Genomic DNA, 57,169 nt, shown 5'->3' with positions numbered 1-57,169 from the left:
CGGGGGGATAGAAAGAAATCTTACGTGAGTAAGGTCGTTCATGGAGGTCCGGGGCGCAGGGTGTATAGGTCGCCAATAATTTACCGCGACAATATTACCAGAGTGTAAGTAATTTTTACACCCTGCGGCCTAATAAATTTCAAGGGTTATTATTTTCTTGCTAACTAGCTGATGGCTGGCCCTTGCGGGTCATGGCGCTTGCCACGCCACCAGGTCAGCAGATTCAGCACGCACAATACGCCACCAATCGCCGCTACGCCGTTCCAACCAGCATGTTGATAAGCGGCAGCGGAAAGCACCGACCCCACGGCACCCCCAATAAAATAGCTGGTCATGTAACCGGCGGTCAGGCGATTACGCGCCTCCGGCATGATGCGGTAAATCACGCTTTGGTTGGTGACATGCACCCCCTGCACCGCCAGATCCAGCACCAGAATGCCGATAATCAGCGCCCAGAGAGAGTACGGCGCCAACGCAATTGGGATCCAGGACAGCAACAGCAGTACCAGCCCGACGCTGGTGGTTAGCTCTGCTTTGCCCTTATCGGCCAGATGACCGGCGCGTGAGGCAGCCAGTGCGCCAGCAGCACCCACCAGGCCAAATAGCCCAATTACGCCTTCGGAGTAGCTGAAAGGTGGGGAAGCCAGCAGGAAAGCCATTGAGGTCCACAGCACGCTGAAGTTGGCGAACGACAAAGCGCCAATGATCGCGCGGGTACGCAGCAACGGGGTGAAGCAGAACAGGGAAAAGATGGATTTCAGCAACTGCGGGTAATTCAGGCCGGAATGCAGCTTATAGCGTGGCAAGGCGCGCCACAGCAGCAGGGCCATCAGGATCATCAATACGCTGGCCACCCAGTAGATGGTACGCCAGCCGCCGAGGGTCGCCAAAGCGCCGGCGACGGTACGTGCCAGCAGAATGCCGAGCAGCAGGCCGCTCATGATCACACCGACGGTTTTACCGCGTTTTGCCGGGTGCGCCAAAGTGGCGGCGAGTGGCACTAAAAGCTGGGCCACCACCGAGAACAGACCGGTGAGAGCCGTACCGAGGATCATCATCGATAAGGTGCTGGAGGACGCGGTGATCAGCATGCCTCCGGCGGCTAACAGCGTCATAAAGACGATCAGCCCGCGGCGTTCAAACATATCGCCCAATGGCACCAGAAACAGCAGGCCAACCGCATAGCCTAGCTGGGCAGCGGTGACGATAAATCCGGCTTGGTTAACCGATAGATTAAAGTTTTGTGCAATGGTTTCCAGCAGCGGCTGGGCGTAGTAGTTGCTGGCAACCGCCAGGCCGGTAGCCATCGCGATTAACAGTGTCAGTGCAGGGCTAAGGCCCGGGTGTTCGGTTGGTTGGTTCATAGGTCTTCAATAATGGAAATTTGTGATCAAAGTATCAGACACAACGGAATGTTAAGGCAATGTATAATTTTTATCAGTATGCCGCATGAAGGATCTCGGTCAGTTAAGCAAAGAAAACGTGCCCCCTCACCCTAACCCTCTCCCACAGGGAGAGGGAACCGATCGAGTGGGTTTGAAAATTCGGTGATGTACTTTGGAGGAGAGGACAATCGAGTTTGCTGAGATTATCCCTTTTTGGGCAAAAGAGTAGGAGCTAACAGCTCCCTCTCCCATAGAGAGAGGGAACCGATCGAGTGGGTTTGAAAATTCGGTGATGTACTTTGGAGGAGAGGACAATCGAGTTTGCTGAGATTATCCCTTTTTGGGCAAAAGAGCAGGAGCTAACAGCTCCCTCTCCCATAGAGAGAGGGAACCGATCGAGTGGGTTTGAAAATTCGGTGATGTACTTTGGAGGAGAGGACAATCGGGTTTGCTGAGATTATCCCTTTTTGGGCAAAAGAGCAGGAGCTAACAGCTCCCTCTCCCATAGAGAGAGGGAACCGATCGAGTGGGTTTGAAAATTCGGTGATGTACTTTGTAGGAGAGGGCAATCGGGTTTGCTGAGATTATCTTTTTTTGGCAAAAGAGCAGGGGCTAACAGCTCCCTCTCCCTGTGGGAGAGGGTTGGGGTGAGGGCTGTTATGACTTGGCGGCTGCTTCAGCTGCGGTTTTCACCCAGCCGTCAAACGTGGCCTGGTGAGCCTTGATCCAGCCATTGACATGGTTTTGGATATCGGCTTCGGAGGACTGGCCTGAATGCATCCGCAGGTTTTGCGCGTTGATGTCGGCAAGCGGCAGTTTCATGATGGCGAACAGCTTGGCGGCTGCGGGATTGGCTTCAGCCCATTGCTTATTGGCGGCAATACGCATGGTACTGACTGGGAAGCCATAGTTGGCTCCGTTTGGCAGTTTGGTATCCACGTTTTTCTGCTCGAACGGCAGGGAAGAGAACGGGACTTGTAGCCAGACAACGTCGCGTCCAGGCACCAACACATCGCTGACCCAGTAAGGCGTCCAGGTGTAATACAGCACCGGTTTACCTTCTTTGAAACGGGTGATGGTATCGGCGATCATGGCAGCATAGTTGCCTTGATTGTGTTCCACCGTTTTGCTCAAACCGTAGGCGTCGATATGGTGATTGATTGCTGCCTCACAGCCCCAACCTGGCGTGCAACCGGTCAAGTCTGCCTTGCCATCACCGTTGGTATCAAACAGTTTGGCAATTTTAGGGTCCTTTAGCTGCTCAAGGTTGGTGATGTGATATTGGTCGGCGGTCTTTTTGTCGATCAGATAGCCTTGTGCGGCACCGTTGACGTAAATCCCTTCGCGGTAGAATTTGTTATCGCCACCGGCTGCCTGATACTGATCGGCATGCAGCGGATTCCAGTTTACCGCCAGGAAGGTGGCATCGCCGGAAGCGATGGAAGTGTAGGCTACGTTGTAGTCCACCTCACGCGGTTCTTTCACGTCATAACCAAGCTTTTCCAGTGCCCTGCTGACCAGCAGCGTCTGGAAGGTTTCCTCGGAGATGGTGCTCTGTATCGGTTGTACCGAAATACCTTTTCCTGGCAAATCAGCAGCGGAAGCAACCTGTGAACCAAGCAGTGTGGTAAGGGCAATCGCCCAGATCCCTGTAGTGCGCATAGTTTTTCCTCTGTTATTGATGTTGTTTGGAGATAGCCCGCCAGGGCAGAAAGCCGTTGGCGGGAAGTACAATCAGGCTTTTTTGATAAACGGGCGAGCGATCAACCCGATTGGGCCGTGGGTATACCAGCGGCCTAGCCCTTTACTGCGGCGATCGCGCCCCAGTGACTGGGTGAGGCGATCGAGAATAATGGCCAGAATAACGATACCGACACCACCCACGGCGGCCAGCCCCATATCCAGGCGGCCGATGCCACGCAGCACCATCTGGCCCAGACCGCCCACGGCGATCATCGAGGCGATAACCACCATCGACAATGCCAGCATCAGCGTCTGGTTAACACCGGCCATGATGGTTGGCATGGCCAGCGGCAATTGCACTTTAAACAGCAACTGGCGCGGGCTGGAGCCGAAGGATTCGGCGGCTTCGATCAGATCTTCCGGCACCTGTTTGATGCCCAGGATCGTCAGACGTACGATGGGCGGCAGGGCGAAGATGATTGTTACCACCACCCCCGGCACGTTACCGATACCGAACAGCATGACGATCGGCACCAGATAGACGAAGGCTGGCGTGGTCTGCATGGCATCAAGCAGTGGCCGGATCACCTTGGCGGCATGTTTGCTGCGGGCCAACCATATGCCCAATGGCAGACCGATCAAGATGCAGAAGAACAGGGCGGTGAGCACCAGCGCCAGCGTGACCATCGCCTGTGACCAGGCCCCGATAGCGCCGATGGCGACTAACGACAGCAGCGTGGCTGCCCCCATGCCGAGGCTGGATATCTGCCAGGCGATCAGCGAGAACAGCAAAATGGCGACGGGAGCAGGCATACCCAGCAAAAACTGCTGGAAACCGCTGAGGATGAAATCCACCGGCACGCGAATGCCCTGGAACAGCGGACGGAAGTGCAGCACCAGCCAATCAATGGCGTGAGTGACCCAGCTGTCAAACGGCACCCAAGCCTTGTGGAACGGATCCAGCAGGCTAAAGTGCTCGGGCTCCACTGGGGCGCTGTTAAGCCAGTCAGCGCTTGATGCGGCCTGATTAGCGGCATCATGGGGCACGCTGTCTGCCGGTGCGCCGGTTGCCCAGGGATCGCTGCTGGTGGCAGCCAGGGTTGCCGGGGCGTCGTTAGGGGATGTGGCAGCCGTTGCCCATGGATCCTGATTATCACTCATTCGTAGGGCCCTCTTTATCTAAAGCCTGCAGCAGCATGCCTTTGGAAATAATACCGATATAGTTGTTCTCTTCCCCGACCACCGGCACGGCGCAAGGGGCCTGTGCTACCAGTGAAATCAGCTCGCTCAGCGGCATATCGGCCGGAACGGGCAGTGGGGCATCCAGCAAGGCGTCGTCCAGCGTCTGTTTAGCCGCCAGCGCCTGCTTGAGGGAGTCTATCGATACCACGCCGATAAATTTCTCGCGTTCGAGGACGTAGCCATAGTCACGGTCTTCATCACGCAGGATCTGCAACGCAGAGCGCGGACCAAAACCGGGGGTCTTACGGATCAGGGTCACCGGGCGACGTTTGGCGATATCTTTGGCACTGAAAACGTGGCTGATATCGACGCCGCGGAAGAAGGTGCGCACATAATCGTTGGCCGGATTATTTAATATTTCATCCGGGGTCCCCACCTGGATCACTTCGCCGCCCTGCATAATGGCAATGCGGTCGCCAATACGCATCGCTTCATCCAGATCGTGGGAAATAAAGACGATGGTGCGCTGATGTTTCGCCTGTAATTTGACGAGTTCATCCTGCATCTCGGCACGAATTAATGGGTCCAGCGCAGAGAAGGCTTCATCCATTAACAATATATCCGGATCGTTAGCCATGGCGCGGGCTAAGCCGACACGCTGGCGCATACCACCGGACAGTTCATCGGGATAAGCATTGGCATAATTTTCCAGCCCAACCTGACGCAACGCGTCCAGCGCTTTTTCCTGGCGTTCCTGTAAAGGAATACCCGCTAATTCCATGCCGAACGCGGTATTATTTAATACGTTCATATGTGGCATTAAGGCGAATGACTGGAACACCATGCTGATCTTATTACGCCGTACGGTGCGTAGCGCGGTATCGGATATTTTTGATATATCCTCGCCGTCAATCAGCACCTCACCGCGGGTGGGTTCTATCAGACGATTGAGAAGGCGTACCAAGGTGGATTTACCGGAACCGGAAAGCCCCATGATGACAAATATCTCGCCTTCTTCAATGGCCAGAGAGGCGTTCTTGACGCCAAGTGATAACCCCGTTTTTTCCAACAGCTGGTCTTTCGTCAAACCTTTGTTTATCAGCTTAAATGCGCGTTCCGGGTGCTCACCAAATATCTTATATAAATTTTTAACTTCTAGTTTAATTGCCATGCAATTCGCTGTTTCCTTTGGTTTATTATTAAACGCTAAAATTGTCCTAATAGAAAATAAGAGTGCCCTATACCCTAACACACTGACATTCTGAGACAACCCTCAATGTTCATATCGTAAGATTTTTCTAGTGATATCAGGTTTGATGATTGGGCATAATTACCCGATTTTTACGCGATTATTTAACCGTAATGAGCAACAGGAAATGGCGGGATATATTGGCGATAATGGCAACTATTTGCAGGGAATATTGGCAGCGTCAAATGGGTAATTAATGCACGCATAGTAACGTTCTGCGTGCATTGACGAACGGCAGGAAAATCAGCAGGTTTACCAGCGTAGATCAGAGCGTGGGTTCTTCGCTGCTGGTGGGAATAACGACCAGTTCCACTTGCTGCTGCTGTAACACCGATCCCATTGCAGAGGGGGGAGGTAGGTCGGTAAATAACGCGGTCGCCTGTCGGGTATTGCCGATTTCTACTGCCGCCGAAGCATGGAACTTGGTGTGGTCCGCAGCCAGCAGAATATGACGCGAATGTGCCATCATCGCTTTCACCACGCTGGATTCATTCACGTCAAATTCCAGCAGATCGCCGTTGGCTTCGATTGCCCCTACGCTGGTGATCAGATAGTCGGCGCGAAAGCCTTCCACAAAGCTTACGGCGCTGGGGCCGATGATACCGCCGTTATTGGGCCGCAGCGTACCGCCCGGCACCATCACTTCGAACTCGGTGTTTTTATACAGGATATGTGCCACCCGCAGGCTGTTGGTAATGATGCGCAGGTGGCTGTGGTTCATCAGCGCTCGGGCAACATGCTCAACGGTGGTGCCGATGGTGATAAAAATGGTGGAACGATCGGGGATGTAATCGGCAATGGCTTCCGCAATGGCTATCTTCTCTTGCGTGTAAGAGAGTTCCCGTTGCTCAAAGGCCGTGTTGACCACGCTAGAGGCACGACCCGCCCCCCCATGATGGCGGCTAATCAGCCCCTGCTCGCTCAGTTTGCGGATATCGCGCCTGACCGTCTGCGTTGACACTTCCAGCAATTGCGCCAGCTCGTCGATGTTCATATAGCCGCGCTTGGCGATCAACTGGATCAGCTGATCGTGGCGTGGGTTGCCGGTAAGTTCAGTCAGACTCATGCTCCACTCCCTTAATATTGTCATCGGCCAACCATATTATACAAAACTGGCCAGGAAAGAGTCAGTTTGATCACAGTTGGGAATGCCAGCGCGCCCGCCAGGACGGGTACACTTCAATGCGGCAACTGCATTGGCATAACGCACCGCCTGAGCTATATCGGATTGTGAACCCAGAGCTACCGCCAGTGCACCGTGAAAAACGTCGCCAGCTCCCGTGGTATCCACCACCTCAACCGGAAAGCCTGGCTGATGTTTCAGCTGAGCGTTTTCCAGCCAGAAACAGCCATGTTTACCCTGAGTGACATAAACTTGTCCGTTTTTGTCATTTTCTGCCGCACGCAATCCCTGCTCGATATGCGTTTTTCCCGTCATCCGCAGCAAACCCGGTTCGGAGAAGGCGGCATGGTCGGCCAAAGCAACCAGCGGGCGGATATCCTGCGGTGTGACATCGGCGTCCAACAGAGTAGTGACACCCGCGCGCCGGGCCAAGGTGAAGGCGGTCAATGCCCCTTGATGCCAACGCACGTCCGCCAACACCACGTCGTACTGGCTAAAGTCGATGTCATGCAGCCATTCGGCATCCTCGGGTAAATCTGGGCTGGGATGGTTGATGATCATGCGCTCACCCTGGGCGTCCACCAGCACAGCCGATTGCGATGAGCGCGCCTGTGGGCAACGGCGCGCATGTCTGACATTCACGCCATAGCTGCCCAGCTCGGCCAACAGCGTTTGCCCAGTAGCATCGTCGCCGACCCGGCCAATGAAATCCACTTCTGCACCTAGCCTGGCTGCGGCCACCGCAGCCGTTGCCGCCGGGCCTCCGCCAATTTCGCGGTAGTCGGTGGCAACATATTTCCCCCCGCCCTCAGGCAGTTTCTCTACGTAATACAGACGGTCTTGCACTGCAATGCCTACGCATGCGATTCGAGTCATGGTCTGGATCCCTGGATGTTGATCTGTGGTAAGCGAACGGTTTTCAGCAAAAAGTGGCTGCCGATCACGCTGCCACCATTTTAATTCACTCAAATGTTAAAAGAGTGACGGCTGTCAATTTTTTGACCATAAATTACAAATACGATCAAAAACAGACAAAAATGATCTGATTTGTGGTCGGTGAAATGACACAGAGATGACAAGGGTAACCAACAGGAGAGAACCATGGCACAGATCGCATTTATCGGGTTAGGGCAAATGGGCGCGCCGATGGCCAGCAACCTGATCAAGCAGGGGCACCGGCTGAACGTTTTTGATATCAGCCCGGCGGCGGTCAGCGCCTTGGTCGCTCAGGGGGCCAAAGCGGCAGCCAGCCCAGCGCAGGCGGTACAGGATGCGGAGTTCGTCATCACCATGTTGCCTAACGGCGAATTGGTGCATGAGGTGCTATTTGGTGCCGAGGGGGTGTGCTGCACCTTATCGCCTGCGGCATTGGTGATGGATATGTCCACCATCCACCCGCTGCAAACGGATCGGCTGATTGCCCAAATGCAGGCACGGGGCTTTAGCCTGATGGATGCCCCGGTCGGGCGGACTTCAGACCATGCTCAGGCTGGTACGTTGTTGATCCTGGCGGGTGGTACTGCCGAGCAGGTGGAGCGTGCGACGCCCGTGCTGATGGCGATGGGCTCGGAGCTGATCAACGCCGGTGGGCCAGGCATGGGGATCCGCGTGAAGCTGATCAACAACTACATGAGCATCGCGCTCAACGCGCTGTCTGCCGAGGCTGCGGTGCTGTGCGAGGCGCTAGGGCTGTCGTTTAATGTCGCGCTGCAAGTCATGAGCGGCACACCGGCAGGCAAGGGGCATTTCACCACCACCTGGCCAAACAAGGTGCTGAAGGGCGATCTCAGCCCGGCGTTCATGATCGATCTGGCGCACAAGGATTTGGGCATAGCGCTCGATGTGGCCAATCAGTTGCACGTTGCCATGCCGATGGGCGCAGCCTCACGCGAGGTTTACAGCCAGGCGCGGGCCAGCGGACGTGGGCGTCAGGATTGGAGTGCCATTTTGGAACAGGTTCGGGCTGCTTCGGGCAGAGCGAATCACGCGTAACACTTAACGTAATTGCGGTTGCTATTCAGCGCGCAGAGGGGAGAAGAAATGCCTTATTTATCTGGTAACACCATGATCCAACATGCATGGGAAAACGGCTATGCCATCGGCGCGTTCAGCGCACACAACGCCGAAACCATTCGCGCCATTTTGCTGGCAGCCGAACAGGAGCAGGCCCCGATCATGATCCAGGTGGGGCAGAAAGTGATTAGCGTGATGGGGCTGGAGCCCATGAAGGCGATGATCGATGCCTTTATGCACGATATCACGGTACCGGTGTGCATCCACCTGGATCACAGCCGCAGCTTCGTTCAGACCATGCAGGCGGTGCAGGCCGGGTTCCAGTCGGTGATGTTTGACGGCTCTCACCTGTCATTTGACGAAAACGTGCGGATCACCCGTGCCGTGGCGGACGTTGCCCACGTGCTGAACATTGGGGTCGAAGGTGAGATCGGCAAGATCGGCGGCACCGAAGATGATATTTCGGTCGACGAAAAAGACGCCCTGATCACCAGCAGTGACGAAGCGCTGCAGTTTGCTCAATCGACCACGGTGGATTATCTGGCGGTGTCCATCGGCACCGCTCATGGCCTCTACAAGCAGGAGCCCAAGCTGGCGTTCGAGCGCCTGCAAGAGATCCGCGAGATCGTCAAAAAGCCGATTGTGCTGCACGGCGGCTCCGGCGTACCGGACGATCAGATCCGTAAGGCGGTCTCACTGGGGGTCGCCAAGGTGAACGTGGACACCGAACTGCGGCAGGCCTTCACCCAGGGGATGGCTGAAGTGCTCGACAAAGATCCGCACGAGTTTGTCTTGGCGGTGTCCCTCGGGCATGGCCGTGATGTGATGCAGGCCAAGGTCGCCGAAAAAATCAGGCTGTTTGGCAGCCAGGGGAAAGCCGCTCAGTTTTAAGCAACCGTTGCGCGGCAAGCTGCCGCGCTAACCATAGGGCATCGATTATGACAACCATTCAACGCCAGCATTTTGGCGAACATCAAGGGCAGGCCGTTTCCCTTTTCACGCTGACCAATGCCAACGGAATGCGGCTGTGCATGACCGATTACGGTTGCATTATTACCGAGCTTTGGGTGCCGGATCGCCATGGGCATGCGGAAGATGTCGTGATGGGGTTCGACAATTTGGCGGCTTATCAGGCCGGGCATCCGTTCTTCGGCGCGATAGCCGGGCGCTGCGCCAACCGTATTGCCGGTGGTCGTTTCAGCATCGACGGTCAGGAATATATTCTGGCCACCAATGAACTCCCTACCGGACAACACCTGCACGGCGGACGTCGGGGTTTTGACAAGTATGTCTGGCAGGCACAGGAAGACGGCGACGGCATTATTTTCAGCCGTACCTCTATCGATGGTGAGGAAGGTTATCCGGGCAATCTGCAGGTTAGCCACCGCATCGGCCTGACGGAAGATAACGTGATGACGCTGAGCTTTGAGGCGCAGACGGACAAGCCGACGCTGGTCAATCTGGTCAATCACAGCCATTACAACCTGCGCGGGCATCAGCACCTGATCCACGATCAGCAGCTCAAGATCGACGCCGACTTCATCACCCCGGTGGATGAAATCACCATGCTACCCACCGGAGAAATCCGCCGCGTTGCCGGGACGGCATTTGATTTCCGCAACGCCCGTCGTCTTGGGGACGCCATGCTGCACCGCCCGGCACAGGATTTTGATATGAACTATGTGCTTAAGCCTGGCGACGGTGCTTTGCATCCCGCAGCGAGCTTGATCTGCCCACAGACCGGGCGTGTGATGGAAGTACACACCTCGCTGCCGGGCGTGCAGTTTTATAACGCCTTTAAGCTTTCCAACAAGATCTGGAATGGCAAGGCTGGCCATCGCTATCAGGCGTTTTCCGGCATCTGCCTTGAAACCCAGGCGTTCCCAGACAGCATTCACCACGCCCATTTTGGCAACGTAGTGCTGCGCTCAGGGGAAAACTATTACAGCCAGACTGAACACCGCTTCAGCACCGTGGCATAGATTTATTCGATTACTGGAAGCAATGTGATGAAAAATAAAGCAAAAGTAGGCGTATTGTCGCTTGGCCGCGCGACCTTCGATGTGCCCTACGCGCAAGAGATGTTGGCGCAGGCCTGGCAGACGCTGAGCGGGATGGATATCGAGTTGGTGGGGGAACCGGTATTGCAGTTTGATGCCGAATCGGCTCTGCAAATACTGCCTGCACTCAAACAGGCCAATCTCGATCTGCTGCTGATCCTGCAAGTGACCTTTACCGATGCCTCCCTCACCACCGAAGTGGTGCGTGATTTCCCAGTGCCCACGGCGATGTGGTCATTCCCGGAAGCCCGTACCGGTGGCCGTTTGCGCCTTAACTCTTTCTGCGGGGTGAATCTGGCTTGCCATGCCCTGAGCCGTGAAGCCATCAACGTGCAAACGCTGCACGGCCTGCCGGACGATAGTCGAGTGATTAACGAATTACAGCAGTTGGCGCAGGCCGCAGCGATTGTTAAACGCTTCAAACAGGCCAAAGTGATGGTGATTGGCGAGCACCCGCTGGGTTTTGACGCCTGCAACTACAACCAGCAGCAGCTGACGCAGCACTTTGGCGTTGAGGTGACTCGCCAGCCGGTGCTGGAGTTTATTGAAGAGGTGAAGGCGCTGCCGGACAGCGTGGCTGATGCGCCTTATGCCCGCCGTGCCAAGGATTTCCCTAACCTGGCGGAGATGGATCAAACGGCCACCCGCAAAACGCTCAAGGTTTATTCTGCCCTACGTGAAAAGGCGCAGCGTGAAGGTTACACCGGCATTGCCGTGCGCTGCTGGCCGGATTTCTTTACCGACTACGGATGCGCTGCGTGTGGGGCGTTGGCATTGATGAACGAAGATAAAGTGCCCTGTGGCTGCGAAGCCGACATGTTTGGCGTGCTCTCTTCGCTGATGGCGCAGTGGGCCTCTGGCAATGCGGCCTTCAATACCGACCTGGTGGATATCGATCCGCAGGATAACAGCGTGGTGTTTTGGCACTGCGGGCAGGCACCGATCGAAATGGCCGATCGTGATGGCCCGGTACAGGCCACGATCCACTCCAACCGCAAGCTTCCTTTGCTGTCTGAATTTGCTCTCAAACCGGGGCGCATCACGCTATGCCGCATCACTCAGGGTGAGGGCAAGCTGCGCCTGATGCTGGCCGGTGGCGAAATGATCAAGGCTCCGCTGGCGTTTTCCGGCACAGCCGGGACCGCGCGCCTGGATGTAGATGCAGACACTTATCGCCAGCGTCTTATTGCGGCAGGTATGGAGCACCACACCTCGCTGGTTTACGGCGAGCACCGTCCGCTGCTGCGCAAAGTGGCCGGTCTGCTTGGTTTGGACGTGATTGAACTGACCTGAGCGGGCGACCAACGCTTGGAAAAATACGGCATTTAACCTTTTGGAGAATGGATCATGGCTTCTCAGCAAGGCTTGGAACTCACGCAACACGCAGGTGGATTTACGTTGACCTTTCAGCAGCGAGTGCTGCTACAACACACGGCTGCGGCTCCGTGCCTGTGGATTGGGCGCGGCAAGGCGGATATCGAGATGTTCCGCGGCAACTTCAGCATCAAAGACCAGCTCAGTGAAAAACTGGCGCTGACCGAAACCCAGATCGTCCCGCAGGGCAAAGGCTGGCTGATCCGCTTTAGCCGGGGCGATGTGGCCCAGTGCACACTGGCAATCACTACCGATGCACAAGGGCGGTTGGAAATGCAGCTGCGCAACAGCGACGAGCAGAACAACCGCATGTGGCTGCGCCTGGCAGCCCAGCAGGAAGATCACGTTTATGGCTGCGGCGAACAGTTTTCTTATTTCGACCTGCGCGGCAAACCTTTCCCGTTATGGACCAGTGAGCAGGGGGTTGGCCGTAACAAGCAGACCTACGTTACCTGGCAGGCAGACTGCCAGGAGAACGCAGGTGGTGATTACTACTGGACCTTCTTCCCGCAGCCGACGTTTGTCAGCAGCCAGAAATATTACTGCCACGTAGAAAACAGCTGCTACATGAACTTTGATTTTTCTGCACCAGAGTTCCATGAGCTGGCGATCTGGCAGGATCAGGCGGTGTTGCGCTTTGACTGCGCCGACAGCTACATCAGCCTGTTGGAAAAGCTGACCGCATTACTTGGCCGCCAGCCGGAACTGCCGGACTGGGTGTATGACGGCGTTATCCTGGGTATTCAGGGCGGCACCGAGGTCTGCCAACAGAAGCTGGACGTAATGCGCGAGCACGGTGTCAAGGTTAGCGGGATCTGGGCGCAGGACTGGGAAGGACGGCGGATCACCTCTTTTGGCAAACGCCTGATGTGGAACTGGCGCTGGGACAGCGAGCTGTACCCGGAGCTGGATAAACGCATCCCGCAGTGGAAAAAAGAGGGGGTACATTTTCTGGGGTACATCAACCCTTACGTGGCCATAGAGAAAGAGCTGTATGCCGAGGCGGCCGAGAAAGGCTATCTGACCAAGGATTACGACGGCAAAGACTACCAGGTCGAATTTGGCGAGTTCTATGCTGGCGTAGTCGATCTCACCAAGCCTGAAGCTTATGACTGGTACAAGAACGTCATCAAAAAGAATCTGATCGAATTTGGCCTCGACGGCTGGATGGCAGATTTTGGCGAATATCTGCCGACCGATACCGTTTTGCATAACGGCATCGATGCGGAAATCATGCATAACGCCTGGCCAGCACTATGGGCCAAGTGCAACTACGACGCGCTGGAAGAATGCGGCAAGCTGGGCGAGATCCTGTTCTTTATGCGCGCGGGCTACACCGGCAGCCAGAAGTATTCGGTAATGATGTGGGCGGGCGATCAGAACGTGGATTGGAGCCTGGACGACGGCCTGGCTTCGGTGATCCCGGCGGCGCTGTCGTTGGCGATGACCGGCCACGGTCTGCACCACAGTGATATTGGCGGTTACACCACGCTGTTTGAGATGAAACGCAGCAAAGAACTGCTGATGCGCTGGTGCGAGTTCTGCGCTTTCACGCCGATGATGCGTACCCATGAAGGCAACCGTCCGGATGATAACTGGCAGTTCGATCATGACGTGGAAACCATCCGTCAGTTTGCCCGCATGAGCCAGGTATTCAGCTCCCTCAAGCCGTACATCAAGCAGGCGGTGGCGCTCAATGCGCAGTCCGGCTTACCGGTGATGCGCCCGCTGTTCCTGCATTATGAAGACGATGCCCACACCTACAGCCTGAAATACCAATACCTGTTTGGCCGCGATCTGCTGGTGGCTCCGGTGCATGAAGAAGGGCGCACCGACTGGACGCTCTACCTGCCGCAGGATAGCTGGATCAACCTGTGGACCGGTGAGCGGCATAGCGGAGGGGCCGAGGTGACGATAGCAGCCCCAATGGGCCAGCCGCCGGTGTTCTATCGGGCGGATAGCGAGTGGGCGGAGTTGTTCGCCTCGCTACGCACGCTGTAATCACCAACTGTCAGCCGTCCGTTGCCAAATCGGCAAGGGCGGCTATCTCTGGGAATAGGTGTTTTCCAAGGAGAATCACCATGAGTGAAGCTAACCAGGATCCGGTGAAGCTGATATTGCCCCTGCGCGAGAAATTCGCCTATGGCATGGGCGATGTCGGCTCCAACCTGCTGTTGTGTGTCGGCACGCTGTATCTGCTGAAATTCTATACCGACGTGTTGGGGATCCCCGCCGCGTGGGGCGGGCTGATCTTTCTCATCTCGCGTTTCTTTACCGCCTTTACCGACATGGGCACCGGGCTGATGCTCGATTCCCGGCGCAATATTGGCCCTAAAGGCAAGTTCCGGCCATTTATCTTTTATGCCTCAATGCCGGTGGCGTTGCTGGTGGTAGCCAACTTTATCGGCGTGGGGGCCTCGTTTGACGTCACCGTTAAAACGGTGATCGCCACGCTGATCTTTATGGCGTTCGGGCTGTTCTTCAGCATGATGAACTGCTCCTACGGCGCGATGGTGCCCGCGATGACCAAAAACCCGCAGGAGCGTGCGCAACTGGCTGCCTGGCGGCAGGGCGGGGCGACGGTGGGTCTGTTGCTGTGTACCGTGGCGTTTGTGCCGATCCTGTCGCTATTTGATGGGCGTCCACAAGTGGGTTATCTGGTGGCGGCGGCGATCTTCGCCTTCGTCGGCATGTTGTGCATGTGGTGGTGCTATTCCGGCGTTAAAGAGCGTTATGTCGAGATCCCGAAACCGGGCGCACCCAAGCCGGGTCTGTTGCAGTCCTTCAAGGCCATCGCCGGTAACAAACCGCTGTTTGTGCTGTGCGTGGCCAACCTGTGCACGCTGGCGGGGTTCAACATCAAGCTGGCGATCCAGATCTACTACACCCAATACGTCCTCAACGATATCACCCTGCTGTCCTATATGGGTTTCTTCAGTATGGGCTGCATCCTGCTCGGGGTGCTGCTGGTCCCGACGGTGGTGAAACGCTTTGGCAAGAAAAACGTCTATCTGGGCGGCCTGTCGCTGTGGATCCTGGGCGATGCCATGAACTATATGTGGGGTAATACCTCCACGCTGTTTGTGTTGTTCTCTTGCCTGGCGTTCTTCGGCACGGCCTTCGTCAACAGCCTCAACTGGGCACTGGTGTCGGACACCGTGGAATACGGTGAGTGGAAAACCGGCGTGCGCTCGGAAGGCACGGTTTATACCGGCTTTACCTTCTTTCGCAAGGTTTCCCAAGGGCTGGCGGGCTTCTTCCCTGGCGTGATGCTGGCCTATATCGGCTATGTTCCCAACGTGGCGCAGGGGCCTGGTACGCTGGAAGGCTTGCGGCAGTTAATCTTCCTCTATCCGTGTGGCCTGGCCGTGTTGACCGCATTGACCATGGGGCTGTTCTATCACCTGACGGAGAAGAACTACCTCAAGATCGTCGGTGAGCTGGAGGAGCGCAAGCGGGTGGTAAGCCCGGCGTTATAAGCAGCCAGGTGTTAATCGGGGCGAATTTATTCGCCCCTGCAACCAGAAAGACGCAGGGTGTAAGACAATAATAAGGACCCGTCAGATGGCCAACTCTTTATCCTACCAAGATCCCGTTACGCTGCGGTTGCCGCTGCGTGAAAAGTTCGCCTACGGTATGGGGGACTTCGGTTCCAACCTGATGCTGTGTATCGGTACCCTGTATTTGCTGAAGTTCTATACCGACATTCTGGGGTTACCCGCCATCTACGGCGGCGTGATCTTCTTGATCGCCAAATTCTTCACCGCCTTCACCGATATGCTGACAGGCGTGCTGCTGGATTCCCGGCGTAATATCGGTCCCAAGGGCAAGTTCAGGCCGTTTATCTTCTATGCCTCGCTGCCGGTGGCTTTACTGGCCGTGGCCAACTTTCTCAATAGCGGGTTCAGCCTGAATACCAAAACCGTACTGGCCACCGTACTGTTTATGCTGTTCGGCCTGTTTTACAGCCTGATGAACTGCTCCTATGGGGCGATGGTGCCAGCCATTACCAAAAACCCGCAGGAGCGCGCACAGCTGGCCGCTTGGCGGCAGGGAGGGGCAACGCTGGGGCTGCTGTTGTGCACCGTGGGCTTTGTCCCGATCCAGATGCTGTTCACTTCACGCCCGGAGATGGGCTATCTGGTTGCCGCGGTGGTGTTTGCGACCTGTGGCGTGTTTTGCATGTGGTGGTGCCACGGCGGGGTCAAAGAGCGCTACGTTGACGTGGTACCGGCGCATCATAAACCTGGCATCTTCAAGTCCTTCCGTGCCATATTCCAAAACCCGCCGTTGCTGGTGTTGTGCATTGCCAACCTGTGTACGCTGGCGGCGTTTAATATCAAGCTGGCGATCCAGGTCTATTACACCCAATACGTGTTGCACGATATCCATTTGCTGTCCTATATGGGCTTTTTCAGCATGGGCTGCATCCTGATTGGCGTACTGATGGTGCCAGCGGCGGTGAAGCGCTTTGGCAAAAAGCGGGTCTACCTTGGTGGCCTGTTGCTGTGGTGCCTGGGCGATCTGTGTAACTACGCCTGGGGCGACAGCTCGCTCTCTTTCGTGGCGTTCTCCTGCATGGCCTTCTTTGGGACGGCCTTCGTCAACAGCCTGAACTGGGCGCTGGTGCCCGATACCGTTGATTACGGCGAATGGAAAACCGGCATCCGTGCGGAAGGCTCGGTGTATACCGGCTATACCTTTTCACGCAAGATTTCCGCCGCATTAGCCGGATTGTTACCGGGCATTATGTTGACGCAGATCGGCTATATTCCGAATATTGAGCAGTCAGCCTCGGTGCTGAAAGGCCTGCGAGAGTTAATCTTTATTTATCCCTGCGTATTGGCGATGGTAGCCGCCGTCATGATGGGGTTTTTCTATAAGTTAAATGAACAGCTATTTATGCAAATAATCACTGAAATTAACAACAAAAAAGGAAACCGCGACGAACAGGCCGAGCTTCATCCGGCAATCAATACGGCAATAATCAAAGAAGTCTAAGCCAGGGTATTACTCACAATAGCGCACAGCTGTCATGCCTAACGGCATGGCGGCGGGATTTCTACATGCTTTTATCAGGATTAATGACACAAGGAAACTCAACCATGTCTACTCTCTGGGGTTGTAGCAGCAATAAAACCAATACGATACTGCTGGCGGCGGCGTTGTTTGCCTCAGCCAGCGCTCAGGCCGGACGTGCCTATCTGGAAACTCGTGAGGCTTATAATACCGCCTCTGAATTAAACGAAATCATCCTGCGCGGCGGTTATAATTTTGATGGCGGAGCCGGTGTGATGGCCACCAATGCCTATAACATTGGCAAGTTTGATCAGCTCAAGCACAGCTATAACGAACTGGAGGGCTGGTATCCCCTGTTCCGGCCAACGGATAAATGGACGGTGTCTCCTGGTGGGCTGGTCAACTCGAGCAGTGCGGGCTCTGGCGGTGCCGTCTACCTGGACAATAACTATAAATTCCTGCCGTTTTTCAACCTGACCGTGCGTTATCGCTATAACCATAATAACTATGATTCCATCGATTTTAACGGCAACCCGGCGCGTAACGATACCCATGAAATTGCCAACTACTGGAACTTTAAGCTCAGCGATGAGTTAAATTATACCTTCGAGCCACATTATTTTATCCGGGTCAACGATTTCCATAGTAAGAATGGTAAGAGTCACCATTGGGAGATCACCAATAAGTTCAGCTATAAAATTGATACCCATTGGATGCCCTATCTGGAGCTGCAATGGCTGGATCGCTGGAACGATTATAATAAGGAGCAGTATCGTATCCGCGTAGGGCTGCGGTATACCTTTTAAGCCACACGAATAAAAAACCCGGCCAAGTCTTGGCCGGGTAAAAAGAGCTGAATGTAACATTGATGTCGATATCGAAGGGGATATCTATGAGCCAGCATAGCCCTGCAATGTGACAGGCAGATGTCAGCCTAAGCCTTGCGGTATAAACGGCGCGGATGACCGATATTACCGTAGAGCATTTCGACGCGTATAAACTGGGTCGTCACGCAGTATTCCAGATAGCGGCGTGCGGTGGTTTTGCTAATGCCGGCGTGTGCCACCACGTCTTCCACCGCATGGGCTACCTCTGGCCGATCGTTGAACAACGCCTGCACCAACTCCAGGGTGATGGTTTCAATCCCTTTGGCGCTGGGCTCGTTGGAAAACTGCTTGGACTGCAGGTTATACAGCGCATCGACGCTGCTCTGGTCGATGACCTTGAAGGTACGCTGGGTCTGTACAAACTGCATAAAGCGCTCCAGCGAATTGCGCAGCCGCTTATAGGATACCGGTTTGATGATGTAGTCGAAGGCCCCGTTGCGGATCGCCTGGCTACAGGTATTCATGTCGCTGGCTGCGGTGATAAAAATCACCGAACAACCGGGCTTTTTCACCGCGGCTTCTTCCATTAGCGCAATCCCCTGGCCGTCCGGCAGAAAGTTGTCCAGCAGGATCAGCCGGGGCTGGTGAGCATTCACTTTTGCTCTGGCTTCCGCCAGGGTAGCGGCATAGGCCACCACCCGCAGGTTGAAATTTTTCTCAAGAAATTCGGTGTGCAGCGTGGCCAGTTGCGGCTCGTCTTCCACGATCAGAACGTCCAGTGTCTCAGGTTGCATAGGTCGGATCCGGGTGCTTAAGCTTTGGGGATAAACAGCGAGAAAATGGCGCCGTGCGGATCGTTGTCCGACACTTCGATGCTGCCATGCGCCTGAGCGACGTGGCTGGCCACCAGGTGCAGGCCAATACCGTGGTCGCCCTTATCTTTGGTTGTCACGCCTTGTTCAAACAGCGTATCACGAACCTGCGGTGCAATCCCGGTGCCGCGATCGGCAACTTCGATCACCAGCTCGTTGCTGCTGTCATTGATATAGAGTTCTACCGCTTCGTGCGGTGCCGCGCAATGCAGCGTAGCATCGAACGCGTTATCCAGCAGGTTGCCAATAATCGACATCAGCTCGGTTTCATTCAGCGCGGCGGGGATTTGGCGCAGTTGGCAAGCGGGATCGAAACGGAGCTCGATGCCTTTTTCCCGAGCGCTGGAGTATTTGCCCAACAGCAGGCCACACAACGCGGCGGAGCTGAAGCGCTGGGAAATAAAGTCGAGGATCTCCTGTGCGCCTTCCGACTGGGCTTCCACATAGCGGATGGCCTCGTCATAACGTTGCATATGCAGCAAGCCAGCGAGCGTGGCCGTCCAGTTCAGCTGCTCGTGGCGCATGATGCGCAGGTTATCGGCATAGCGTTTTACCTGGCTAAGCTGGCTGCTGAGGGTGTTGATGTCGTTCTTGCCGCGAAAGCTGATCACCCACCCCTGTAGCTCCTCTTCCTGCATGATCCGCACCCGGCTGGCAATCACTCGCACATGGTTGAAACGGCACACCTCATCATGGGTGTCGTGCCCCAGCTGCGCTGCGGCAAAGAAATCGGGCTGTGACTGGATGATCTCCCCGATGTGCTGGCCCAGCAGATTATTGGCCGGTTGGCGCAGATCCAGCAGCTCACGCGCGGCATGGTTAATCGTGATGATGCGCAGTTGCGGATCTATGGCGATCACCCCTTCATAGATGGCTTCCAGCAGGGCTTTTTGCTGGCGCACCAGCAGCGCGATCTCTTTTGGCTCTAATGAAAACATCTGGCGTTTCAGGTTCTTCGATAATAGCCAGGAAAAGATAAACAGCGCCATCAATAGCAAGACGATCGAGGCCACGATCTGGGTCAGCGTATGGGCATTTAAACTGTCGATATGGGATTTAAGATAACCGACGGAAACAATACCGATCACCTGGTTATTGTCATCCACAATCGGTGCCTTGCTGCGTAATGAAATACCGATCCCCCCGTTGCGGATCGAGATAATGCTTTTGCCTTCCAGCACTTCTTTATTATCGCCCCCGACCATAGGGGTTCCCAAACGGTCGGCATGTTCGGAATGGTAAAGGTGCATGGTGTGGCTATCGCCGATGACAATATAGCTGGCATCGCTGCTGGCACGGATTTTTTTCATCAGTGCGGCGATATATTGCGTGTCGTTATTTTCAACGGCGGTGATCAGGGAGGGGATCAGCGCAATCTCACGTGCCTGCACTTGGGCACGGGCACCCAGATCCCGGTGCAACTGCGCATCCAGTTTGTAGTAAGTGTAAACCCCGATCAGCGTCAGCAACACGCAGGAAAAGGCGACCAGGCACAGGAACAGCTTGATATGAAAAGAGAGTTTGATGTGCATGGTTTGCCGCGGATCCTGGTGTCTGTTTGGGTGACTACCCTATCATGAGTCGCCCTTGAAGTAATATTGCCCAAGATCAAGTTGTGAGCATCGGCACGGCTTTATTGTAGAGGAATATTACACAGCGGCGTAGCGGACACCGAACGTGCGATAAAATCAGTAAAACTTAAAATAAGCCTATTATTAACGCCATTAACTCCACGGTCTATTTTACATAAAGGGCATTAACACCATAGAAACCATAACCCCCATTAAAAATCCTTTTTTATTTTGAACAAAATCACAGCGGTGACTCCAAGCGTTTCTCTATGATGGCCGAACAAACAATAAGAGGCCAGATTATGAGCACAACCGATGATTCCTACCTCGTTGCCAAAGATAAAACTGCCGATATTCCGCTGCGTGAAAAGTGGTGGCATATTCTGGATAATTACAAAATAGGGATTATACCGCTGCCATTCTTCGTGCTGGCCGGAGTGCTGATCCTGCTCGACTGCCTGGCAGGTAAATTACCTAGCGATATCGTGGTGATGGTGGCGACACTGGCATTCTTCGGCTTTGCCTGCGGTGAGTTTGGCAAGCGCCTGCCGCTGGTGGGGAAAATGGGGGCTGCCGCCATCTGTGCCACCTTTATTCCCTCCGCGCTGGTGCACTATGGTTTGCTGCCGGACGTGGTGGTTGAGTCCACGACCAAATTCTACAAGTCGACCAATATTCTTTATCTCTACATCTGCTGCATTATCGTCGGCAGCATTATGAGCATGAACCGCCAGGTGCTGATCCAGGGTTTCCTGCGTATCTTTGTGCCGATGTTGTGCGGTGAAGTGGCCGGCATGCTGGTCGGGATGGCGGTGGGTATGGCGTTGGGCCTCGATCCGTTCCAGATCTTCTTCTTCCTGATCCTGCCGATCATGGCCGGGGGCGTGGGGGAAGGGGCGATCCCATTGTCGATGGGCTATGCCGCCATTTTGCATATGGAGCAGGGCGTGGCCTTGGGGCGTATCCTGCCGATCGTGATGTTGGGTAGCCTGACGGCGATCGTGATTGCTGGCCTGCTGAACCAATTGGGGAAACGCTATCCACACCTTACCGGCGAAGGCAGCCTGATGCCGAGCAAGCAGGGCGATAGCGAGGTCGCGGCAACGGAGAAACTGAGCGGTAACGTGGATGTCGCCACTATCGCCTGTGGCGCGCTGCTGGCCATCCTACTGTATATGGTCGGCATGCTGTTACACCGGCTGATCGGCTTGCCGGCCCCGGTGGGAATGCTGTTTGCCGCAGTGGCGGTGAAGCTGGCACACGGCGTTTCGCCACGCATTCAGCAAGGATCGCAGGTGGTGTATAAATTCTTCCGCACCGCCGTGACCTATCCGATCCTGTTTGCCGTGGGCGTAGCGATCACGCCGTGGCAAGAGCTGGTAGATGCCTTCACCGTGCAGAACCTGATTGTGATCGTGGCGACGGTAAGCACGCTGGTGGCCACCGGTTTCCTGGTTGGCAAGAAGATCGGTATGCATCCGATCGACGTGGCCATTGTTTCCTGTTGCCAGAGCGGGCAAGGCGGAACCGGTGACGTGGCGATCCTGACGGCGGGCAACCGGATGTCGCTGATGCCCTTCGCCCAGATCGCAACGCGTATCGGCGGGGCGATTAACGTTTCGCTGGCGCTGCTGGTGTTATCGCATTTCTATTGAGTAGTGTGTTGCCGATTTGCCCCGCGAGGATGCGGGGCTTTTTTACGCTAGATGGCATCAGGCATTTAGAACGCCCAGTCCTCATCCTCGGTATTCACCGCTTTGCCCATTACGTAGGAAGAGCCGGAGCCGGAGAAGAAATCGTGGTTCTCATCGGCGTTGGGGGACAGCGCAGACAGGATCGCGGGATCCACTTGTGCCATTGCCGGTGGGAACAGCGCTTCGTAGCCCAGATTCATCAGCGCCTTGTTAGCGTTATAGTGCAGGAAGGTCTTCACCTCTTCCGTCCAGCCCACCCCGTCGTAGAGCTCTTCGGTATAACGCACCTCGTTGTCGTACAGATCCTGCAACAAATCGAAGGCAAAGTTCTTCACCTGCTGGCGGCGGGCCGGGCTGGCCTGCTCCAGGCCTTTCTGGAACTTGTAGCCGATATAGTAGCCATGCACCGCCTCGTCGCGAATGATCAGGCGGATCAGATCGGCGGTGTTGGTCAGCTTGGCCCGGCTCGACCAGTACATGGGCAGATAAAAGCCGGAATAGAACAGGAACGACTCCAGAAACACGCTGGCGACCTTTTTCAACAGCGGATCGTCGCTGCGATAGTGCGCCAGAATGATGCTGGCTTTTTTCTGTAGCGTGGCGTTTTCCTCGCTCCAGCGGTAGGCCTCGTCAACATCCCGGGTTTGGCACAGGGTAGAGAATATCGAACTGTAGGAACGGGCGTGTACCGCCTCCATAAAGCTGATGTTGGAATACACCGCCTCTTCGTGCGGGGTGATGGAATCGGCGATCAGCGCCGGAGCGCCAACGGTATTCTGGATGGTATCCAGCAGCGTCAGCCCGGTAAATACGCGGATGGTGAGCTGCTGTTCCTTGGCGGTCAGCGTGGCCCAAGACGGAATATCGTTCGACAGCGGCACCTTTTCCGGCAGCCAGAAGTTGCTGGTCAGGCGGTTCCACACCTCCAGATCCTTGTCGTCATCAATCTTGTTCCAGTTGATGGCCTGCACTCGTTGCATCGTCATAATCTTCCTCACAGCGCGCAGGACACGCAGCCCTGCACCTCGGTCCCTTCCAACGCCATCTGGCGCAGGCGGATGTAATAAATGGTTTTGATGCCTTTACGCCAGGCGTAGATTTGCGCGCGGTTAATATCCCGGGTGGTGGCGGTATCGCGGAAGAACAACGTCAGCGATAGCCCCTGATCCACATGCTGCGTGGCGGCGGCGTAGGTATCGATAATCTTTTCCGGGCCAATTTCGTAGGCGTCCTGGTAATACTCCAGGTTGTCGTTGGTCATGTAAGGGGCAGGGTAATAGACCCGACCAATCTTGCCCTCCTTGCGGATCTCGATGCGTGAAACGATCGGATGGATGCTGGAGGTCGAGTTATTGATGTAGGAGATGGAACCGGTAGGCGGCACCGCCTGCAGGTTCTGGTTATACAGCCCATGCATCATCACCGCAGCGCGCAATGCCAACCATTCCTCACGCCCAGGTATGGTGATAGTGGCGTTGGCAAACAGTTCGCGCACCCGTGCGGTTTTTGGCTGCCACTCCTGCTCGATGTATTTGCTGAAATACTCCCCACTGGCGTAGGTTGAGTCCTCGAAACCGGCAAAACTGCTGCCGCGCGCTATTGCCAGCCGGTTGGAAGCGAGCAGGGCGTGGTAGGTCACGGTGTAGAAGTAGATATTGGTGAAATCGATCCCCTCGTCCGAACCGTAAAAGATGCGCTCGCGCGCCAGATAGCCGTGCAGGTTCATCTGGCCGAGGCCGATGGCATGGGAGGCCTGATTCCCGGCGGCGATAGACGGCACCGAGCCGATATCGCTCATATCCGCTACCGCCGTCAGCCCGTAGATCGCGGATTCCACCGCCTTGCCGAAATCGGGGGCATCCATGACTTTGGCAATGTTCAGCGAGCCAAGGTTGCAGGAGATATCTTTGCCGATCTCGGCATAGCTCAGATCCTGATGGTAACGGCTGGCGCTGTTGACCTGCAGGATCTCCGAGCACAGGTTGCTCATATTGATGCGCCCGGCGATCGGATTGCTGCGGTTGACCGTATCTTCAAACATCATGTACGGATAACCGGATTCGAATTGGATCTCCGCCAGCAGCTGGAAAAACTCACGGGCGTTGATGCGGGATTTGCGAATGCGCTTGTCATCCACCATCTCACGGTATTTTTCGCTGACGCTAATCTCTGACAGCGGCACTCCATACACCTGTTGCACATCGTAGGGAGAGAACAGGTACATCTCTTCGTTATTTTTTGCCAATTCGAAGGTGATATCCGGGATCACCACCCCCAGCGACAGGGTTTTGATGCGGATTTTTTCGTCGGCATTTTCCCGCTTGGTATCCAGGAAGCGCAGAATGTCTGGGTGATGGGCGTGCAGATACACCGCCCCAGCGCCTTGGCGTGCCCCCAGTTGATTGGCGTAAGAAAAGGCATCTTCCAGCATTTTCATTATCGGGATCACCCCGGAAGACTGGTTCTCAATGCGCTTGATCGGGGCGCCAACCTCGCGGATATTGCTCAGCAGAAAGGCTACACCGCCGCCGCGTTTGGAGAGTTGCAGTGCCGAATTCACCGCGCGGCCAATCGACTCCATATTGTCTTCAATACGCAGCAGGAAGCAGGAAACCAGCTCGCCGCGCTGCTGCTTGCCGCAGTTGAGGAAGGTGGGCGTCGCGGGTTGGAAGCGCCCGGAGATGATTTCCTCCACCAGATCCTGCGCCAGAGTGGTATCACCCGCCGCCAGCCGCAGCGCCACCATGCACACCCGGTCTTCATAGCGTTCCAGATAGCGCTGGCCATCGAAGGTTTTCAGCGTGTAGCTGGTGTAATACTTGAAGGCGCCGAGGAAGGTCTCGAAGCGGAATTTCCTGGCATAGGCCTGTTGGAACAACTGCTTGATAAAGGCAAACTCATACTGCTCCAGCACCGCCGCTTCGTAATATCCCTCATCCACCAGATAGCGCAATTTCTCCGCCAGGTTGTGGAAGAACACGGTGTTTTGGTTCACGTGCTGCAAAAAGTATTGCCTGGCGGCCAGCCGATCCTTATCGAACTGGATGCGCCCTTCGGCGTCGTAAAGGTTGAGCATCGCGTTGAGCGAATGGTAATCCAGCGTGGCGCTGGCGGGCCTGGTCAGTTCTGTCGTTGCCAAAATGCGGTGACTCCCTGTTGAACGATAGCGACGTCTTGTGTGGTGCCGAGTAGCTCAAAACGATAAAGCACCGGTACCTGGCATTTTTTGGCGATGATGTCACCGGCGATGCCATACGCGGCGCCGAAATTGGTGTTACCTGCGGCAATCACACCGCGCAGGTAAGCGCGATTCTGCGGATCATTGAGAAAACGGATCACCTGGATCGGTACGGCACCGACGCTGCTGCCGCCGCCGTAACTGGGCACAATCAGGATATAAGGGTGATCCATCAGCACTTTTTTACTGCCAGCGATCGGGATGCGTATTGCGGGCAGTGCCAGCTTCTCAACGAATCTGTGGGTGTTCTCCGAACTGCTGGAGAAGTAGACCAGCGGATCCATGGCACACCTCAGGAGGTTAGGGCGTTGGCTAACGCGCCAATCTTGTCCGGGCGGAAACCAGACCAGTGATCGTCACCGGCGATAATCACCGGCACCTGCTGATAGCCCAGTGATTTAACATGGTTCAGCGCTTGTTGATCCTGGGTCAGATCGACCACGCGATAGTCGATCCCTTGTCTATCCAGGGCACGGTAGGTGGCATTGCACTGGACACAATCTGGTTTAGTGTAAATAATAATACTCATGATTCGCATTTACCTTTTATATTGAAGGAAAGGCGGATAAGTCAGAAAGTTGAGCATGATAGGGCGTTTCTGACGGCGTCACCAACCCAAGCGTTTCCCCCTGCGTTGATGAATGAATACTATATGTTGATATTTATATTATCAACATCACTATATGTGGTGTTTTTCGGTTTTTGGTGCGCAGGCCGCGCCGAGGCTGGAAAAGCGGTGGGGAAATATTTTTTGCGATAAGGATCGAGCAGGCCGGGTTGCCCCGGCCCGCAAAGTTACTGCCGCATGCTGACTGCCAGGCGGTTAAAGGCGTTCATAATGCTGATGGCAAAGGTCAGATCGCTGATTTCGGCATCGCTGAAATGGGCTTTCAGGGCGTCAAAGGCGTTGTCCGGTGCGCCGGTTGCCGCAATCAGGGTGACCGCTTCGGCCCATTCCAACGCGGCACGTTCTGCCTCGCTGAATTCATGGCTGACGCGCCAGCCCGCCAGCGTATCCAGCTTGGCGTGGCTCGCTCCCCCTGCACGCAGCGCTTTGCCGTGCATATCCAGGCAGAAAGCGCAGCCGTTGATCTGCGAAACGCGCATAAACATCAGCTCAATGATCGCTTTATCCAGCGGGCCTTTCTCTAACCCCCCCAATGCGCTCACCATGGCTTTATAAGGGGCCGGTGACAGTTCGGCGTACTGCAAACGTTGCTTGATCATGTTCAAACCTCGGATTAATGACGTAACCAATGTACGGCGCTACTTTAGCCGCGATATGGTCTATGCTATAGAGCCATAAAATGATTATTTAACCAGGCCATAACACGTAGTGCTTATCAATTTAGACGGCCCATTTCCCCTCACCTCAGCCCTCTCCCAATGTACGGTTCGAGGTTCGTCACGAACACTTGTGTGGGGGAGAGGGAGCCAGTCCGGAGTCGCCGTTGGGCGCCGGTGGTCATTTGTGGCACGGTATGTCCCCTCTCCTTGTGGGAGAGGGTTCGGGTGAGGGGGATTAAGCCATGACACGTCATATTTTTGCTGCCCTACGGCTGGATCACCAGCAGGCTGAGCCCCTGTACCGGCAGATCTATCTGCGGATTAAAGACGCTATCGTGCAGGGAACCCTGGTGGCCAACAGCCGTTTACCTTCGGTGCGCGGCTTGGCTAGCGATCTGGGGGTAGCGCGTGCGACGGTTGAGAATGCTTACGCTGCGCTGGTGGCTGAAGGTTTTCTGCAAAGCCGGGGCCAGGCGGGAACCTATGTTTCCTCCCAGTTGCTGAAAATGCCTGAGCGCACCGAGCTGTCAGCGGTACCCACCTTGGCGACTCCGGCACCTTCCGCATTTCAGTCTCATCCCGCTGGGCCGACTCAACCCTTTCAGCTTGGCCTGCCCGCGCTGGATGCCTTCCCACGGGCGGTATGGCAGCGCATCGTTGCCCGGCAGCTGCGTGGCACCACTATGGCTTCATTGGCACACCCACCCCCTAATGGTCTGCCGGAACTGCGCGAGGCAATTGTCCATTACCTGCACCTTTCTCGTGGCATCGTCTGTCGGCCGGAACAGGTATTTATCTGCGCGGGTTATCAGGCTTTGATAGAGCTGGTGATCAACGCGCTGTTGAAACTGGGAGAGGCGGTCTGGCTGGAGGACCCAGGTTATCCGGTTACCCAGCCGCTGTTTAGTGCCGCCGGAATGCAAATTGTTCCAGTGCCGGTTGATGAGGAAGGGATGAATATTGACGCCGGTATTGCCACCCGGCCAGACGCCCGCATGGCGGTGCTGACGCCGACTCACCAAAGCCCGCTGGGTGTTACCCTCAGCCTGGCCAGGCGTATGGCGCTGCTGGATTGGGCAACCCGTCACTCGGCCTGGATTATCGAAGACGATTACGACAGCGAGTGTCGCTACTACGGCAAACCCTTGCCGCCGTTAAAAAGCCTCGATCGTCAGGGGCGGGTACTCTACGCCGGGACCTTCAGCAAAACCCTGTTTCCGGCGTTACGTATTGCCTATCTGGTGGTGCCGGATGAGCAGACGGCGGCTTTTGAGCGCTGTAGCCAGCTGCGAGGCTGCGGTTGCCCACCATTACTGCAAGCCGGAGTGGCCGATTTTATCAACGGCGGGCATTTTTACCGCCATCTAAAGCGCATGCGGTTGCTGTATCGCCAGCGGCGCGCATGGTTGGTGCAGGCCCTGACACAGCGGCTTGCAGCCTATTTGACGGTGGTCCCGCAGGCCGGGGGGATCCAGATGCTGGCTCATTTGCAAGCAGGGCTCAATGACAGTGAGCTGGCGAAGAGAGCTTGGCAACAGGGCTTATCGATACAGGCATTGTCGGATTGGCAGATGTCCTCGCCTGCCGATAATGGCTTATTGATGGGCTTTGGTAACTTCACCAGCTATAGCGAAGCAGAGCGCGCGGTGGAGCGGCTGGCGGCGATTATCGAGAGCGGAAAATAAAGCGGCCCACGGAAAACCGTGGGCCAGACGCACATCTGTTTTATGGTTAAAACCAGCTACATGGGTTAACGCCGAGCAAGCAAGACGCCGAGCACGATGCCAACAGCAGCACCGATGCCTACGCCCTGCCAAGGTTTGTCTCGTACATAGCTATCGGCATTGCCAACTGCGTCGCGAGCATGTTGTGTCAGGCTGCTGGAACCGCTGAAGCGTGCACGGGCATCGCGTAATATCCCTTTTGCCTTGCTGTGCAGTTCATGCAGTTCTTCTTTGGTCTTGCTGCTGGAGTCGCGTAATACTTCGTCCAGCGTATCGGCCAGCAGGTTCACGTCCTGATCGATGTCTCGTTCTACTTTATCTGTCTTGTTAAACATTCGACTCTCCGTTACGACACATGTCATTTAAGTGTAGACCATTTTGGGAAATGTGCTGGCGATCACGAAAATTAATGGCTATCCCCGCGAATAACGAGGCTTTTTTTGAGCATCACCCCAGCCTGAGGGCCGGGCTACAAGCTCTGTACATTTGGTTACTCAGCGAAACCAATCACTCACGGAAGCCTGACATTGATTCCATTATTATCTCTTCAACGGCCCAACCGGGCTTACCGATAAACACTCTCTGAGGATTTAAAGATGAAAAAAGTATTAGCGCTGATCGTTGCTGCCACCATGGGCCTGTCTTCTGTTGCTTTCGCTGCTGATACTGCGGCTGCACCGGCACCAACTGCGGCTCCTACTACTGCGGCTCCTGCGGCTGAGAAAGCTCCAGCTAAAGCGACTCACCACAAGAAAGAACACAAGAAAGCCACCAAAAAAGCACCAGAGCAGAAAGCTCAGGCCGCTAAAAAGCACAGCAAAAAAGCGCCAGTAGCTCAGAAAGCTCAGGCTGCCAAAAAGCATCACAAAGCCGCCACCAAACCAGCTCAAAAAGCTCAGGCCGCTAAAAAACACCACAAAGCTGCTGCTACCAAAGCGCCAGTAGCTCAGAAAGCTCAGGCTGCTAAAAAGCACCACAAAGCCGCAGCTAAACCAGCTCAGAAAGCCCAGGCTGCTAAAAAACACCACAAATCAAGCAAGAAAGCCGCTGCTCCAGCTGCTAAATAAGTGAAGATAGCGGAGCCGTCAAAGGTTCCGCATCCTCTGCTGAATACTCTGACACCCGGTTTTCCGGGTGTCTTCTTTTGAGGTGAGGTCATCATGATGAACCGCTACCTGTTTGAAGTGATCTTCAGTGCCGTCACGCTATGTGGTCTGGTGGTGGCCTGGGAATTGTTCCTGGCCAGCAGCTTCCTGTAATTATTGCCCGATAGGCGTTTCGTGCAGGTGCAGCCAGCGTAGCCCGTCGGCGGTCTGGGTAAAGACCACGGTAGAATAACGCAGGGTCGCAAGTTGGCCTGGCAGCGTTTGCTTCTCGCGATAGTTGACTACGGCCCCCGTTGCCCATTCTGCGACCATCTTCATGTCTTCGATCGCAATCTCCAGCCCCGGCTTTGCAGCCCGATGCGTCTGGAAAAATCCTTCCAGTTCGTTGGATCCCAGCTTGTTGCCGTTTAGGGCAATCATGGAAAAATCTGCGTGAAACCGCGCCAAGAGCGGTTGCCGTTCCCCAGCCCCTTTTCCCAGCCAGTCGGCGATAGCCACATGGGCGTCAATCACTTCGGTAAAATAACGATTCATCAGGATCCCTGTTCAGCGTTGAGATGGCGCACGATGGCGCGGTTGGTAATACGCAGGCACAGCAGCATCGGGAACAGCGTACTGGCTGCGGCGAGATAAAAACAGTAACGATAGGCCATGAGCGGTTCCATATGGCCGAGCAACAGATTGAGCAACAGGCTGAGCAGGGTAACACCAAAGCAAAAGCTCAACTGGCGGTTGATATTCCATAGGGCGCTGGCATCGGCCAACTGGGTGTCGGCAATGGTGAGAAAGGCGCAGCTTTGTGCCGTGCTGCTACACAGGCTGCCACCCAGCCCCATCAAGGCAAACGCGAAAATTTGCCAGCTATGCTGCCCGGGATCACCAGCGTCAGACCAAGCAGGTAACCATTGCTGATCCAGGCCAATTGGCTGATGCTGGCCTGCAAAGCGTGGCCGATCGCTGGGTAGGCGACGTTGGCGATAAACATGTTGATCAGATCGACAAAGAATCCGAGCAGATAGACGATTGCCACTTTAGTGCGATAAGCCATGAAGCCTCCGGTTGAAGGCGTGCAGTGTAGCGGGTGGGAAAGGGCTGATAAATTGGCGCTAGGCGATTACACTGTCAAAAATATTTTGACAGTGGGTGAGTGAAAGATGCTCAATTTAGCCAGGTTAGCGATGTTTGCGGCAGTGGTCGATACCGGCAGTTTTACCGCTGCGGCGGAGGCATTGGGGCAAACCAAGGCGGTGGTCAGTTTTAACATCAAACAGTTGGAAAGCGAGCTAGGCGTTTCATTGCTGGTGCGCAGTACGCGGCGGCTGTCACTCACCGGTGCTGGTGAGCGTTTTTATCCACGTTGCCAACGGCTATTACAGGATGCGGAATACCTGCTCGACGATGTACGCCGCGATCACCATGGCTTGAGTGGCATTCTGCGCATCACCAGCACGCCGGAATATGGTGCGCAAGTGGTGGTTCCTGCCTTGGCCGCCTTCGCGCAGTTGCACCCGCGCTTACGCATTCAGCACGTTTCTTCTTCTTACCATGCGGATCTGATTTCCGAGCGGTTTGACGTGGCTATCCGCCTGGGCCAACTGGCGGACTCCAATCATCATGCAGCGCTGATCGATAATTTCGCTATCTTACCGGTGGCGGCACCGGCCTATCTGGTACAGCGGCCGATCGCGTCACTGCCTCAACTGGCTCAGGCTGCCTGGCTGGCCCATAGCCGCCTCCCTTCACCATTGAGTTGGCAAGTGCTCACCCCTGAACGTCAGGCGGTGTTGTTCAGGGTAGAAGATGACGCCAGGCTGATGGCCGATAGCGCCACTGCGTTGCTGACTTTCGTGTTACAGGGGGCGGGTGTGGCCCTGCTGCCAGAATGGTTGGTACGGCCCGTTATTGCTAACGGGCAATTGTGCCACCTGCTGCCAGATCACCAGTTCCCGGTACAGAGCATTTATGCGCTTTATCCCAACACGCGCCATGTGCCGGAGAAGGTGCGGGGGTTTATTGATTTCCTGCGGGCGAGGATAGCCACGGCTGAATAAAAGCCAGCACGGCAGTGATGGTTTGCTGGTGGGCGCGTTCACGCTCGGCGGGCGAAGAGCCACAGATAAAGGCTTCTCCTTCTTCAGCTAATATTTCCGGGGCGGCTGGAGTACAAAGCTGTAAGAAATCAAAGTGATTGCTGCCCGGTAAGACAATGGCCTTGATCGGCTGCTGCCCGCTGTTGGCAGCCAGCGACTCAGCTCCCAGGCTTTCCGGATCGTTGCCCGGCATAAAGTGTTGTGCGGCGATGACCAGCAGCGGCGCGCTGATTTGGCGCAGGCTGGCCGGTTGCAGATAGGGCACCAAGCCTGGGTCCAGGGCGATGGCGAAGCGGATCCGGGCATCGGTGTAATTAGCGTCAAACTGGGTGGCAGAGATACTGTTCTTGTTTACGCCAGCATAAAACAGGCAGTTAGGCGAGCGTGGCTGCTGTTGGCAACCGGCAATAAAATCCTTTAGCGCGACTCGGCCACCAATCGCAGAGATGGCGCTATAGCCACCTTTGGAATGCCCCGCCACGCCAATGGCCTGTGTGTTGATCCGCGGTTGCCATGTACCATCCTTCAGCATGGCGCCGATCAGCGCCGAGATATCGCGCGTTTGTTGCCACAGTTCGAGCGATTTTGCCGGGATGGAATCACCGCTGGTACTGCCCGGATGATTGGCTGCAACCACGATCATTCCTTGTTCCACCAACGCCTTCGCCAGCCAGGCTTGGCTGCTATTATTGCCACCGCTGCCGTGGCTGATGATCATCAGTGGAAAATGCCCGGTTGCTGGCGGGGCGTCTGGCAGAGCAGGAATACCTGCAAACACTGGCCTGCCGCCGACCTGTTGTGGCTGACCTTGAACGTTTGTGGGGTAATAGATACGGGTGACCAATGGGCGATCGCCGTTATAAAACGTTTGCAAGCGGCTGCCAACCTGCCAGGGGGCGGCGGTGGCGACACAGCTAAACAGTAGGCACAAAATCCATAACTTTTTCATGATGACTCCTTCAAGGGGAAAACCGAACCATCGCATTCGCGTTTTCCTGACGCGACCTCGATCGCGATCCAGGTCGTTAAGCGATTGTTTTAGCTTATTATGCTCTCTACACTGGGGCGTTCCCGAATAACCACAGAGGTAACATGCCGCTTATCCCGCTGTCTTTTCTCTTCAGCCTGTTGTGCCTGGCGTTGATCGTGCGCCTTGGTTGGCCACGGCCACACCGTTGGTTGCTACAGCTGTTGCTGTTGATCTGCGCCTGGCAAAGCCTGCTGGTGGGGATCCGTTTTGGCTATCAGCAACCTTGGGTTGCTATTTTGCAACCGCTGGGGGCCGCCCTGATCCCGCCATTGTGTTATCTGGTACTGATGTTGCAAGCCCGTGGGCCGATGGGCTGGCGCGTCGTTGGGCATCTGACGTTCCCGCTGCTGGTGTTATTGGTACAGTGGCGAGCCTTGGCGGCGCTGGATGGGCTGATCGTTATTGGCTATTTCGGTTACGGCGCGGCTATTTTGCTGTACCTGCGGCGCGGCGAGAATGTTTTGCAGCAGGTGGCACTGGCGGACAGTTGGCTGAGCTATCGCTTATGGTGCGGATTAGGTGGCCTGCTGGTCGTCTGCGGCCTGATCGAGTTGGCGATCACCCTGGATTATTCGCTGTTAGCCGGTAGGCATGCTGGTGCACTGGCGGCCTTTGGCAATGTGATGATGGTCCTGGGGGTAGGTTTGGTGCTTGGCCGTGAGCGTCAACAGCCGGAACCCGAAGAGCAGCCCTTGCCACCAGTGAAAGCCGAGGCGCTGACAGAGGATGACGAGCACTGCTTTGAGCTGATCAACCAACGGCTACGTCAGGACGATCTCTATCTGGAACCGGCGCTGAACCTGGCCCGGTTAGCGCGCAAGGTGGGCATACCGGCACGTAAGGTCTCCCAGGCGATTAACCAGCAAGCGGGGATGAACGTATCCCAATATGTGAATCAGTTACGCATTCAGCAAGCGGCCCAGTGGTTGAGTGGCAGCGATCGCCCGGTGACCGAGATTATGCTTGAGGCCGGTTTCAGCACCAAATCCAACTTTAACCGTGAGTTTCTGCGGGTTCAGGGGATGAGCCCCAGCGAATGGCGTAGGCAACAGGCGGGCGGTCTATAGCTGCAGATTATTCCTAAACCAGAATGAGTACGGATAAATTAATTGTTTCATCTCCTGATTACGGTAAGGTCGCAAAGCTACCCAGAACTGAGAGGAGAAATAGATGTATTTACGGCCGGATGAAGTGGCTAAGGTGTTAGAGAGTACCGGTTTTGAGCGTGATTATGTCACCGATCAGACCTACGGTTTTCGCAAGGGCGAGCACTACGTGTATGTGAATCGGGAAGCGCGAATGGGCAGAATGGCGTTGGTGATCCACCCGGCGTTGAAAGAGAAGAGCCTCCATTTTGCCACGCCCACCTCGTTGATGCGTAACAGCGAGCAGTATCTTGAGTTTCCCCTGGATTTAAGCGGTGATACGCCCAACACGCGTTACGGCATTCCTCACGGTTTCAGCTCCCGCGATGCGCTCTCGCGCTATCTCTACAGCATGTTCCTTTAAACTCTCCCCCGTAAGCGGGGGAAAGCTTCACCAGTTGCCCAGCGCTTCCCGGTTATAGCGTTCGTTGTAGGCCCGGCGGAACTGCGCCAGTTCAAACGCATCCAGATCCAGTTCGGCAAAGTAAAACAGCGCCGCTTCGGTGTGCTCGGCATGCAGTTCCGGCGACAGCCCGGCGCGCAGCAGCGTTTCCCGCCACAGGCCAATCTGCTCATCGTCCGCCTGCTTGATAAACGTCAGGTAGATAAACAGCATATAGGCGGCCTGATGCATCTCTTCGGTATAGCCGTTGTTCAACATGCGGATAAAGCTTTGGCTGTGGCGGCTGCCCATTTCTTGCAGCATGGACTCCACCAGCATCGGTTTAACCTTCAGCAAATGCGCCAGTGAATCTATCGCCTTGCGGGTGTCGGAAGTCAGGACACGATAGCCAATAATGAAAACTACGATCAGGGCGGCGATGATGATCCACGTCATGTATGATTTTTACCGTCTTGGTGCGCAGCATACGCGCCCGAAATTGTCAGTGTTGCTCACCGCTGAAATTGTCTGCGGCCCGTTGTTTATTATGCACATGGCGATTAAAGGTGGCGGCATCTTGTGCCAGCGCATCCAAATGGGCACCCAGCATCTTGATCTGCTTGACCAGGGCATGCTGTTCCGGCACCGAACTGGCGGTGCTTAGTTTGTTGACCAGCTGTTCATTCTGCATGCGCAGCGCGGTTTCACGCCGTTGCGCTTCGGCCAACTGCTGTTGCAGAGCCTGGTAGCCTTGTTGCCATTCACGGTGCTGCTGTTCGAAGCTGGCTTGTAACTCATTCATTGCATTCTGAAACTGGATTTCCAGCTCGCGCATATTCATGGGTTGGATCCTTTGCGGCACTCAATAATGGCCTGCAGTATAACGAAAACCGCTCACAACCTCACCCGTTGCCGTCAATTCCTCACTTGCAACCCTGGCGAGGCGTCTTACAATCAAGCCATTCCCACTAAAAGCAATAGTCCGCCGGTGGGTGAAATCTCCCGAGAGTGATGTGAAATGAGCGACGAAGAGAACGATTTTTTTGCCCAGGCGATGACCGATGTGAAGCCGTTATCCGCGGGGCAACCCACGCTGTACCTCAAGGCGCAGGATCCTGTCGATAAACGTGCGCGCCGGGAAGCTCAGGCGTTACAGTTGGAGAACTTCCTCAGCACCGGCTTTCTGGACATTATTCCCTGCGATACCCCGTTGGAATATAAGGGCGAAGGTATTCAGCAAGGGGTGCTGGATAAGCTGCGTCACGGCCACTATCCACCGCAAGTCAGCCTCAATCTGCTGCGCCAGCCTGTCGAGAGCTGCCGCCAGGCGCTGTTCCGCTTTATCATCCAGGCGGAGAAAGACAGCCTGCGTTCGTTGCTGATTGTGCATGGCCGTGGGCGCACAGATCAAAGCCATCCGAATATCATCCGCAGCTACCTGGCCAAATGGCTAGAGCAGTTTGAACAGGTGCAGGCGTTTTGCCGGGCACTGCCACGTGACGGTGGTGAGGGTGCGTGCTACGTCACCTTGCGCAAGTCTGCCGCAGCCAAGGCGGATAACTTCGAACGCCATGCCAAACATAGCCGTTAGGCCGCATCGCTGATCAAATGATTGAGGAAACGCTGCAAGACATCGGTGGGGATGTCGTTTTTGCGCCAGAACACCCCGACGCTGCCTTTCTGTTCGAGACGGGGGAGCGGCAAAATGGTGAGCAGCCCCTGCGTAGCATAGCGTTCAGCCAGCCGCCACGACAGAATGGAAATCATCTCGCTGCTTTGCGTCATCCCCAATGTCACGCTCATTGATGCCGACTCAATATGATCGCTGGGCAGCATCACGCCTTGCTCCACAAGCGCGTTATCGATACTGACGCGGATCGGCGTGCCGCTTGGCCAGACGATCCAACGATATGCCATCAGTTCTTCCCAGGCAATGCTGCCGCGGCTGGCCAGCGGGTGCTGCGTGCGTGCCACGAAACACACCGGCTCTGTATACAGCACGCGGTAGTTGAGCGGCAGTTGCAGGGCGTGACCGCCAATACGGCCAACCACCACATCGATCTTGCCCGACAGCAGGTTTTGCAGCAGTGGCGTCATCACGTTTTCCACGATCTGCAGGTGTACGCTGGGGTAATCATTAACCACCGCCAGAATCGCTTGTGTTACGCAGTCGGTAGCAACCGGTGAACAACCGATTAACAGACTGCCCTGGCCCCCTTGTTTGAAACGGATGATGTCTTCACGGGAGCGATCGAGATCGTTAAGGATACGCCTTGCGTGCTCCAATAGTAGTTTCCCCCCTTCAGAGGGACGTAGCCCCTTGCTGTGGCGTTCAAACAAGGTGATACCGACATCCTCTTCCAAAGCCGACAGCCACTTCGATAGCGCAGGCTGCGTGATATTCATCATCCTGGCCACCTGAGTCAGGTTGCCTTGCTCACCTAGACACATCAAAAGGCGTAGGTGATGGATTTTGAGGCGCTGAGTCCAGTCTGCCATTTGTCATAACCTCCAGGTTATCGCCAGGGCGGAAATGCCATTATCTTTTCACATTAGCCTCCTACATAGTATTAACAAATAAGCAACACTCGTCACAAAAACAAGAAAAGACCCTACACCCAAAGAGGCAATCGGCCATGAATCTTTCTCGTCGGCTTAATATCCAGGATGTTATTGATGCAGCTCCCGTCTCGGCGTTTCAGTGGCGTGTGCTGGCATGCTGTTTTTTGGTGGTAACCATTGACGGCTTTGATACCGCCGCTATCGGTTTCATCGCTCCGGCTATCCGCCAACAGTGGCAGTTGGATGCGGTTCATCTGGCCCCGCTGTTCGGCGCAGGTTTATTCGGCCTGACGCTTGGTGCGCTGTTGTTTGGCCCGCTGGCAGATCGTTTTGGCCGCAAACAGGTGATGCAGTTTTGCGTTGCGTTCTTTGGCTTGATGAGCCTGCTGTCCGCCTTTTCACCCGACATGAATACGTTGACGTGGCTGCGTTTCCTGACTGGTTTGGGATTGGGGGGCGCGATGCCGAACACTATTACTTTGACCTCGGAATTTTTGCCCAAACGGCGGCGAGCGGGCTTGGTGACGCTGATGTTCTGCGGCTTCACCCTCGGTTCGGCATTAGGCGGGGTGGTGAGCGCGCAACTGGTCCCGCTGATTGGCTGGGAAGGCATTTTGGTGATTGGTGGCGTACTGCCGCTGGTCTTGCTGGTGGTACTGTGTTTCGCACTACCGGAATCCCCCCGCTATCTGGTGCTGCGCAACCGTCGTCCGGACAAGGTGGCGGCCATATTGCAGAAAATCACCAGGCAGGATCATCGTGATGTGACGTTCTATCTGCCGGAACAACCGGCGACGAAAAGCTCGGTATCGGCTTTGTTCCAGCGCGGTGTGCTGCCCGTCACGCTACTGCTGTGGTGCGTGTTCTTTATGAGCCTGATGATCGTCTACCTGCTGTCTAGCTGGCTGCCAACGTTGCTCAACAACAGCGGTGTCGATTTGCAGCACGCTTCATGGGTCACCGCTATGTTCCAGGTTGGCGGCACGATTGGCGCAATCGTCATCGGCCAACTGATGGATCGCCGCAATCCCTATTGGGTATTGGCGAGCAGCTACGCCATCGGCGCGCTGTTTATCGTGCTGATCAGTGTTTCAGAAGGGGCATTGTGGGGCATGGCCTTTGCGGTGCTGGGAACGGGCATCGGTATCAGTGGTTCGCAGGTGGGGTTGAACGCACTGTCCGCTTCCCTGTATCCAACCTTATGCCGTGCCACCGGGGTCAGTTGGGCTAACGCCGTTGGCCGCTGCGGGGCGATTTTCGGCTCGCTCGGCGGTGGGGTGATGCTGTCTTTCAACCTCTCGTTTTCCACTATTTTCATGTTTATCGCTATCCCGGCATTGTTAGCCGCCATCGCTTTGGCCTTGCTATTCAGCCAGGTACGCAGCGTCCGCCAGATTGCCAAAGCGCAGATCGCTCGTGGATAACGTATTGATAACTCAAAGGAGTATGCGATGTCTGAATTAACACCCGCAGTAAAGCAACAACGAGCAGATTTTTATCAGCAAATCGACGCGATGGATCTCACGCCGCTGTGGGAGTCTCTGCACAATCTGGTTACCACCTTACCTAACGCCGGGTGTGTGGCCGCGCTATGGAAATATCAGCAAATTCGGCCTTTCCTGCTGCGCAGTGGGGAACTGATTGGCGCCAAAGAGGCGATCCGCCGGGTATTGGTGCTGGAAAACCCGGCACTGCGGGGCAAATCTTCCATTACACAATCACTCTATGCAGGTTTGCAATTGATCATGCCCGGCGAGATCGCTCCCAGCCACCGGCATACCCAATCGGCGCTACGGTTTATTGTTGAAGGCCAGGGAGCGTTTACCGCCGTTGATGGTGAGCGTACCACCATGCATTCAGGGGATTTTATCCTGACACCGCAGTGGCAATGGCACGATCATGGCAACCCTGGCGAGCACCCGGTGGTGTGGTTGGACGGACTGGACTTGCCGTTGGTGAATTATCTCGGTTGTGCGTTTGCTGAGGGTTTCCCGCAAGAACAGCAGCCGGTGACACGCCCGGAGAATGATTTCCAGCCGCGCTATGCGGCCAATATGTTGCCAATGCGCCATCAAGTTGGCAATTCATCGCCGATCTTCAACTATCGCTATGACCGCAGCCGTGAAGCCCTGGATCAACTATTACGTAATGGCCCGTTGGATGAATGTGAAGGCATCAAGCTGCGCTATGTCAATCCAGCCACCGGCGGTTCGCCGATGCCGACCATTGCGGCCTTTCTGCAACTGTTACCCAAAGGGTTCAGTAGCGCCAAGATCCGCACCACGGACAGCACGATTTACCATGTGGTGGAAGGGGAAGGCACCGTCATCATCGGTAGCCAAACATTTACCTATACCGCCAAAGATATTTTCGTCGTTCCTTCCTGGCAGCCGCTCAGCTTTGTTACGCGCAGCGAAAGCGTGCTGTTCAGCTTCTCCGATCGCCCGGTTCAGCAAGCGCTTGGGTTGCTGCGTGAAGCACGTGGTTAATTTGAACGACATCATTAAAGGAAAATCACTATGAGCCAATATTTGTTTACCCCTCCGGCCATCACCGTCGTTCCAGTCGTTGGTAGCGATAGCCTGTTCCCAGTGCATCGCGTGTATTGCGTTGGCCGTAACTATGCGGCACATGCGCGTGAGATGGGGTTTGATCCCGACCGTGAGCCGCCATTCTTCTTTTGCAAACCGGCTGACGCGGTAGTGCCGGTCGCAGTTGGGGAAAGCCTGACGCTGGAGTACCCGTCGCAAACCGACAACTATCACTATGAAATCGAATTGGTGGTAGCTATCGGCAAGCGTGGTAGCGATATTCCGCTCGAGCAGGCGCTGGATTATGTTTACGGCTATGCCACCGGGCTGGATATGACCCGCCGCGATCGGCAGATGGAAATGCGCAAGATGGGGCGCCCGTGGGAGATTGGCAAAGCTTTCGATCATTCCGCACCGATAGCCGCGATCCATCCGGCAGGCAGTGTGGAAGATATCGATCAGGCTGCAATTTGGTTGACGGTCAACGGCGAGGATCATCAGCGTAGTGGGATCGGCAACCTGATCTGGTCGGTAGCGGAAACTATCAGCTACCTGTCCGGTTTCTTTGAGCTGCAACCGGGCGATCTGATTTACACCGGCACGCCGGAAGGCGTTGGCCCGGTGGTACGAGGCGACCGGATCGACGGCGCGGTTGCAGGGTTGACGCCACTCCAGGTCACTATTGCCTGACAGGGGGCCACCATGAAGCTTTACAGTTTTTTTAACAGCTCGGCAGCCTATCGGGTACGTATCGCCCTGGCTATTAAGGGGCTGAGCTACCAGAGTGAAGCGGTCAATATCCGCGTGGGTGAGCAGTTGAACCCTGCCTATAGACGACTGAACCCGATCGGGCTGGTTCCTACGCTGGTGGACGATGACGGGCTGGCGTTTGGCCAGTCGCTAGCGATTATTGATTATCTCGATCGTCGTTACCCACAAGGGCCGCTATTGCCGCAGGAGGAGCAATTGCGAGCTACGGTGCTGGAGATCGCCCTGGCGATTTGCTGCGATATTCATCCGGTCAACAATCTGCGCGTTCTGCGCTATCTGACCGATGAACTGGGGATTTCAGAGGTTCAGAAGAAAGCCTGGTATGCCCACTGGATCGAGCAGGGGCTGGCCGCCGTCGAGAAGCTACTGGTGAAAGCGAACTCCGGCGACTATTGCGTAGGCCATGCCCCTAGCTTGGCGGATTGCTGCCTGATCCCGCAGTGGGCCAATGCGTTACGTATGGGATGTGATTTGTCGGCTTATCCACGCTGCGCCAGGGTTTATCTTGCCTGCAATGCGCTTCCGGCATTTATTGCCGCAGCACCGGAGCAGCAGAAGGACGTTATCCCGGCTTAAAACAATAATGACAACAAATTTTCTGCCCATGGTGGTGGTAGAAAACGCGTAGGGCAAACATTGGGGAAATATCATGAGCAAACAGGCAACGGCAATTGTAGTGGGTGGTGGGATTGGTGGCGCGGCTACGGCGCTGTCTTTGGCGAAACAGGGCATCAAGGTATTGCTGCTGGAGCGCGCCCATGAGATTGGCGAAATTGGGGCTGGCATTCAGCTTGGTCCCAACGCCTTTTCGGCACTTGATAGCCTGGGGGCTGGGCAAGTTGCACGTCAGCGGGCGGTGTTTACCGATCATATCTCTATGATGGATGCGGTCGATGGCAATGAAGTGGTGCGTATTGATACCGGGCAGGCGTTCCGCGAGCATTTTGGTGGGCCCTATGCGGTGATCCATCGTGTCGATATTCACGATGCTGTCTGGCAGGCGGCACTGGCGAATCCTTTGGTGAGCTATAAAACCTCGACGCAGGTGGTGGATATCCGTATTAATCCGCATGATGTGGAGGTTTTCGACAGCGAGGGTAACCGCTATCAGGCCGATATCCTGCTGGGATGTGATGGCGTTAAGTCGGTAGTGCGCGCTTCGCTGTTGAATGATAGCCCCCGAGTGACCGGGCATGTCGTTTATCGCGCGGTGATTGACGCGGCGGATATGCCAGAAGATTTGCAGATAAACGCGCCAGTGCTATGGGCCGGACCACATTGCCATCTGGTGCATTATCCGCTGCGCGGCGGAGCGCAATATAACCTGGTAGTGACCTTCCACAGTCGTCAGGCGGAAGAGTGGGGCGTTACCGATGGCAGCAAAGAAGAGGTGATGTCATATTTTGCTGGCATACACCCGCGTCCGCGTCAGATGCTGGATAAGCCAACCTCTTGGCGCCGCTGGGCTACAGCCGATCGTGAACCGGTGAGCCAATGGGGTAACCAACGCGTGACATTGGTCGGCGATGCCGCGCATCCGGTGGCGCAATATATGGCGCAAGGGGCCTGCATGGCGCTGGAGGATGCCGTTACGTTGGGGGAAGCTATCGCTCATTGTAACGGCGATTTCGCGGCGGCCTTTGCGTTGTACGAGTCGGTACGCATTCCGCGTACGGCGCGTATTGTCTGGTCTACCCGTGAAATGGGGCGGTTATATCACGCCAAAGGCGTCGAGCGTTCGGTACGTAATCTGTTATGGCAGGGTAAATCGCAAGCAGATTTCTACCGTGCGTTGGAATGGCTCTATGGCTGGAAGGAAGATAACTGCCTGCAACCCCGCTAGGCGGCCTGAGTCGAGGTAAAACATGGCGGCGTATTGCGACGCCGCCACAGGGGAGAGTTAGCGTTTAAACCACTTATAATCCAGAGAGTAACGGCCAGCACCGGTGACGGCAAGCAGCAGCAGGCCAGCGATAATACTGATGTTTTTAAAGAAGTTGATTTCGTTGCCGATCATTTCTGCTCCGCTAAACCGCCAGAACGGGTGGCCGATAAAGGCGGTGCCCAGCACATAGAGCGCATAAATGATGGCTATCGGCCGGGTGAAGGCCCCCAGCACGATGAAGATACCGAAAATGAACTCCACCACCACGGCGACAACCGCGGCCAGGTAAGGCATTGGCGTACCGTAGCCCTCCATCGCCGTGACCGTGGCACCAAAGTTGGTCAGCTTCATCCAACCGAAAATCAGAAACAGGATCATCAGCAAAATTCTGGCCAACAGAATGGTGCCGTCTTTTAAACTTTCGCTCATTGTGAACCCCTTAACCACTACCCAAAATAGGTTGCTGTACCAGGTAAATACTAGATCAACTTCACTTTTTATCCAGGGACATGGCTTCAGGGAGCAAACGGAATATCAGCAGACGCCGAAGTCGTCGTCTTCGTGATAGGGGTTCACTTCGTTGGCCTGTACCTCGGTGCGTTGTTCAACCCCCAGTTCGACCCAACTGCATATCAGCGCCTCTCCATCCTCTTCGATAACGGTCATTTTTGGCCCACCAGTTTTACGCTGCACAAAATCACCCACGCTAAATGACATATCGTTTCTCCAGATCTGTTAGGGGGGAAAACTGAGTATAGGAGACCGTAGGCATTCCTCTATAAACATTCCTCAACGGCCACCTTACGTAGGTACGTGCCCGCTCAGATGCCCGGTAAATTGCCGTTTGTGCCTGAATTGGTTAAGTATTATGCTGGCAGCAGGAAAATCACTCTAGTTAGGGAACATCTATGACAATTGAAATTCGCCCGGCGGTGAAAGCCGATGCCAAGCTCATTCTGGATATGATTATTGAACTGGCCGTGTACGAAAAGGCTCGTGATGAGGTACGCACCAACCAGGCAGAGATCGAAGAAAGCCTGTTTGGCCCCAACGCCTGCGCAGAGGCGCTGATTTGCAGTGTCAATGGTGAGCCAGCAGGCTATGCGGTGTTCTTTATGAGCTACTCGACCTGGCTGGGTAAGAACGGCATCTACCTGGAAGATTTGTATATCACGCCCAAGTTCCGTGGGGCGGGAACGGGCAAAGCCTTGCTGCGCCATATCGCTCAGCTTGCTTGCGAGCGCCGTTGCGGACGCCTGGAATGGAGCGTGCTGGACTGGAATCAGCCAGCGATTGATTTCTATCTCAGCATTGGTGCGGCTCCGCAAGATGAATGGGTGCGCTATCGTATGGAAGGCAAGGTACTCGAGCAGTTTGCTATGTCTTGATCTGCGCCCGCTTCGGGGGAGGCATCTCCTCCGAAGGCTGATATTTAATGCTTTTTTCCACCTCTGGCGCTATCCTCCCGCAATAGTGCTGCACCAATACCTTCATTTCCTGCTCGTTTTTCCCCCTGCTTTGTCCTGTGAGGTTTCCTACAACACCCATCGATGGGCGGCTTTGCCTCGCCTGGTTACACTAGAGCCAAGAAAAATAAGGAGGTCTTATGCGGGACATTCAACAGGTTTTGGGGCGTTGGGGCGTGTGGGCACGGGAAAGTTCTTCTCTGGGATATTCGCATATCGCCGCCGGTTTTAAAGGGTTGCTGCCGGGCAGTAGCAAACAGCAGGCCTCTTGCTGTGACGAGGACGGCTTGGTGGTGGATCGCGCCGTTGCTCACCTCCAGGCCCTACGTCAGCCGGAGGAGCTGGAACTGATCTTGCGTTACTACGTTTACGGGCAATCGAAGTCCGCCATTGCTCGCGGCTGGAAATGTTCGGAAGGCCGGGTAAGGCAGCAGATGCAGGTGGCAGAAAGTTTTATCGAGGGTTGTCTGGTCAGCCAGAATATTCGTTTGGAAATGGATAGATAAACTATTACCGATAATAAAAAATAAAGGCTTTTTAAATTGAAGTAATTACTACCCCGCAATGCGGGGTGGTTTTGTTATTTCAAATTAGTGGCGAAAAATAATTTAATAAAAATCTATTCGCTACGAGTTTTATCTAGTAAATTGATAGCGTGGTTATTGTGTTTCGCAGTTGATAAAATATTTTTTAAAATAAACTTCTCGCTACGAAATATATCAGCTAGAGTGCTATTACTGGTTTAACCCAAGGTGATGCACTCTTATCAATAGGGTTAAACCAGGAGGCGCTATGAGCACCTTGCGTATCAATGATTTGTTTGAGTCCAGGTTAACGGTCTGGGCTGAAGAGAATGATATTAAATACACCTTGGCTAATGTGACGTTTACGGCGGATGACGATCTTCATCTGGAACCGTTTATTGCTCCGGAGCCTGCGGTGGCGTTAGGCATTTCCCAAGAGGTGCAGACCTACAGCGGGAATTATCAGGTTAATATTGTGATGAAAAAAGGGACAGGAGCGAAAACTGGCTATCAACTGGCGGAGGAGATTATCTCATTATTCCCAAGGGGACTAGTGCTGGCGGACGATGCTTTTAACTGTTATGTCAATGCTGGTGGCAATATCCTGCCAGCGATTGCCAAGGATGAATTATATACCCTGCCAGTCACCATTGGTTATTGGGCTGGGTATTAATAACACACTAGTGTAGTAAACATCGCTGGGGGGAACTCTCCAGCAAGTAAACCAAGCATACCGCCATTCGGCGGTTTTTTTATATCTGAAATTGGAGAATTACCATGGGTTTTGCATTACCAAATGGCGCCACCGTATTTGCTGGCGCGCCAACAGCACCAGGCGTAGTAACCACCGCAGTCAGCAATGCTAACGGCGCCGTATTTACCGTGGCCACCGGCCACACTCTGAAAGTGGGTGACATCGTGATGGTACGCTCCGGTTGGGGCCTGATCGACAGCCTGGTGGCCAAGATCACTGCCCAAGTGGATACCAGCATCACCATCGGTGCCATCAATACCACCGACGTGAGCTTCTTCCCGGTCGGTGGCGGCAAAGGCTCCTTGCAGAAGATCGCCAGCTGGACGCAAATTCCTCAGATCACCGAGGTAGCGCAGTCTGGCGGCGATCAGCAATACGTGCAGGTGCAGTTCCTGGAAGACGATCGTCAGCGTAACTTGGCCACCTTTAAAGCGGCCAAAACGCAGACCTTTACCTTTGCGCACGATGCTTCTCAGCCGATCTACAGCCTGCTGCAGGATGCCGATCGCAATGGCATCACGCTGGCGTTCTACATGCATGTGCCAAAAGCCAAGGAGCTGCGCTACTGGTCTGCGGTACCGGCTTTTGATCCGCAGCCCACCACCGCGGTTAACCAGGTTGAAACCGTGCAGGTGGCGCTGGCGGTGCAGTCTTGCGATATGACGTTCTATAAAGTGACTGCTTAAACACGTCTATTTCCCCCTCAGGCTTGGTTGCCCGAGGGGCTAATAAGGATGAGTTAATCTGGAAAATGAGGAAATCATGGTTGAATTTAAATTGAATCCCAAGCCGACGTTTAAGGCGGATGTCTCCGTTCCGCGCCCTGGAGATGAAGATGGCGTGCTGACTTTTACCTTCAAGCATAAAAAGCGTACCCAGCTAGAGCTGTTGGAAAAGTCTTTGCGTGAAACCCTGGAACTGCAAAGCGAAACGGGTATTTACAGCAATGAGCCGATGGCAGATTTTTTGATGGAAATCTGCGCAGGCTGGGCTTTGCCTGACGAGTTTAATCGCGAAAACATGCTGGTGTTGTTGGATAACTACCCGCGGGCGTTTGATTCAATTGCCACTCTGTTTACCCGCGAACTGATGGCCGCACGCGGAAAAAACTGATAGCGCTTGCCGAAGCGTTTTATACGCCAGAGCCTGCCATTGAAGATCTCGGTGCCTTTGGCCTGAGCGCCGCCGATTATGATCCGGAAATCGTTGAAGCCTGGCCCGATATCTGGCCAGCGTTTCAGGTTTTTCAGGCCATGGGAACTCAGTGGCGTATAGGCATGCAGGGTGTCAGCGGGTTGGATTATAACTGCCTGCCCTGGCTGATGACGCTTCATGGCGTGGACGATGAGGCAAGCGCGTTCAGTGATATTCGCGTAATGGAAAGCGCAGCACTTAGGATCATTCATAGCAAATAAATACTTATACCAGCATTAAGTTGGTTGGAGGGCAGTATGGCCAATTCAGACTCTATGTTGCTGCGTGAGAACATCAATAAGATGCAGCAGCTATATAATAAAGATTTACCTCAAGCAACTCTTGGCTTTGTGAGGGCTACGACTCGGATAACCGAGGCGGCTAAGTCATATTCTTTTGGGCTGCGAACCATTAATGAGAACTCCGGGGCCAAGGCGATACTGCTTATTGCCCAGTTGGGTGAGCTGGAGAAAACTATCAAAGGGGATAGGATAAGGCAAGAAAACCTTCGTAAATCACTACGTCCATTGCCATCGTATGAACTTAAAGTAGATCCAAAAAAAGAACCGGGTTTGCTGAGTGACTATATTTCAGATAAACAGGCAGAGGCCGCTAGAAAAAGCTGGCAGAGCTACCTGGATACCGCAACCGATATTTCTGCTGCGGTAGTTCAGGTGGCCAAGGCCAGCCACGAGGGGCTGACGGAGATCCTTACCCGATTACTCACTACTGGCCGCTTTAGTTTTCATACTTTTTCTTCTTCTATTTTGCAGATGTCCGCCGGGTTATTCAGCAAAATCATTAGCGGGTTTGCGGTTGATAAAGCGGTGAAATGGATAGACTCAACCTTTTTCCCTGCGGCGGATCCCAATAAAACGGCTACGGATAACGCGGCCAAAACTGCGGCGGGCGGGACTGATGCTGCCGCATTGGTAGAAGGTGGTGGCGGAGAGGAAAAAGGGGACTCTACCAAAGATAAGCTGGATAAGGATAAGCAAACCTGGCAGGAATATTTCGAAAGCGTCACTGATGGTTATAAAGGACTCAATGAAATAGGCCAGGCGGCTCACAAAGGGTTATCTGATAATCTAACCGAATTGGTGACGACCGGTAAAGCTAACTTCAAGGAGTTTAGCACGTCGATTATCACCATGATTGTCCAGATAATAAACCAAATGCTGGTGGCTTATGCCATACAAGCAGCAATGGGATGGCTCAAAAGTGCGTTCGCTCCTGCCGCTGATGCAGGATCGGCAAATAACGCTTTCTCTTCGGGCGCATACGACAACTTATCGTTTGATTCAGGTGGCTATACCGGCGACGGCGGTAAATACGATCAGGCGGGCGTGGTGCATCGTGGCGAGTTCGTGATGACCAAAGAAGCTACCCAGCGGATCGGCGTGGGCAATCTCTACGCCATGATGCGCGGCTATGCGGAGGGTGGCCTGGTGGGTGGCAACAAAGCCCCGATGTACGGCCTGGCAGCAGAGCAGGGCGGTGGCATTACGGTCAACAGCACCGTGGTTATGAACAATGACGGCTCGGCGAATGCGGCTAATAGTTCCTCTGCCGGTGACGGCATGGGCAAGCTGGTGCAGGGCATCGTTAATCAGGCAATCACCGAACGTTTGGGCAAAGAGCTCAAGCCGGGCGGCCTGATCTGGAATGCTTCAGCGGCCCGCTGAATCTCTTTATCAATCATCAATAGTAACAACCGCAGTCTGGCATCAGGCCCCATTAATTGCATCTCAATCGTTATTTCCCCTCACCCCAACCCTCTCCCACAGGGAGAGGGAGCTGGTATGGCGCCGTGTTCAGGTACAGAAGTAACCTGTAACAAGGGTGATAGGAAAGACGAATGCATGATCCAATATGTGGCACGTACAGTCCCCTCTCCCTGTGGGAGAGGGTTAGGGTGAGGGGTAATTTTGGCCCAGCGACTGACGGTTATTACTGCTCGGAGTCTTTATGCTTATCGATACTTTCCAATGGCAAACCCAGGCCTCGCCTAGTGGTAACTTTGTCCATAACGTCAGAAGTGCGCAGTTCGGCGACGGCTATAAACAGGTCAGCAGCAACGGGCTGAACCAGGCGGTGCAGCAGTGGCAGTTGGCCTATACCGGCCATCCGGCCGTGACCCAGTCGATGCTGGCCTTTTTAAATCAACACGTGCTCGTCGCCTTTTTCTGGACGCCGCCCAACGGCAAGAAAGCGCTATTCCGCGTCAAGTCGGATTCAATCTCCGTCACGCCGCTTGCGCGCAATGTGGAGGCGTTGAGTTTTGCCTTTGAACAAGCCTTCGGCGTATAGGTGCAATCATGTCATTTAACAGTGAAGTGCAAAAGCTGGCGCCAGGGGAACTGATCCAGCTGATCGAAATTGATGGTAGCGCCTTTGGGGCCGCCATCATGCGCTTTCATGCGCACAATATTCCCCACACTCAGGCCGAGATCGCGGCGGCGGGCAACGATGCCCAGCGGCTGAAACCAAAATCGATCTGGTGGCAGGGAAACGAGTATGAGGCCTATCCCTACGAGATCACCGGCCTGGCAGCAACCAGCGACGGTTCACAACCAACGCCCAGGCTCAGCGTCGCCAACCTCAGCAATCTGGTGTCTTCGTTGTGTCTGACCTTCAACGATATGGTGCAGGCGAAAGTGCGGGTGCATGACACCTTTGCCAAATACCTGGATGCGGTCAACTTCCCCGAGGGGAACGCTTTGGCTGATGCTTCGCAGGAGCGAGTGCAGGTTTTCTACATCGACAGCAAAAGCACCGAAACCAACAGCGTGGTGGAGTTCCAGCTTTGTACACCGTTCGATCTGCAAGGCCAGCAACTGCCCTCGCGGCAAATTCACGGGCTTTGCACCTGGTGCATCCGGGGTTGGTACCGTAGCGGCAGAGGTTGCGATTACAGCGGCGGGGCCTGTTTTGATAAGGACGATAAACCGATCGACGATCCGGCGTTGGACGTCTGCGGTGGCCGGGTATCCTCCTGCAAAAAACGCTTCGGTGACGCGCAACCCCTGGCCTTTGGCGGGTTCCCTGGCTCCAACCTGTTGGGGAGGTAATGATGCAAGCTGAAATCATGCAGGCCATTTGTGAGCATGCCGCAGCGGAATATCCCAATGAGTCCTGCGGTTTTGTGGTGCAGAACGGGCGTAAGGCGCATTATCTGCCGTGCCGAAATGTGGCGGAAAACGCGTTGGATAACTTTGTCATTTCCCCTCAGGAATATGCACAGGCGGAAGATCAAGGCGAGATCATTCGCATCATTCACAGCCACCCTGATGTGCCCGTATTGATCCCTTCGGAGATGGATCGTCTGCAGTGCGATCACTCGGGCATTGTCTGGGGCATCGTCTCGTGGCCGGAAGGAGATTACACCGAAGTTGTGCCACGCGGTGAGCGCCCGTTAGTCGGGCGCAGCTGGCTGTTGGGGCATGCCGACTGCTGGTCATTGATCCGGGATTACTATCGCCAGGAACACGGCATCGCGCTGAACGATTACTCGGTGGAGCATGAATGGTGGATCGACGGCAAAACCCGCCTGTATGACGATCACTGGTACGCCGAAGGGTTCCGAGAATTTCAGGGGCCGATGCGCGCGGGCGACATGATCATGATGCAGGTTTCAGCCCCGGTTACCAACCACGCGGGTATCTATCTGGGGGACGGCATGATGCTGCATCACCTGTTCGGCCAACTGAGCCAGCGTTATCCCTACAGCGGATATTTTCAGGAGCGGACGGTACGCGTAGTCCGCAGGAAGGAGTTTCTATGATGCAAACAACAAGACTGATCCGGTTGGGTGGCCAACTGGGTAAAAAGTTCGGTAAAACCCATCGGCTGGTGGTGGCGGATACTCGCGAAGCGCTGCGGGCGCTGTGTATCACCTTGCCCGGATTTGAGAGCTTTATGATGAATGCCCATAAGGACGGCGTGCAGTTTGCCTTCTTCAATGGCCCACAAAATATCGGCCTGGCCGAGTTTGCTACCTCTAAAGGCCGCGCCGATATTCGCATTATGCCGGTGATTGCGGGGAGTAAGAGTGGCGGGATGCTCCAGATTGTCATCGGCGTGGCGGCGTTGGTCGGGGCATTCTATACCGCAGGTTGGTCGTTGAGTGCTTGGAGTGGTGCACTTGGCGCGTCGGGAGCAACAGCGACACTCAGTGCCTCCGCCGTGGCAGCTGTTACCAACTTAACCCTGCTGGGTTCAACGATGGTACTCGGTGGTGTTATGCAACTGATGACGCCACAGCCGGATTTCGGCATGTCCTCTTCACAATCGGTGGAAAACAAACCCTCCTACGCCTTTGGCTCACCGGTCAACACCACGGCGCAGGGCTACCCGGTGCCAGTGCTGTACGGCGAACGGGAAATCGGTGGCGCGGTGATTTCTGCCGGTATTTACGCTGAAAACCAGCAATAACCCCCTTTAGGGCATTTTTCTACAGGTCGCATTCGCGGCCTTTTTTTATGGGCGCAATATGACAAAGTTAACTATTCATGGGCGCAAGGGCGGTGGTGGATCGGCGCATACGCCGGTTGAAGCTCCCGATGATTTGCAGTCCAACGCTAAAATCAAAATCCTGCTGGCGCTGTCTGAAGGGGAAATTGCCGGTGAGTTAGACGGCACTCGCATCCTGCTCGACGGCACCCCGGTACATAATCCCGACGGCAGTGAAAACTTTACCGGCCTGAAGTGGGAGGTACGTAACGGCACCCAGACTCAGGATTACATCCAGGGCATGCCGGATGTAGAGTCTGAAACGCCGGTCAACGTTAAGCTGACCACCACTAACGTCTGGACCAAAACCTTCACCCGAACCGATATCGACGCGCTGCGCATACGCATGGGCTTCCCGGCGCTGTTCCAGCAGGAAGATAACGGCGATATGAACGGTTCGATGGTGGAATACCTGATCGAGCTTTCCACCGACGGCGGAGCCTATAAAACCGTGGTCACCGGTACGCTAAAGGGCAAAACCACCAGCCTGTACGAGCGCGATCACCGGATTAATCTGCCAAAAGCGACCACCAGCTGGACGCTGCGCATCAAGCGCATCACCCCAGACTCCACCAGCAGCAAGCTGGTAAATACTACCCAGATCCAGACCTACACCGAGATCGTGGACGCCAAGTTCCGCTATCCCAATACCGCCTTGCTGTTTATCGAGTTCGATGCCCAGCAGTTCAGTTCAGTGCCGAAAATTACGCTCAAGCCGAAGGGCAAAATTATCCGCGTGCCGATCAACTACGATCCGTTGGCGCGAACCTACAGCGGCAATTGGGATGGCAGCTTTAAATGGGCCTGGAGCAACAACCCGGCCTGGGTGTTTTACGATATCGCGCTGGACAAGAATTACGGCTTAGGCAACCGGGTTACCGCCGCCGAGATCGACAAATGGGGGCTGTACAGCATCGCGCAGTATTGCGATGAGCTGATTGATGACGGTTTGGGGGGCGGGGGCAAAGAACCGCGTTTCCTGTGCGACGTGTATATCCAGTCGCAGCAGGATGCCTACACCGTATTGCGGGATATCGCCGCCATCTTCCGTGGCATCACCTACTGGGGCAACGACCAGCTGTTTGCCTACGCGGATATGCCGCGCGATGTGGATTTCGTTTATTCGCGGGCCAACGTCATCGGTGGTGAATTTGCCTATGCGTCGGGTTCTTACAAGAATCGCTATACCTCTGCGCTGGTGAAATGGGGCGATCCGGCCAACCATTATGCCGACGCGGTGGAAGCGGCTTACGATAACGAACTGGTGAAGCGCTACGGCGTTAACCAGACTGAAATCACCGCCATTGGCTGTACGCGGCGCACCGAGGCTCACCGCCGTGGGCGCTGGGCGATCCTGAGTAACGCCAAAGATCGTACCGTCAGCTTTACCGTCGGGTTGGACGGCAATATCCCGCTGCCAGCTCGGATCATCGGCATTGCGGATGCCATGCTGGCAGGCAAGACCAACGGTGGGCGCATCCATTCCGCGCAGGATCGCGTGGTGGTGCTGGATCGTGAAGTAGCGTTCGGCAAAGGCGATCGCCTGATCGTCAATCTGCCAGACGGCACGGCGCAGGCTCGCACCATCGCCAGTATCGCGGCGGACAAACTTACGGTGACGCTGACCGCCCCGTTCCGCCAGCAACCAGAGCCTGAAGCGGTCTGGAGTATCGATTCCGACAGCCTGGGGATCCAGCAGTTCCGCGTGGTGTCGGTCCAGTCCAACGATGATGGCACCTTCGCTATTAACGCCGTTGAGCACGATCCGGATAAATACGCCTTTATCGATAACGGCATCCACCTGGATGCGCCGCCAATTACCGTGACGCCACCAGGAGCGATGCCAGCTCCGGCGAATATCGCCATCTCGCGCTACGACTACGTTAGCCAGGGGATTAACGTTGCCTCAATGCGGGTGCAGTGGCGGGCCGTCGCTGGCGCGGTGACCTATGAAGCCCAGTGGCGCAAAGATAACGGCAACTGGGTGAATGTGGGATCGACGCCTTCACTCGGGTTTGATGTTAACGGCATTTATGCCGGTAACTACGACGTGCGGGTGAGAGCGGTGAATGCGGTGGGCGTTTCCTCACAGTGGGGTCATGCCGAGCCGAGCTATCTGGCAGGAAAAGCGGGTGTGCCGCCCAAGATCGTTTCGTTCACGGCAACCAAAGATGTGGTGTTTGGCATCCAGCTTTCCTGGCGATTTGGCCAGAACTCTGCCGACGGCCTGAAAACCACCCTGATGGTAGCCAGTCGGGCAGATTTCGCCGATGAACGCTTACTGGCCGATGTGCCTTATCCGCAGCATCGCTATGACATGCAAGGCCTACGTGTCGGGCAGGTGCTTTACTTCCGCGCGGCCTTTACCGACAAAACCGGCAACCAGTCCGACTGGAGCGAGTTTGTACGCGGGATGGCTTCGGACAGCGCGGACGTGGTGTTGGCGCAAATTGCACAAAGCATTACCGAGACCGAACTGGGCAAAGATCTGTTGGAGAAGATCAACAGCCTGCCCTCGGATCAGAACGTGCAGGATCTTGCCGAGAAGATCGCCCAGGCGCAGGCCGATATCGAGGCGAACAGGGATGCGCTGCAAGGGGATGTCGATACCCTGCAAGCAGCGCTGAACAAGGTTAACGCCGAGCTGGCGGGCCGCAATACCGATCTGAGCAATGCTGTCGACGTGCTGCAACAGGATTTGACGCAGCTGGGCAAAGCCGCCATCGAAAACAGCCTGACCATCGAGCATAACCGCCAAAAACTCTCCCAGGCCCAGGAGGCACTGAATAGCGATATCAAGGATGCGCGCGGGGAAATTGACAGCACCCGAGCCAGCTTGACGCGTGCAGATGCTGAACTGCAGGCCAAGGTCGATGCCCTTACCGGCGGCACCAACGCGGCAATGGCCCAGGTCGCTTCGCAGATCACTCAATTACAGGACGGCGACCAGCAACTGGCCAGCAAGCTAGACGTGGTAATTGCTAAAGCCGAAGGGAACGCAGCGCAAATCGCGCAGGAGAAAGCGGCGCGTGTGGATGCCGATGGGGCGTTAGCCAAGGATATCAGCTCGGTGAAAGCCACGGCGGATAATCAGCAGGGATTGATTATCAAGCTGGAGCAGGCGCAGGCCGATGCCAATTCTGCTTTGGCGAAGGTGGAGTCCAACGTTTCCGCCAATGCCAAGGCAATCGGCAGCAACAAGACGGAACAGGACAAGGTTAACTCGCAGATTACGCAGAAAACTGAAGCGCTGGCCGATCAGCAGAAAACGCAGGGTCAGCAGCTCAGCGGGCTGACTTCTGAGTTTAGCGATAACCGGGCGGAGGTGACCCAACAGCTGAAAACGCTGGCGGCAACAGACTCGGCTCAGGCCCAGCAGATTTCCGGTTTGCAGGCCAGCACGGGTAGCAACACTGCGGCTATCCAGGCAGAGGCGAAATCCCGTGCCGATGCCGATGGGGCGCTGAGCCAACGGGTTGACGTGATCCAGGCGACCAGCCAGGAAAACACGGCGGCCATCACCCGCCTTGGCATCGCGCAAACTGAAGCCGAAAGCAGCACGGCCAGCCTGCAACAGGCTTTGGAGGCCACGGCCAAGGCGAATATCGAACAGGCGCTTAAACAGGATAACGATGTTCAACGTCTGGACGAGAGCAGCGCCCGGTTAACCACGGCGCAAACCGTTTTCGCCGATCGGCAGCAGGCGCAGGCCCAGCAAATCACGCAGCTGGACGCGAACTTTGGTGATGTGTCTGCGCAGTTGCAACAGGAGATCACCACCAGGGCCAGCGAGACTGGCGCGTTGTCACAACGCTTTGATCATCTGAGCGCAGATGTCGGCAGTAATCAGGCCGAGGTGGATCAGCGTTTGCAGGCGCTGGTGGATAGCGACAGTGCTCAAGCGTCGTTAATTACCGGTCTAGGGGCAGCCAGTGGCGAAAATAAAGCGGCGATCGCCGCTGAATCGCAAGCCCGGACCACGGCGGATGAAGCGTTATCCCGGCAATTGAGTTCGCTAGATTCTACCGTTGGGAAAAACACGGCGGCCATTAACGATCGGCTGCAGACGTTGGCCAATCAAGACTCTGCCATGGCGGAGCAGATTGGTTCATTAACGGCGACCTCTGGCGAAAACAGCGCGGCGATCGGCGAATTGAAGCAGGCACAAAGCGATTCTGCGGGTTCGCAGGCCTCGCTCAGCAGCTCGCTTGAAGCCATTGCCAAAGCGGATATCGAGCAGTCGTTAAAGCAGGCGGAAGACGTTATCAGCAATGACGTGGTCACCGCATCGATCAAGACCCAGCAGAACGTAATGGCGGACGATCAGCGTGCTCAGGCGCAGCAGATCACCGAATTACGCGCGAGCTTTGGTGATGTTGATGCGCGCTTGATGACGGAACAGACGGTGCGTGCGGAAGCTGACAAGGCGTTATCCCAGCAAGTGACTGCGCTGGCAGGCACCGTGGGGGACAACAATGCCCAACTCAATCAGCAACTGCAGGTGCTGGTGGATACGGACAGCGCCCAGGCCAAGCTGATTAACGACCTGACCAGTCGAACAGGGGCGAATGAGGCCTCGGTTACCGCTTTGAGCCAAACGCTTACCGATAGCAATAGCGCGACGGCTCAGCAAATTGGCGCTTTGCAATCCGCTACCGGTGACAATACTTCGGCTATTACCTCGCTTTCGAAAACCGTGACCGATAACCAATCGGCAACGGCTAACGATATCAAGTTATTGAATACGGCGGTGGGGGATAACAAGGCGGCGGTCCAGCAGGTGAGTTCTGCGCAGGCGACCTTGGATGGCAAGGTTTCCGCAACCTGGTCGGTAAAAGTTGAAACCAGTAAGAAGGGGGAAAGCAGCGTTGCTGGTTTGGCGTTGGGAGTTGATGACGCGGGGAATCGGCAATTCTTGGTGCGAGCTGATCGATTTGCCTTGGTGACCAAAGATGAAGGCAATGTGTCTGTTCCCTTTGCCGTGCAAAATGGCCAGACCTTTATTAACTCGGCGTTTATTGCTGATGGGACGATCACTAACGCGAAAATAACGGGTTGGATAGGTTCTGATAACTTCATCGATGGTAGGCAGGGCTGGGCTATCAATAAGTCTGACGGTAACGCTCAGTTTAATCAGGTTTCTGTTCGTGGAAATATCTATGCAGATAGTGGATATTTCAGAGGGGATATTACCGGGGCTAATGGGACATTCTCAGGAACTATTTACGCAAATAAAATAATAGGCGATCTAGTAGATACCAATAGTATGCCTAGCGTGATTAATATCTCAAGGCATATTAATAGAGAATCTTATGTTGATATTCCGCTGGTTACTATAACGGCATCCAGTTTTGAAAAAAGAGGGGTAATACAAGGGTTACTGCCTAATGGATTGAGTCATTATCCAGAACGAGGGGTGTCTGTTGCTCCGGGGAATGTTGCAAGCGTATGGGGATATGGGGGGGCGAATGGCTCAATTGCTCTGTTATTAAATGGCAATGTGATAGCTAAATCATATAGAGACTATGGTACTAACGGCTACTTGCCGGGAATAATAAGTAGTATACCCATAACCATAAAAGCCAGTAGTAGTGATAATCAGTTGGTATTGAGAGTCTTCAATGATGGATACGAGGCAAATTGGGTGGCATTTTTCTTACAATGTTCCATTATATTATCTCGTTCCACACAGAATATTATTTTTAATAACGTCACTAACTAAAAGCCGCCGCGAGCGGTTTTTCATATTTTGGAGTAAGAATCTATGTGGTACAAAACAGGTACGATCAATTTAGTCGCTAATAACGCCACCGTAACGGGTACAGGCACCGCGTGGGCCGATGCCAAGTTTGGTGTAATGCCAGGTATGATTTTACTAGCACCGGACAATAAGCTGTATGAAGTTAAACAGGTGAATAGCAATACCTCGCTGACTCTTAACAGCAATTATGCAGGCTCAACGGCGAGCGGGCAGAGCTATGCGATTATCACCACCTATGAAGGTGATATCAGCCAGTTCTCCGCTCGCTTTGCCGCGATGCTCACCTTCTTCCAGGGCAGCCGCAATGATACGGTGAGCTGGTTCACTGGCTCCGGGGATATGACCTTTACCAAGGATGATGGTACAAAATTGACTGTGCCCACCCTGGCGAAGATTCAGACTGATTATGTTTCTAGGTCATCGACTCTTGACCAGAGTATTGCGAGTTCGGTGTTAATGTCTAAACCGACTCGCCTTGCGTCGACAACAACGCCTGAGTTTACTCCAACAACTCAAGGGGCTTGGGTATCTTGGAACCGAGATCCTTCTAGTGCGAATAGTGGTTATGCTGCTGCTACTGATTTTATAAACCACAAGGGAGGCGGCACAGGCGGATGGAACTTCTGGAATTCAAATGGTACAGCAACAAATCTATCAGCAAAACTAAGCCCAGCAGGCTTCTTTACAACAATGGGGGGGTTAACGTCATATAACGATCAGGTTATGCAGGCAAACACTGAGGGCGGGAATGTTATAATTCGTTTTAAAGGAGCAGACGGTGTAGAAAAAGGCGCCTTTTATAACTCGACCTCTACTGGCCAAATGACACTTCGTTGGGGGGGGCAGCAGCACAGTTTAATTGGTCAGGCTGATGGTCAATTAAATATCCCCAAAACGCTAACTTTTAATATGGCTTATACGACTCCTGCTGCAGTTCCTGATGTTGCAAATTTGCCGGTTATGTTTAGAGGTGCTGATACAGCTCAGTTTGCTAACCCTAATAATATAAATATTGGAACGTGGTATGGGTTTGCCGTTGTTCCTACATGCCCGGATAATATCACCGCTGCGGGTGTGACACGTGGTTCTCCAGTTTTCTATGTAAATGCTAGAACAGGTACGGCACACGTTCTAAATAATATGTATGTTGGTACC

General features: G+C 54.8%; 54 protein-coding genes and 2 pseudogenes. 33 read left to right on the top strand and 23 right to left on the bottom strand.

The genetic code is table 11. The features are described from left to right. Window positions 1-164 precede the first annotated feature (164 nt). The 6 genes from JHD74_RS13525 to JHD74_RS13500 form a co-directional block, all read right to left on the bottom strand. On the bottom strand, window positions 165-1,364 hold the full coding sequence (locus tag JHD74_RS13525; RefSeq protein WP_074029595.1) for an MFS transporter: 1,200 nt from the start codon (window positions 1,362-1,364) through the stop codon (window positions 165-167). A 678-nt stretch (window positions 1,365-2,042) separates the two neighbouring features. Continuing rightward, window positions 2,043-3,047: a glycine betaine/L-proline ABC transporter substrate-binding protein ProX gene (proX, locus tag JHD74_RS13520; protein ID WP_024530696.1), complete on the bottom strand. Its 1,005-nt coding sequence runs from the start codon at window positions 3,045-3,047 to the stop codon at window positions 2,043-2,045. Between the two features lie 72 nt (window positions 3,048-3,119). Further along, a complete protein-coding gene (gene proW / locus JHD74_RS13515) occupies window positions 3,120-4,229 on the bottom strand; it encodes a glycine betaine/L-proline ABC transporter permease ProW (protein ID WP_199062881.1) in 1,110 nt (369 codons plus the stop codon). Next, entirely contained in the window at window positions 4,222-5,421 is a 1,200-nt protein-coding gene (gene proV, locus JHD74_RS13510) for a glycine betaine/L-proline ABC transporter ATP-binding protein ProV (RefSeq protein ID WP_199062880.1), read from the bottom strand. Before proV ends, proW begins: the two co-directional genes overlap by 8 nt. A 343-nt stretch (window positions 5,422-5,764) precedes the next feature. Next, entirely contained in the window at window positions 5,765-6,565 is an 801-nt protein-coding gene (locus JHD74_RS13505) for a DeoR/GlpR family DNA-binding transcription regulator (RefSeq protein WP_024530699.1), read from the bottom strand. 36 nt (window positions 6,566-6,601) lie between these two features. Then, complete coding sequence (locus tag JHD74_RS13500; protein ID WP_199062879.1) at window positions 6,602-7,498, bottom strand: sugar kinase; 897 nt, start codon at window positions 7,496-7,498, stop codon at window positions 6,602-6,604. Window positions 7,499-7,723: 225 nt separating this feature from the next. On the opposite strand from JHD74_RS13500, the gene yihU reads away from it, so the two are divergent. From yihU to ompL, 8 genes are all read left to right on the top strand, one after another. Beyond that, window positions 7,724-8,614 carry a sulfolactaldehyde 3-reductase gene (gene yihU, locus JHD74_RS13495; protein ID WP_074029593.1) on the top strand — a complete coding sequence of 297 codons (891 nt, stop codon included), beginning with the start codon at window positions 7,724-7,726 and terminating at the stop codon, window positions 8,612-8,614. 48 nt (window positions 8,615-8,662) lie between these two features. Further along, the gene (locus tag JHD74_RS13490; RefSeq protein ID WP_074029592.1) at window positions 8,663-9,526 is read left to right on the top strand and encodes a class II fructose-bisphosphate aldolase; all 864 of its coding nucleotides are present in this window, start codon (window positions 8,663-8,665) and stop codon (window positions 9,524-9,526) included. A gap of 47 nt (window positions 9,527-9,573) precedes the next feature. Beyond that, on the top strand, window positions 9,574-10,617 hold the full coding sequence (locus JHD74_RS13485) for an aldose epimerase family protein (RefSeq protein ID WP_199062878.1): 1,044 nt from the start codon (window positions 9,574-9,576) through the stop codon (window positions 10,615-10,617). Between the two features lie 27 nt (window positions 10,618-10,644). Further along, window positions 10,645-11,988, top strand: coding sequence for an L-fucose/L-arabinose isomerase family protein (locus JHD74_RS13480; protein ID WP_199062877.1), 1,344 nt, complete (start codon window positions 10,645-10,647; stop codon window positions 11,986-11,988). Window positions 11,989-12,042: 54 nt separating this feature from the next. Then, entirely contained in the window at window positions 12,043-14,070 is a 2,028-nt protein-coding gene (locus JHD74_RS13475; protein ID WP_199062876.1) for an alpha-glucosidase, read from the top strand. Window positions 14,071-14,150: 80 nt separating this feature from the next. Further along, window positions 14,151-15,548, top strand: coding sequence for an MFS transporter (locus JHD74_RS13470; RefSeq protein WP_024530706.1), 1,398 nt, complete (start codon window positions 14,151-14,153; stop codon window positions 15,546-15,548). Between the two features lie 85 nt (window positions 15,549-15,633). Then, window positions 15,634-17,070: an MFS transporter gene (locus JHD74_RS13465; protein ID WP_024530707.1), complete on the top strand. Its 1,437-nt coding sequence runs from the start codon at window positions 15,634-15,636 to the stop codon at window positions 17,068-17,070. A gap of 104 nt (window positions 17,071-17,174) precedes the next feature. Continuing rightward, window positions 17,175-17,894 (top strand): porin OmpL, encoded by a 720-nt coding sequence (gene ompL / locus JHD74_RS13460; protein WP_199062875.1) that lies wholly within the window; start codon window positions 17,175-17,177, stop codon window positions 17,892-17,894. A 128-nt stretch (window positions 17,895-18,022) separates the two neighbouring features. Here the strand turns inward: ompL and JHD74_RS13455 are convergent, their stop codons facing one another. Continuing rightward, a complete protein-coding gene (locus tag JHD74_RS13455) occupies window positions 18,023-18,709 on the bottom strand; it encodes a response regulator (RefSeq protein WP_199062874.1) in 687 nt (228 codons plus the stop codon). 17 nt (window positions 18,710-18,726) lie between these two features. Beyond that, entirely contained in the window at window positions 18,727-20,319 is a 1,593-nt protein-coding gene (locus JHD74_RS13450; protein WP_065686675.1) for a sensor histidine kinase, read from the bottom strand. 341 nt (window positions 20,320-20,660) lie between these two features. Between JHD74_RS13450 and JHD74_RS13445 the strand changes: the two genes are divergently transcribed. After that, window positions 20,661-22,013 (top strand): 2-hydroxycarboxylate transporter family protein, encoded by a 1,353-nt coding sequence (locus tag JHD74_RS13445; protein WP_024530711.1) that lies wholly within the window; start codon window positions 20,661-20,663, stop codon window positions 22,011-22,013. 65 nt (window positions 22,014-22,078) lie between these two features. On the opposite strand, the gene nrdF is transcribed toward JHD74_RS13445, so the two are convergent. The 5 genes from nrdF to JHD74_RS13420 all read right to left on the bottom strand — a co-directional run bounded on the left by nrdF (window position 22,079) and on the right by JHD74_RS13420 (window position 26,517). Then, window positions 22,079-23,038, bottom strand: coding sequence for a class 1b ribonucleoside-diphosphate reductase subunit beta (nrdF, locus tag JHD74_RS13440; RefSeq protein WP_024530712.1), 960 nt, complete (start codon window positions 23,036-23,038; stop codon window positions 22,079-22,081). A gap of 8 nt (window positions 23,039-23,046) precedes the next feature. Beyond that, window positions 23,047-25,191 (bottom strand): class 1b ribonucleoside-diphosphate reductase subunit alpha, encoded by a 2,145-nt coding sequence (gene nrdE, locus JHD74_RS13435; protein WP_199062873.1) that lies wholly within the window; start codon window positions 25,189-25,191, stop codon window positions 23,047-23,049. After that, window positions 25,173-25,574: a class Ib ribonucleoside-diphosphate reductase assembly flavoprotein NrdI gene (gene nrdI, locus JHD74_RS13430; RefSeq protein WP_024530714.1), complete on the bottom strand. Its 402-nt coding sequence runs from the start codon at window positions 25,572-25,574 to the stop codon at window positions 25,173-25,175. Before nrdI ends, nrdE begins: the two co-directional genes overlap by 19 nt. Window positions 25,575-25,582: 8 nt before the next feature. Next, window positions 25,583-25,819, bottom strand: coding sequence for a glutaredoxin-like protein NrdH (gene nrdH / locus JHD74_RS13425; protein ID WP_024484825.1), 237 nt, complete (start codon window positions 25,817-25,819; stop codon window positions 25,583-25,585). Window positions 25,820-26,085: 266 nt separating this feature from the next. Then, on the bottom strand, window positions 26,086-26,517 hold the full coding sequence (locus JHD74_RS13420) for a carboxymuconolactone decarboxylase family protein (protein ID WP_074029584.1): 432 nt from the start codon (window positions 26,515-26,517) through the stop codon (window positions 26,086-26,088). 302 nt (window positions 26,518-26,819) lie between these two features. Here JHD74_RS13420 and JHD74_RS13415 point away from each other — a divergent pair, with 302 nt between their 5' ends. Then, window positions 26,820-28,262, top strand: coding sequence for a PLP-dependent aminotransferase family protein (locus JHD74_RS13415; protein WP_199062872.1), 1,443 nt, complete (start codon window positions 26,820-26,822; stop codon window positions 28,260-28,262). Between the two features lie 65 nt (window positions 28,263-28,327). Here JHD74_RS13415 and JHD74_RS13410 read toward each other — a convergent pair whose 3' ends face one another. After that, window positions 28,328-28,636, bottom strand: coding sequence for a YqjD family protein (locus JHD74_RS13410; RefSeq protein WP_024530922.1), 309 nt, complete (start codon window positions 28,634-28,636; stop codon window positions 28,328-28,330). 261 nt (window positions 28,637-28,897) lie between these two features. On the opposite strand from JHD74_RS13410, the gene asr reads away from it, so the two are divergent. Next, complete coding sequence (asr, locus tag JHD74_RS13405) at window positions 28,898-29,368, top strand: acid resistance repetitive basic protein Asr (protein WP_024530923.1); 471 nt, start codon at window positions 28,898-28,900, stop codon at window positions 29,366-29,368. A 192-nt stretch (window positions 29,369-29,560) separates the two neighbouring features. Here the strand turns inward: asr and JHD74_RS13400 are convergent, their stop codons facing one another. The 3 genes and pseudogenes from JHD74_RS13400 to JHD74_RS13390 form a co-directional block, all read right to left on the bottom strand. Next, on the bottom strand, window positions 29,561-29,941 hold the full coding sequence (locus JHD74_RS13400; RefSeq protein WP_199062871.1) for a DUF4440 domain-containing protein: 381 nt from the start codon (window positions 29,939-29,941) through the stop codon (window positions 29,561-29,563). Further along, window positions 29,941-30,279: pseudogene (locus JHD74_RS13395) on the bottom strand (MFS transporter); the annotation flags it as partial. The gene JHD74_RS13400 and the pseudogene JHD74_RS13395, both read right to left, overlap by 1 nt. Then, window positions 30,243-30,455, bottom strand: coding sequence for a hypothetical protein (locus tag JHD74_RS13390; protein ID WP_199062870.1), 213 nt, complete (start codon window positions 30,453-30,455; stop codon window positions 30,243-30,245). The pseudogene JHD74_RS13395 and the gene JHD74_RS13390, both read right to left, overlap by 37 nt. A gap of 106 nt (window positions 30,456-30,561) precedes the next feature. On the opposite strand from JHD74_RS13390, the gene JHD74_RS13385 reads away from it, so the two are divergent. Then, window positions 30,562-31,458 (top strand): LysR family transcriptional regulator, encoded by an 897-nt coding sequence (locus tag JHD74_RS13385; protein WP_199062869.1) that lies wholly within the window; start codon window positions 30,562-30,564, stop codon window positions 31,456-31,458. Here the strand turns inward: JHD74_RS13385 and JHD74_RS13380 are convergent. After that, window positions 31,418-32,446 (bottom strand): dienelactone hydrolase, encoded by a 1,029-nt coding sequence (locus tag JHD74_RS13380; protein ID WP_199062868.1) that lies wholly within the window; start codon window positions 32,444-32,446, stop codon window positions 31,418-31,420. The genes JHD74_RS13385 and JHD74_RS13380 overlap by 41 nt on opposite strands. Window positions 32,447-32,589: 143 nt before the next feature. On the opposite strand from JHD74_RS13380, the gene JHD74_RS13375 reads away from it, so the two are divergent. Both JHD74_RS13375 and JHD74_RS13370 read left to right on the top strand, forming a co-directional pair. Next, the gene (locus JHD74_RS13375; RefSeq protein ID WP_199062867.1) at window positions 32,590-33,594 is read left to right on the top strand and encodes an AraC family transcriptional regulator; all 1,005 of its coding nucleotides are present in this window, start codon (window positions 32,590-32,592) and stop codon (window positions 33,592-33,594) included. Between the two features lie 103 nt (window positions 33,595-33,697). Then, window positions 33,698-34,036, top strand: a complete 339-nt coding sequence (locus JHD74_RS13370; RefSeq protein WP_021178947.1) for a DUF2002 family protein — start codon at window positions 33,698-33,700, stop codon at window positions 34,034-34,036. Between the two features lie 27 nt (window positions 34,037-34,063). Here the strand turns inward: JHD74_RS13370 and JHD74_RS13365 are convergent, their stop codons facing one another. Both JHD74_RS13365 and JHD74_RS13360 read right to left on the bottom strand, forming a co-directional pair. Next, window positions 34,064-34,510 carry a DUF1198 family protein gene (locus JHD74_RS13365; RefSeq protein ID WP_021807638.1) on the bottom strand — a complete coding sequence of 149 codons (447 nt, stop codon included), beginning with the start codon at window positions 34,508-34,510 and terminating at the stop codon, window positions 34,064-34,066. A gap of 46 nt (window positions 34,511-34,556) precedes the next feature. Beyond that, the gene (locus JHD74_RS13360; protein ID WP_024530929.1) at window positions 34,557-34,895 is read right to left on the bottom strand and encodes an MbeD/MobD family mobilization/exclusion protein; all 339 of its coding nucleotides are present in this window, start codon (window positions 34,893-34,895) and stop codon (window positions 34,557-34,559) included. A gap of 177 nt (window positions 34,896-35,072) precedes the next feature. Here JHD74_RS13360 and smrA point away from each other — a divergent pair, with 177 nt between their 5' ends. Beyond that, the gene (smrA, locus tag JHD74_RS13355) at window positions 35,073-35,645 is read left to right on the top strand and encodes a DNA endonuclease SmrA (RefSeq protein WP_024530930.1); all 573 of its coding nucleotides are present in this window, start codon (window positions 35,073-35,075) and stop codon (window positions 35,643-35,645) included. Here smrA and JHD74_RS13350 read toward each other — a convergent pair. Continuing rightward, window positions 35,642-36,553, bottom strand: coding sequence for a LysR family transcriptional regulator (locus JHD74_RS13350; RefSeq protein ID WP_074029570.1), 912 nt, complete (start codon window positions 36,551-36,553; stop codon window positions 35,642-35,644). The genes smrA and JHD74_RS13350 overlap by 4 nt on opposite strands. A 137-nt stretch (window positions 36,554-36,690) precedes the next feature. On the opposite strand from JHD74_RS13350, the gene JHD74_RS13345 reads away from it, so the two are divergent. The 5 genes from JHD74_RS13345 (at window position 36,691) to JHD74_RS13325 (ending at window position 41,761) form a co-directional block, all read left to right on the top strand. Beyond that, a complete protein-coding gene (locus JHD74_RS13345; protein WP_199062866.1) occupies window positions 36,691-38,040 on the top strand; it encodes an aromatic acid/H+ symport family MFS transporter in 1,350 nt (449 codons plus the stop codon). 27 nt (window positions 38,041-38,067) lie between these two features. After that, complete coding sequence (gtdA, locus tag JHD74_RS13340; RefSeq protein ID WP_199062865.1) at window positions 38,068-39,105, top strand: gentisate 1,2-dioxygenase; 1,038 nt, start codon at window positions 38,068-38,070, stop codon at window positions 39,103-39,105. 30 nt (window positions 39,106-39,135) lie between these two features. Further along, on the top strand, window positions 39,136-39,837 hold the full coding sequence (locus JHD74_RS13335) for a fumarylacetoacetate hydrolase family protein (protein WP_074029566.1): 702 nt from the start codon (window positions 39,136-39,138) through the stop codon (window positions 39,835-39,837). A gap of 12 nt (window positions 39,838-39,849) precedes the next feature. After that, window positions 39,850-40,494, top strand: a complete 645-nt coding sequence (gene maiA, locus JHD74_RS13330; protein ID WP_074029565.1) for a maleylacetoacetate isomerase — start codon at window positions 39,850-39,852, stop codon at window positions 40,492-40,494. Window positions 40,495-40,567: 73 nt separating this feature from the next. Next, window positions 40,568-41,761, top strand: a complete 1,194-nt coding sequence (locus JHD74_RS13325; protein WP_074029564.1) for a 3-hydroxybenzoate 6-monooxygenase — start codon at window positions 40,568-40,570, stop codon at window positions 41,759-41,761. A 57-nt stretch (window positions 41,762-41,818) separates the two neighbouring features. Here the strand turns inward: JHD74_RS13325 and JHD74_RS13320 are convergent, their stop codons facing one another. After that, window positions 41,819-42,232, bottom strand: a complete 414-nt coding sequence (locus tag JHD74_RS13320; protein WP_074029563.1) for a DoxX family protein — start codon at window positions 42,230-42,232, stop codon at window positions 41,819-41,821. A 105-nt stretch (window positions 42,233-42,337) separates the two neighbouring features. Next, entirely contained in the window at window positions 42,338-42,520 is a 183-nt protein-coding gene (locus JHD74_RS13315; RefSeq protein ID WP_021178943.1) for a YodC family protein, read from the bottom strand. Window positions 42,521-42,711: 191 nt separating this feature from the next. Here JHD74_RS13315 and JHD74_RS13310 point away from each other — a divergent pair, with 191 nt between their 5' ends. From JHD74_RS13310 to JHD74_RS13250, 13 genes and pseudogenes are all read left to right on the top strand, one after another. Further along, entirely contained in the window at window positions 42,712-43,191 is a 480-nt protein-coding gene (locus tag JHD74_RS13310) for a GNAT family N-acetyltransferase (protein WP_024530931.1), read from the top strand. Between the two features lie 218 nt (window positions 43,192-43,409). Beyond that, on the top strand, window positions 43,410-43,775 hold the full coding sequence (locus JHD74_RS13305) for an antiterminator Q family protein (RefSeq protein WP_021807641.1): 366 nt from the start codon (window positions 43,410-43,412) through the stop codon (window positions 43,773-43,775). Window positions 43,776-44,061: 286 nt separating this feature from the next. Next, entirely contained in the window at window positions 44,062-44,466 is a 405-nt protein-coding gene (locus JHD74_RS13300) for a phage tail terminator-like protein (protein ID WP_199062864.1), read from the top strand. 104 nt (window positions 44,467-44,570) lie between these two features. Continuing rightward, window positions 44,571-45,233, top strand: coding sequence for a phage tail protein (locus tag JHD74_RS13295; RefSeq protein WP_199062863.1), 663 nt, complete (start codon window positions 44,571-44,573; stop codon window positions 45,231-45,233). 76 nt (window positions 45,234-45,309) lie between these two features. Further along, a complete protein-coding gene (locus tag JHD74_RS13290) occupies window positions 45,310-45,660 on the top strand; it encodes a phage tail assembly chaperone (RefSeq protein WP_233169532.1) in 351 nt (116 codons plus the stop codon). Beyond that, window positions 45,657-45,962 carry a DUF1799 domain-containing protein gene (locus tag JHD74_RS13285; RefSeq protein WP_081375768.1) on the top strand — a complete coding sequence of 102 codons (306 nt, stop codon included), beginning with the start codon at window positions 45,657-45,659 and terminating at the stop codon, window positions 45,960-45,962. Before JHD74_RS13290 ends, JHD74_RS13285 begins: the two co-directional genes overlap by 4 nt. A 54-nt stretch (window positions 45,963-46,016) precedes the next feature. Next, complete coding sequence (locus JHD74_RS13280) at window positions 46,017-47,426, top strand: phage tail tape measure protein (protein WP_199062862.1); 1,410 nt, start codon at window positions 46,017-46,019, stop codon at window positions 47,424-47,426. Window positions 47,427-47,709: 283 nt separating this feature from the next. Then, window positions 47,710-48,051, top strand: a complete 342-nt coding sequence (locus tag JHD74_RS13275) for a phage tail protein (RefSeq protein WP_024486957.1) — start codon at window positions 47,710-47,712, stop codon at window positions 48,049-48,051. Window positions 48,052-48,059: 8 nt separating this feature from the next. Beyond that, window positions 48,060-48,812, top strand: coding sequence for a phage minor tail protein L (locus JHD74_RS13270; protein WP_074029550.1), 753 nt, complete (start codon window positions 48,060-48,062; stop codon window positions 48,810-48,812). 2 nt (window positions 48,813-48,814) lie between these two features. After that, on the top strand, window positions 48,815-49,525 hold the full coding sequence (locus JHD74_RS13265; RefSeq protein WP_199062885.1) for a C40 family peptidase: 711 nt from the start codon (window positions 48,815-48,817) through the stop codon (window positions 49,523-49,525). Beyond that, window positions 49,525-50,175 (top strand): tail assembly protein, encoded by a 651-nt coding sequence (locus tag JHD74_RS13260; protein ID WP_370592641.1) that lies wholly within the window; start codon window positions 49,525-49,527, stop codon window positions 50,173-50,175. Before JHD74_RS13265 ends, JHD74_RS13260 begins: the two co-directional genes overlap by 1 nt. Window positions 50,176-50,233: 58 nt before the next feature. Beyond that, entirely contained in the window at window positions 50,234-55,975 is a 5,742-nt protein-coding gene (locus JHD74_RS13255; RefSeq protein WP_199062860.1) for a DUF1983 domain-containing protein, read from the top strand. Window positions 55,976-56,017: 42 nt separating this feature from the next. After that, window positions 56,018-57,169 (top strand): annotated as a pseudogene (locus JHD74_RS13250) (hypothetical protein); the annotation flags it as partial.

Origin of the sequence: Serratia sp. ASV30 (genome assembly GCF_016428815.1) — a bacterium.
Lineage (GTDB): Bacteria > Pseudomonadota > Gammaproteobacteria > Enterobacterales > Enterobacteriaceae > Chania > Chania fonticola_C.
Note: the sequence above shows the minus strand (reverse complement) of the source record. Positions and strands in the feature narration are given on the sequence as shown.

Bases quoted from the DNA above. Each gene is read 5' to 3' on its own strand.
- JHD74_RS13525 (WP_074029595.1), bottom strand. From the start codon at position 1,364: ATGAACCAACCAACCGAACACCCGGGCCTTAGCCCTGCACTGACACTG.
- proX (WP_024530696.1), bottom strand. From the start codon at position 3,047: ATGCGCACTACAGGGATCTGGGCGATTGCCCTTACCACACTGCTTGGT.
- proW (WP_199062881.1), bottom strand. From the start codon at position 4,229: ATGAGTGATAATCAGGATCCATGGGCAACGGCTGCCACATCCCCTAAC.
- proV (WP_199062880.1), bottom strand. From the start codon at position 5,421: ATGGCAATTAAACTAGAAGTTAAAAATTTATATAAGATATTTGGTGAG.
- JHD74_RS13505 (WP_024530699.1), bottom strand. From the start codon at position 6,565: ATGAGTCTGACTGAACTTACCGGCAACCCACGCCACGATCAGCTGATC.
- JHD74_RS13500 (WP_199062879.1), bottom strand. From the start codon at position 7,498: ATGACTCGAATCGCATGCGTAGGCATTGCAGTGCAAGACCGTCTGTAT.
- yihU (WP_074029593.1), top strand. From the start codon at position 7,724: ATGGCACAGATCGCATTTATCGGGTTAGGGCAAATGGGCGCGCCGATG.
- JHD74_RS13490 (WP_074029592.1), top strand. From the start codon at position 8,663: ATGCCTTATTTATCTGGTAACACCATGATCCAACATGCATGGGAAAAC.
- JHD74_RS13485 (WP_199062878.1), top strand. From the start codon at position 9,574: ATGACAACCATTCAACGCCAGCATTTTGGCGAACATCAAGGGCAGGCC.
- JHD74_RS13480 (WP_199062877.1), top strand. From the start codon at position 10,645: ATGAAAAATAAAGCAAAAGTAGGCGTATTGTCGCTTGGCCGCGCGACC.
- JHD74_RS13475 (WP_199062876.1), top strand. From the start codon at position 12,043: ATGGCTTCTCAGCAAGGCTTGGAACTCACGCAACACGCAGGTGGATTT.
- JHD74_RS13470 (WP_024530706.1), top strand. From the start codon at position 14,151: ATGAGTGAAGCTAACCAGGATCCGGTGAAGCTGATATTGCCCCTGCGC.
- JHD74_RS13465 (WP_024530707.1), top strand. From the start codon at position 15,634: ATGGCCAACTCTTTATCCTACCAAGATCCCGTTACGCTGCGGTTGCCG.
- ompL (WP_199062875.1), top strand. From the start codon at position 17,175: ATGTCTACTCTCTGGGGTTGTAGCAGCAATAAAACCAATACGATACTG.
- JHD74_RS13455 (WP_199062874.1), bottom strand. From the start codon at position 18,709: ATGCAACCTGAGACACTGGACGTTCTGATCGTGGAAGACGAGCCGCAA.
- JHD74_RS13450 (WP_065686675.1), bottom strand. From the start codon at position 20,319: ATGCACATCAAACTCTCTTTTCATATCAAGCTGTTCCTGTGCCTGGTC.
- JHD74_RS13445 (WP_024530711.1), top strand. From the start codon at position 20,661: ATGAGCACAACCGATGATTCCTACCTCGTTGCCAAAGATAAAACTGCC.
- nrdF (WP_024530712.1), bottom strand. From the start codon at position 23,038: ATGACGATGCAACGAGTGCAGGCCATCAACTGGAACAAGATTGATGAC.
- nrdI (WP_024530714.1), bottom strand. From the start codon at position 25,574: ATGGATCCGCTGGTCTACTTCTCCAGCAGTTCGGAGAACACCCACAGA.
- nrdH (WP_024484825.1), bottom strand. From the start codon at position 25,819: ATGAGTATTATTATTTACACTAAACCAGATTGTGTCCAGTGCAATGCC.
- JHD74_RS13420 (WP_074029584.1), bottom strand. From the start codon at position 26,517: ATGATCAAGCAACGTTTGCAGTACGCCGAACTGTCACCGGCCCCTTAT.
- JHD74_RS13415 (WP_199062872.1), top strand. From the start codon at position 26,820: ATGACACGTCATATTTTTGCTGCCCTACGGCTGGATCACCAGCAGGCT.
- JHD74_RS13410 (WP_024530922.1), bottom strand. From the start codon at position 28,636: ATGTTTAACAAGACAGATAAAGTAGAACGAGACATCGATCAGGACGTG.
- asr (WP_024530923.1), top strand. From the start codon at position 28,898: ATGAAAAAAGTATTAGCGCTGATCGTTGCTGCCACCATGGGCCTGTCT.
- JHD74_RS13400 (WP_199062871.1), bottom strand. From the start codon at position 29,941: ATGAATCGTTATTTTACCGAAGTGATTGACGCCCATGTGGCTATCGCC.
- JHD74_RS13390 (WP_199062870.1), bottom strand. From the start codon at position 30,455: ATGGCTTATCGCACTAAAGTGGCAATCGTCTATCTGCTCGGATTCTTT.
- JHD74_RS13385 (WP_199062869.1), top strand. From the start codon at position 30,562: ATGCTCAATTTAGCCAGGTTAGCGATGTTTGCGGCAGTGGTCGATACC.
- JHD74_RS13380 (WP_199062868.1), bottom strand. From the start codon at position 32,446: ATGAAAAAGTTATGGATTTTGTGCCTACTGTTTAGCTGTGTCGCCACC.
- JHD74_RS13375 (WP_199062867.1), top strand. From the start codon at position 32,590: ATGCCGCTTATCCCGCTGTCTTTTCTCTTCAGCCTGTTGTGCCTGGCG.
- JHD74_RS13370 (WP_021178947.1), top strand. From the start codon at position 33,698: ATGTATTTACGGCCGGATGAAGTGGCTAAGGTGTTAGAGAGTACCGGT.
- JHD74_RS13365 (WP_021807638.1), bottom strand. From the start codon at position 34,510: ATGACGTGGATCATCATCGCCGCCCTGATCGTAGTTTTCATTATTGGC.
- JHD74_RS13360 (WP_024530929.1), bottom strand. From the start codon at position 34,895: ATGAATATGCGCGAGCTGGAAATCCAGTTTCAGAATGCAATGAATGAG.
- smrA (WP_024530930.1), top strand. From the start codon at position 35,073: ATGAGCGACGAAGAGAACGATTTTTTTGCCCAGGCGATGACCGATGTG.
- JHD74_RS13350 (WP_074029570.1), bottom strand. From the start codon at position 36,553: ATGGCAGACTGGACTCAGCGCCTCAAAATCCATCACCTACGCCTTTTG.
- JHD74_RS13345 (WP_199062866.1), top strand. From the start codon at position 36,691: ATGAATCTTTCTCGTCGGCTTAATATCCAGGATGTTATTGATGCAGCT.
- gtdA (WP_199062865.1), top strand. From the start codon at position 38,068: ATGTCTGAATTAACACCCGCAGTAAAGCAACAACGAGCAGATTTTTAT.
- JHD74_RS13335 (WP_074029566.1), top strand. From the start codon at position 39,136: ATGAGCCAATATTTGTTTACCCCTCCGGCCATCACCGTCGTTCCAGTC.
- maiA (WP_074029565.1), top strand. From the start codon at position 39,850: ATGAAGCTTTACAGTTTTTTTAACAGCTCGGCAGCCTATCGGGTACGT.
- JHD74_RS13325 (WP_074029564.1), top strand. From the start codon at position 40,568: ATGAGCAAACAGGCAACGGCAATTGTAGTGGGTGGTGGGATTGGTGGC.
- JHD74_RS13320 (WP_074029563.1), bottom strand. From the start codon at position 42,232: ATGAGCGAAAGTTTAAAAGACGGCACCATTCTGTTGGCCAGAATTTTG.
- JHD74_RS13315 (WP_021178943.1), bottom strand. From the start codon at position 42,520: ATGTCATTTAGCGTGGGTGATTTTGTGCAGCGTAAAACTGGTGGGCCA.
- JHD74_RS13310 (WP_024530931.1), top strand. From the start codon at position 42,712: ATGACAATTGAAATTCGCCCGGCGGTGAAAGCCGATGCCAAGCTCATT.
- JHD74_RS13305 (WP_021807641.1), top strand. From the start codon at position 43,410: ATGCGGGACATTCAACAGGTTTTGGGGCGTTGGGGCGTGTGGGCACGG.
- JHD74_RS13300 (WP_199062864.1), top strand. From the start codon at position 44,062: ATGAGCACCTTGCGTATCAATGATTTGTTTGAGTCCAGGTTAACGGTC.
- JHD74_RS13295 (WP_199062863.1), top strand. From the start codon at position 44,571: ATGGGTTTTGCATTACCAAATGGCGCCACCGTATTTGCTGGCGCGCCA.
- JHD74_RS13290 (WP_233169532.1), top strand. From the start codon at position 45,310: ATGGTTGAATTTAAATTGAATCCCAAGCCGACGTTTAAGGCGGATGTC.
- JHD74_RS13280 (WP_199062862.1), top strand. From the start codon at position 46,017: ATGTTGCTGCGTGAGAACATCAATAAGATGCAGCAGCTATATAATAAA.
- JHD74_RS13275 (WP_024486957.1), top strand. From the start codon at position 47,710: ATGCTTATCGATACTTTCCAATGGCAAACCCAGGCCTCGCCTAGTGGT.
- JHD74_RS13270 (WP_074029550.1), top strand. From the start codon at position 48,060: ATGTCATTTAACAGTGAAGTGCAAAAGCTGGCGCCAGGGGAACTGATC.
- JHD74_RS13265 (WP_199062885.1), top strand. From the start codon at position 48,815: ATGCAAGCTGAAATCATGCAGGCCATTTGTGAGCATGCCGCAGCGGAA.
- JHD74_RS13260 (WP_370592641.1), top strand. From the start codon at position 49,525: ATGCAAACAACAAGACTGATCCGGTTGGGTGGCCAACTGGGTAAAAAG.
- JHD74_RS13255 (WP_199062860.1), top strand. From the start codon at position 50,234: ATGACAAAGTTAACTATTCATGGGCGCAAGGGCGGTGGTGGATCGGCG.